The sequence below is a fragment of the Phascolarctobacterium sp. genome, assembly GCF_030531065.1.
GTDB lineage: Bacteria > Bacillota > Negativicutes > Acidaminococcales > Acidaminococcaceae > Phascolarctobacterium_A.
On record NZ_JAUNOQ010000011.1, the window covers coordinates 1 to 56734 of the forward strand.

Genomic DNA, 56734 nt, shown 5'->3' on the forward strand with positions numbered 1-56734 from the left:
TTTTGAGATTAAAAACTTATGAAAATTTTACTTGACTTTTATTAGCAGGTCTTTTGCCGACAAAAGAAGTAACTACAAACACGCCTAACGTAACGCAAGAACGCCATAGAAAAAAATAAATACGAACGTTCTTTTCGGTATCGTTTCGTTCCCCTAAACCCCTCCCAATTTTATAATTCTATTTATAATTTTCTAAAAATTATCTTGCCAAGCACATCCTTTTTTGTTATAATATATAAAAGTCAAAAAATCAAAAGTCTAATCGTATCTCTTACCCTCTCCCCCAAAACTTTTTAAGAGATAATGCAGTACCAAGTCGGTTGTAACTCAAACGCAACCGGCGGTACTGCTTTTTTGTTTTACCGGCAACTGCCGCCCGCGCCCGGTAAAATATCCTTCCCGCCCGCAATTACCGCCCCGCAAGCGGAATACGAACCGCACCCGCCGCTAAAAAAGCAAAACTCCATGACAAAATAATCCGGAAAATGTTATAATTAAGGAGACGAGCATGACTAAATTTGAAGACCTGACAATCCAAAATAATTTCCTGTTCCAGCAGGTGATGAAAAACAAACGCATCTGCAAGCGTCTTATCGAAGAGCTGCTCAACATCAAAATCGCCGAGCTTTCCTATCCCTACGCCGAAAAAACGATTCAAACAGGCGTCGACAGCCGCGGCGTGCGGCTCGACATCATCGTCGCCGACGAAAAGCGCACGCATTATAACCTAGAAATGCAGGTAAAAAACAATAAAAGCGCGGAAACCGGCGAACCGCTTTTGCCGAAACGCACGCGCTATTACCAGGCGTCGCTTGATATGGATTTGCTTGGCAAAGGGCAGGATTTCGATAAGCTTAACGACACCTATATTATCTTTATCTGCGCCTTTGATTTATTCGACGAAGGAAGATACGTCTACACCTTTAAAAACAAATGCCTGGAGAATCCTGAATTAGAAATGGGCAACGGCGCGACGGTGGTGTTCGTCAATTCTTTGGGAAGCAAGGGCGACATTTCGCCCTTGGCTAAAAGCTTTTTGGCATATGTAAACGATAAAACCGTAAGCGACGAATTTACAGAAGAAGTGGACGCTGCCGTGGCTGCGCTCAAGCGCGACAGCGAGGTGAGGAGGCAGTTTATGTTGTTAGAAATGGCATTACACGACGAACGCATGGAAGGACGCAGGGAAGGTAGAGCAGAGGGTATACGCGACATTGCTCTCGATATGCTCAAGGATAAGTATACCTTAGCGCAGATTCTCAAGCTTTCCCGCTTGAGTAAGGAAGAAATTTACGCTTTGGCGCAGGCCAACGGCTTGGAAGTCCCCGTCTAAGCCGCAAGCCGCGCAAAATTTTACAGTGCGGCAAATTATGCCAATAAAATACGTAATCGTATCTCTTAGCCTCCCCCAAACTTTTTAAGAGATAATGCAGTACCAGGTCGGTTGTAACTCAAGCGCAACCGGCGGTACTGCTTTTTTGTTTTACCGGCAACTGCCGCCCGCGCCCGGTAAAATATCCTTCCCGCCCGCAATTACCGCCCCGCAAGCGGAATACGAACCGCACCCGCCGCTAAAAAAGCAAAACTCCATGACAAAATAATCCGGAAAATGTTATAATTAAGGAGACGAGCATGACTAAAAACAGCTTTGACACATTGCCCATCAGCAACGATTTTATGTTTAAGAAAGTTATGGAAAACAAGCGCCTGTGTAAAAAACTCGTCGGCGCAATTATGCAAAAGAAAATCGCCGATATTATTTACACCGAAACGGAAAAGACCATCGAGCCGTATTACGACAGCCGCGGCGTGCGTCTGGACGTTATCATTGCGGACGATAAACGCACGCGCTACAATCTGGAAATGCAGGTCAAAAATACTTTAGGCGATATAAGCGGCGAACCGGTGTTGCCTAAGCGCACGCGCTACTACCAGTCCATCATGGACATGGATATGCTGCAAAAAGGGCAGGATTTCGACGAATTAAATCCGTTGGTTTTAGTTTTCATCTGCGCATTTGATTTTTTCAACGAAGGGCGCTATGTCTACACCTTCAAAAGCAGATGCCTGGAAAATTTAGCGCTGGAACTCAAAAACGAAGTAACCGTACTGCTACTAAATTCGCAAGGTATGCGCGGCAACGTAACGCCGCTGGTCAAAAACTTTTTGCGTTACGTGAACGAAAACGTGCCTATTGATAAATTTACGCAGGAAGTAGAAACGGAGGTAGTACGGCTGCGGCAAGATAAGAAAGCGAGGCGAGAATACATGGTATTATCCACAAGATTAAAGGACGAACGCATGGAAGGACGCAGGGAAGAACGCGCTGCAAGAAATCGTGATATAGCGCTCGATATGCTCAAAGACAAGTATACCTTAGCTCAGATTCTCAAGCTTTCCCGCTTGAGTAAGGAAGAAATATACGCTTTGGCGCAGGCCAACGGTCTGCAAGTAGTCGAATAGCTTTACACCTCGCGTCTAAAATTTCAAAAACGATATTACCGGTTCTTTGGAAAATGGCAAGAGCGCCGACCTTTTGGTTATCGACGGCAATCCTTTGGAAAATATCCGCGCTATCAGCGTAGAAAATATGCAGGTAATTATGAAAGAGGGAGAATTTATCAGAGGCTAATCTGATTCGCTTCGAGATATAAGCAGTCATCATAAATTTCTTGGTGGCTGCGCCTAAATTAGAAACGAGCGCGTAAGCGCGCAAAACAAAATTTGAAAGCTGCAGCCAACTATTTTCAGAGTCGGCTGCAGCTTCCTTGCTTTTGGCGGTTTATACTTTACTTATAGAATTATAAATTCGCGGGTGCCAGCGGCCCGTAAAAATAACTGGCGGTAGCGCCGCCGTCAATCAAAAACGTAGAACCCGTAATAAACGCGCTCCTGTCGCTCAATAACAGCTCGGCCACATTAGCTACTTCATCCGCAGTGCCCGGACGTCCGGCGGGACACTTAGCAAACATATTCTTATAAAAATCGCCGCGCGGCCCGTTAAATTCGTCTATTGCCAAAGGCGTTACGATAATTCCCGGAGCAATGGCGTTAAGTCGCGCGCCACGTTCGCCCCATTTCACGGCTTCCGCCATTACGCGCTTTTCATTGCACCGTTTCGCTAATTGGTAAGCGTGCAACGTATCGCGGATATTTTGCGGCTGCAATAAGGGCAAGGATAGCAATTCTTCCGTCGGCGCGGTAGCAAGTAAAGCGTCATCTTCCGCCGACAAGGCCGGCATACGCCAACCGGACTGGCTGGAAATCGTGACGCCGGAACCGCCTCTTTTTATTATTTTTCCAACTTCTTCCAGTAAAACGGCCGTGCCGTACAAATCAACTTTTAAAATTGCTTCTATCGGCGCTTGGCTGGGCGAAACGCCCGCCGCGTTGACCAAGATAGCAATTTCGCCGAAGCTCTGCGCTAATCCGAGCATTTGCATAATCGACGCGCGCGAAGACAAATCCATTTCCGTCGGCGTAGTATCGAAACCCGCTTCGTTCATCGTTCTAGAAACAACCTTGGCGTTTTCCAGATTTTTATCGCCAATCACAATCTTCATGTTGCAGCCCATTCTGCGGGCGATAGCCATGCCTATTTGTCCGGCTCCCGTTAAAATCATTACGTTTTTCATTTCTAAAGCCTCCTGTTGCTCATGTATTTACTTTTATTTTACGTATGGCAGCCATGGAAAGCAATTCTCATTCACGGGAAAAGCAATAAGAAAAACTTATGGCAAAGGCGCGTCAACCGAAGTTGGCAAACGCGTCTCGGTCTAATAATTCATGTTTTAGTTATTTTCCGACGCAAACTGCGACTTTAACATATCGGCGAACTCTTCTACGTAATAGCCTGAATTATCGGCGCGCCAAAAAGCGCAGCTCGTCGATTTGATGGGTTTGCCTTTGCGCGTTAATAATACTCGGCTCAGCGCAGGCGCAAATTCCGGTTCGCGTTCGCCGCTGTCGACCGGTAAAAATCCTTTATTTCGGATTACTAAAAAACGCGCTTCCTCTAAATTTTCCGCAAACAAAAAATCTCCCCGGACGCCTAAAACGTCGCGGTAATAGTTTCGTTCCGTTTCTTGCTGCTCAGCGGCCGCCACTAAAATGCAAGGAATATTTTTTAACTGCGCCAGCTCTACGCTGAACAAAGCGGACAACGGATTTCTTGCCGCTATTTCTACGTAAACGTCGCGTATAGCTAAAACGCAATTAACATATTCGTCCGAAAACGCCCTGCGTTGGTCGCTTAATATTAAATCGACGCCGTCGTTGCGCAAAGCGTAGTACAAGTCTTCATGGCTGCCGCTCATAATCTGCACGGCAACATTGGGATATTTGGCCGCAAAGTCTGCGATTGCCAAAGCAAATTCTTGCCTGCTATGGCTCTTTAAATAACCTATACGCAATTCCAAAGCCGTCCTTTGCGCTATACGAACGGTTTCGCGGCGCAGCCTTTCAAAATCTGCCGTCAGTATAAGGCTTTGACGGTAAAAATGTTCTCCCGCAGGCGTTAGCGAAAATTTTCTGTTTTCGCGGTTTAATAATCTGACTCCTAATTCGTTTTCCAAATTTTGCAGCTGTTGCGAGATTGCGGATTGCGAAATAAAACATTCTTCCGCAGCTTCTGTAAAATTTTTGCAGCGGACAACCGCTTGAAAATATTTAATTTGCTTGAGCATTGTTTTACCTCCCACGCTGTTGGCAGCAAGAACGCTTTTGCTCATTCGCCTTTATCAAAGCGTTCGTCTATTACCAATAATATCATATGCTAAGCCGACGGCAATAGCAATACGAAAACAAATTTTGCGCCGCCGTGAAAAAATTTAGGCGCGAAAACTAAAACGGCCGGAGCAGCGTCGGGCATTTTCTTTTTCCCGCTTTCCCGAACAAATTCACGCTTCTATGCTTTATAAAATATGTGATTTATGGTATCATATATAAGTTAAGAAGACTGTTTAATGAAATATATTATCGTTTCCCGGCAGGTGAATAAAGCAATGCTTATTAAGAACGATTTTTACTACCCGGCAATGCTGCGCTTACAAGGAAAGCGCTGCGTGATTGTCGGCGGCGGCGCAGTGGCGGCGCGCAAGCTGTTGTCGCTGTGCGCAGCCCAGGCTTGCGTTACGGTCGTCGCCCCGAAGTTTAGTAGCGAACTGCAAAAGCGGGCGCAGCTTTATAATTGCAAATTAGTGCGCGCGGCTTACGACCCGCAGTACCTTGACGGCGCTTTCATCGTCGTCGCCGCTACGGACAGCGCCGCAGTCAACAGACAAATCACAGCCGACGCGCCCTGCCTGTGCAATAATATTACCGAGCCGGAGCTGAGCAATTTCATCGTTCCCTCGTCCTTCAGGCAGAGAAATATCGCCGTAGCTTTGGCGACCGGCGGCGTGCCGGCCTTTACGCATTTGCTCAAAAAACTTTTGCAGCGCGCCGTAACGCCGGAGCTGGCGGACTTCAACGAATTTTTGCGCCAGCAGCGCGCGGCGGCGCGACAAATACCTTCCACGCCCGCGCAGCGCACAGCCTTTTGGCGGCAAACGCTGGACGACGAAATTTTAAATTTATTAACGGCAGGCCAAGCTGCTCAAGCAAAGGAGAAAATCATCGATGCAATTAACGGTTTTAGGACTCAATCACAAAACGGCGCCCGTTGAAATCCGTGAACGCTTTAATTTCAGCAGCGACCGGGTAGCCAGCATACTTCGGCGTATGCGCAATTACGATAACATCCCCGAAGCCATGCTGCTTTCTACCTGCAACCGCACGGAGCTGTACATGGTTATCGAAAATCCGCGCGAGGCCATTCCCTTTTTAAAGCATCTGCTCAAGCATTTGGCGGGCGAAAATTATAAGGGCGAATATTTTTATAATCTGACCGGCACCTTATGCGTAAGGCATCTCTTCCGCGTCGCCTCCAGTCTGGATTCGCTGATTATCGGCGAAGGGCAGATTTTGAGCCAGATTAAAAACGCTTACCAAATCGCCCGCAACAGCGGCATGACGGATACGATTTTAAATACGCTGATGAACCGCGCCATCGCCGTGGGCAAGCGCGTGCGCACGGAAACGAAGATCGCTTACAGCAGCGTGTCTGTTTCCAGCGCCGCCGTCGATCTGGCCATCGATATTTTGGGCGATTTGACGCGCGCCAATATCCTCGTAGTCGGCGCGGGCCACATGAGCGAGCTGACGGCGCGCCATCTCATCGACAAGGGCGCGAAAACAATTTTCGTCAGCAACCGCAATTTTGACCACGCCCAGGAGCTGGCCGAAAAATTCAGCGGCACGGCCATCCCCTATCAGGAAATGTTCAAGCAGGCGGCGCAGGCCGATATCATCATCACCTCTACCGGCGCGCCCCATTATGTGCTGACCGCCGAAAATTTAGGGCCGTTACTGCCCCAGCGTCAGGGACGGCCGCTGATTCTTATCGATATCGCCGTGCCCCGCGACGTGGACCCGGCCTTAAACGGCATGAAGGGCGTGACCGTCTATAATATCGACGACCTAGAGGACGTGGTGGACGTCAATAAAAATTTCCGCAGCCACGAAGCGCAAATTGCCGAGCAAATTATCGCCGAAGAAATCGAAGCGCTCAAAGAACGCCTGCGCTATTACACCATGCGTCCCGTAATGGTGCAGCTGCACGACAAAATGAATTTTCTGCGCCAGAAGGTGCTCAAAAAAGCCTTTATCAAGCTGCCGGAGCTGACGGACGGGCAACGCCGCATTATCGATTTGATGACTCAGAGGCTGGAGCATAAATTCCTGCGCGAGCCCATGAAGGCCATGAACGCCGTAGCCGGTACGCCGGAGGAGGAACGCTACAAAAAAATGATGTGCGATTTATTCTTACTGAACGAAAGCGGAGAGGAGTTTGGCGATGAAAGCAAAATTGAAGATTGGGACTAGGCAAAGCCTGCTGGCTCTGTGGCAGAGCAACCACATTGCAGCCTGCCTGCGCCGGCAATATCCCGAATGCGAAATAGAATTAAAAAAGATAGTTACCAAGGGCGATAAAATTTTGGACGTGCCCCTGGCGCAAATCGGCGGCAAGGGACTCTTCACCAAAGAAATCGAAGAAGAACTGCTGAGCGGCGAAATCGATTTAGCGGTTCACAGCCTGAAGGATATGCCCACGGTGCTGCCCGAAGGCTTGTGCCTGACGGCCATCACCACTCGCGCCAACGTAGGCGACGCTTTCGTCAGCAATAAATACGCCAGCTTCGCCGAGCTGCCGCTGGGCGCGGTAGTCGGCACCTCCAGCCTGCGCCGCAGGGCCCAGCTGTTAGCCGCCCGCCCCGATTTAGATATCCGGGATTTGCGCGGCAATGTGGATACCCGCCTGCGCAAGCTGGACGAGGGCCTATACGACGCCGTTATTCTGGCAGCCGCAGGTCTGGAGCGTTTGGGCCACGCCGACCGCATTCAAAGCTTGATTCCCTCCGCCGTTTGCCTGCCTGCCGTGGGCCAGGGCGCTTTGGCAATCGAATGCCGCGACGGCGACAAGGAAACGCGCGCCATGCTGGACTTTTTAAACGACCTGCCCACACGTCAGGCCACCGGCGCCGAACGCGCCTTTTTGGGCTTAGTCGAAGGCGGCTGTCAGGTTCCCATCGGCGTGCACGCCGACGTGGAGGGCAATAAAATCCGCGTGGAGGCTATCATCGCCGCTTTGGACGGCAGCACCGTTTTACGCGACACAATTACAGGCAGCGCCGACGACGCCGTCAGCCTGGGACAAGAATTAGGCAGAAAAATGCTGGCTAACGGCGGCCGGGAAATTTTGGCCGCCATACTTTAAGGAGAGTGACATAATGACTAAACAGGGTAAAGTTTATTTGATAGGCGCAGGCCCCGGCGACCCCGGCTTATTAGGCTTAAAAGCCAAGGAATGTCTGGAAACCGCCGACGCCGTAGTTTACGACCGCCTGGCCGACCCCCGCATTCTGGCCTTCGCCCGCAAGGACGCAGAAATGGTTTACGTGGGCAAGGCCAGCGCCAACCACACCATGCGCCAGCCCGATATCAATAAATTGCTTGTCAAGCTGGCCCAGGAAGGCAAAACCGTCGCCCGCTTAAAGGGCGGCGACCCCTTCGTTTTCGGCCGCGGCGGCGAAGAAGCCATCGAGCTGCTGGAAGCGGGCCAGCCCTTTGAATTCGTTCCCGGCGTTACCAGCGCCATTGCCGTCGCCGAATACGCCGGTATCCCCGTTACCCACCGCCATGTGGCGACCTCCTTTGCCGTAATCACCGGCCACGAGGACCCGACGAAAGGCGAATCCACCATTAACTGGCAGGGCTTGGCCACCGCCGTCGATACGCTCGTCTTCCTCATGGGCGTGGAAAATATTGAAAAAATCAGCAAGCAGCTCATCGCCAACGGTCGCAGTGCAAGCTGCCCCGCCGCCGTTATCCGCTGGGGCACCCATCCGGAGCAGCGCACGCTCGTCACCACACTGGGCGCAGCCGCCGAAGACGTCAAGAAAAATAATTTGAAGCCCCCCGCCATCTTCATCGTCGGCGAGGTAGTTAAGCTGCGCGAGCAGCTGCAATGGTTCGACAACAAGCCGCTGTTCGGCAAAACCGTTATCGTCACCCGCGCCCGCGCTCAGGCCAGCGAGCTGACCAAAAAACTGGAAGCCCGGGGCGCAAAGGTTATCGAAGTCCCGGCAATCAAAATCGTCCCGGCCGCCGATTACGCTCCTTTGGATAAAGCTATCGGCGAGCTCAACGCTTATAAATGGCTGGTCTTCACCAGCGCCAACGGCGTGGATTATTTCTTCCAACGCTTACTGCAAGCAGGCAAAGACGCCCGCGCCCTGGCCAACGCCAAGCTGGCGGCCATCGGCAGCGCCACCGCGCAAGCCCTGGCGGAACGCGGCCTCGCCGCCGACCTTATTCCCTCCGCCTACAAAGCGGAAGAACTGGCCGAAGCCTTGGCTGATAAAATCGTTCCCGGCGATAAAATTTTAATCGCCCGCGCCAAGGTGGCCCGCGAAGTGCTGCCCGAATCCCTGCGCAAAATCGGCGCGGACGTAAACGTCGTTACGGCTTACGAAACGGTTGCCGACTGCGAAAACAAGGACGAGCTTTTGGCAGCCTTACAAAACGGCGACGCCAGCGTCGTAACCTTCACCAGCTCTTCCACCGTGACCAACCTGCTGAAAGTTTTGGGCAACGAGCAAAAATTATTAGCCAACGCCGCGCTTGCCGCCATCGGCCCCGTGACCGCGGAAACTTTGCGCAAGCACGGCTTCGCTCCGGCAATTGAAGCGCAAGAATATACCATCGACGGCTTAATGCGAGCTATCGAAAATTTTTATCATAAATAAGCGCCGACAAAAGTCAGCCGCTTCCTTTCGTCATAATTATGTAAGGAGTGAATGCAAAATGTCCATTACAGGTTTTCCCATCTACCGTCCGCGCCGCACGCGCGCTACCGAAAATCTGCGCGCTATGATCCGCGAAACGGAAGTATCCGCTAAAGATTTAATTTATCCGATTTTCGTCGTGCCCGGCGAAAATATTAAACACGAAATCGAATCCCTGCCCGGAAATTACCACTGGTCCGTCGACCGCGTTTCCGAATGCGTGGACGAGGTAGTTAAGCTGGGCATCCCCGCGATTATCCTGTTCGGCGTGCCGTCCTACAAGGACGCCGTCGGCAGCAGCGCCTGGGATATGAACGAACCCGTGCAAAAGGCCTGCAAACTCATCAAAGAAAAATATCCCGACCTCGTTATTATTACCGACGTCTGCATGTGCGAATATACCGAGCACGGCCACTGCGGCGTTTTGGAAAACGGCTGCACCGTCAACAACGACGAAACCCTGCCGCTGCTGGCGAAGGTCGCCGTTTCCCATTGCCGGGCAGGCGCCGATATGATTGCGCCCTCCAATATGATGGATGGCTATGTGAAGGCCATTCGCGAAGCGCTGGACGCCGCCGGGTTTAATAACATTCCCATCATGGCGTACTCCGCAAAATTTGCTTCCGCCTATTACGGTCCCTTCCGCGCGGCAGCAGACTCTACTCCATCCGCAGGCGACCGCAAGGGCTACCAGATGGACCCGGCCAACGGCGACGAAGCGCTGCGCGAAGTGGCGCTGGATATCGAAGAAGGCGCGGACATTGTGATGGTTAAACCCGCGCTGGCATTTTTGGATATCGTGCGGCGCGTCCATGAAACCTTTAACCGTCCGCTGTGCGTTTACAATGTCAGCGGCGAATACGCCATGGTTAAAGCCGCGGCGGCCAAAGGCTGGATTGACGAAAAACGCATCGTTATGGAAACTATGCTGGGCTTCAAACGCGCCGGCGCGAAAATGATTATCACCTATCATGCGCTGGACGTGGCAAAATGGCTGCAAGAAAATCGCTGATAAAGCCTTTTGGATAAACCAAAAATAAAGCAGTCGAGAAAGTACCAGATGCGAGGCGTGGCGACGACGGCGTATAATTAATACTCCTAGGAGCCATAACGAAGCAGATGGTATTTTATCGGCTGCTTTGAAGGAAGGATTATTATGACTAACATAAAATCAACTCACGCCTTTGAAGAAGCGCGCCACTACATCCCCGGCGGCGTCAACAGCCCCGTCCGCTCCTTCCGCAGCGTCGGCGGCGTGCCGCCCTTTATCGCCGGCGGCAAGGGCAGTAAAATCTACGATATCGACGGCAACGAATATATCGATTACGTTTTGAGCTACGGCCCGCTGCTTATGGGCCACGCTCCCGATTGCGTAACGAAAGCGATTCAGGCGGCGGCAGAAAAGGGCACGTCCTACGGCGCGCCTACGCTGGCCGAAACCGAGCTGGCCAAATTAGTCTGCCGCTTAGTTCCCTCCATGGACATGGTGCGCATGGTCAACAGCGGCACGGAAGCGACGATGAGCGCCCTGCGCCTGGCCCGCGCCTACACGGGACGCGACTGCATCGTAAAATTTATCGGCTGCTATCACGGCCACCACGACAGTTTGCTGGTGAAGGCCGGCAGCGGCGCTACCACCTTCGGCGTGCCGGACAGCCCCGGCGTGCCTAAAGCCGTAGCGTCCACCACCATCACCGTGCCGTTCAATAATTTGCCCGCGCTGGAAAAAGTTTTCGCCGAGCGCGGCGCGGAAATCGCGGCCGTAATTTTAGAGCCCACCCCCGGCAATATGGGCTTAGTGCTGCCGCATGACGGCTATCTGCAGGCGGTGCGCGAGCTGACTAAAAAATATGGCGCTCTCTTAATCTGCGACGAAGTGATGAGCGGTTTCCGCAGCGCCCAGGGCGGCAGCCAGTCGCTGTACGAAATCGACCCGGATATTACCTGCCTGGGCAAGGTTATCGGCGGCGGCCTGCCGGTAGCGGCCTACGGCGGCAAGCGCGAAATCATGCAGCAGGTTTCGCCTGCGGGGCCGATGTACCAGGCCGGAACCCTGAGCGGCAATCCGTTGGCGATGGCCGCAGGCATAGCGGCGCTGAACTATATGGAGCAGCATAAGGTCTGCGAAAAGCTGGAGAGTATGACCGCTATTTTAACCGGCGGGCTGGAACGCGCCGCAGCCAAAGCGGGCATGCCCGTGCAGGTGCACCGTCTGGGCAGTATGTTCACCGTCTTTTTCAGCGATAAGCCTGTAGAAGATTACGACGGCGCGGCGGCATGCGATTTGGAAGCTTTCAAAATTTACTTCCATTCCATGCTGGAGCAGGGCGTTTACCTGCCGCCGTCCCAGTTTGAAACCAATTTCCTCTCGCTGGCGCACAGCCCGGAGGATATTCAAAAAACTATCGACGCCGCAGCCAACGCTTTCGCAAAAGTCGCGCAAGCTAGAGGATATAAGGCGTAAACGAATCTAAAATTTAGAAATACAAAACCACCGTAAGGCGAGCAAGTACAGCCCTCAAGCTTACGGTGGTTTTGCTTTACAGATTTTATTTTAAAATTTCGTTACCATTGACCGAGTAAAAAATCTTTAATATTATAGTGAATAATCCCGTTGCGGCTCAAATCAAATTCGTCCATGGAAACTACATACTTAGGAAAATTATCCTCGATACCGTCGTATGCGCCAAATTCCCGTTCCACAGTTTCCGGCGACGCTAACAGATAAGTCACCTGAATATAAATTTTCTTGCCCTGCTTTACAGCCGCAAAATCTATTTCCTGCGCGCCGTTGCGCCCTACATATACCGTATACCCGCGCCGCAAAAGCTCCAGATAAACTATATTTTCCAAAATCAAATTGATATTGGGCAAATTGCCGCCAAACACCGCCTCGCGAATGCCATGGTCCGCCATATAATATTTTTCGTTCACAGCCAGCAATTTTTTCCCTTGTAAATCTTCGCACTTAACCTGATAAAATAAAAACGCATCCGTAGCCGCTTTAAGATAATTTAAAATAGTTTCTGCCGCGACTTTGCGTCCTTCGCTTTTAAAATATTTTGTGATGCTGTTAGCGGAAAAACTATTGCCTGTATTCACCGTTAAATAGGCGATAATTCTTTCCAATAAATCCACGTCTCTAATATTATTCCGTTTTACAATATCCTTTAACTCTACAGAATTATACAAATCCTGCAAGTACTGACGGCACGGCGCTTGTTCGTAACGCAAAACGCTTAAATAAGGCATGCCGCCAAACGTCAAATATTCTGCAAAGCGCTGCGCTAAAGAATAGTCCGGAAAAACTTCTTGATGCAGCTCGCAAAATTCTGCAAAAGAAAACGGATAAATAATAAATTCTACATAACGGCCGGCTAAATACGTCGCCAATTCGCCGCTCAGCAATTTAGCGTTGGAACCCGTAAGATAAATATCGCAGTCCAAAGCCACGCGCAAGGAATTGATACATTTTTCCCAAGACGCCACCTCCTGTATTTCGTCAAAAAACAAATATGCCTTGCCCTTAATTTGGCGCGCCCTCGCCGTAATTTCTTCATGCAAAGCCTCCGCCGTACATAAACGCGCGTTGCTTAAATTTTCAAAATTGATAGTAATAAAATTTTCCGCAGCGATGCCGCGTGCCAATAATTCATTTTTAATCAGCTCCAACATTACGGATTTGCCGCTGCGGCGAATACCTGTAATTACCTTAATCAAATCATTCCCAATAAAAGGACGTATCTTTTGCATATATAATTCGCGCGTAATCATTATATCCCTTCTTTCGGTTTCATCTTATCACAGTTATAACTGAAGCGCAAGCAAATTTTGTTGCTCATTTCAGTTATAACTGAAGAAATCACGATTTTCATCGCTCGTTTCGGTTATAACTGAAGAAAATTTTCTCTTGACTTCAAGCAAGGTTCAAGTTGTAAAATAAAAATACAATCCAATCTATCAGGAGGAAGAAAAATATGAGCAAGAAAGTTTTAATTTTAGGCGGCAGTCCGCGTAAGGGCGGCAATTCCGATATTTTGTGCGACGAATTCCGCAAGGGTGCGGAGGCCGCCGGTCACACGGTAGAAAAAATCCGCTTACAGGAAAAGAAAATCAATTACTGCCTGGCCTGCTACGGCTGCCGTGAAAGCGGCAAATGCGTGCAAAAGGACGACGCCAACGAAATCATCGACAAGATGCAGGCAGCCGACGTCATCGTTTTGGCCACGCCCGTTTATTTTTATTCCATGAGCGGCCAAATGAAAACTTTTATCGACCGCGCCGTTGCCAAATGGACGCAAATCGTCGATAAGGAATTTTATTTTATCGCCACCGCCGCCGAACATAAAGCTTCGATGGAACGTACTATGGACGCATTGTACGGCTTTACCGACTGTTTGACGGGCGCCGCAGTCAAGGGCAAAATTTACGGCGAAGGCGTTTACCAAAAGGGCGAAGTGAAAGCTACGCCCGCTATGCAGGAAGCGTACCGCATGGGGCAAAATATTTAAACGCCGCTCCACCGGCCGCTTAAAATGTAATAGCGCATACAAAAAAGCTGGCGCATTAAGCTTACCGTTAAGCTCGTGCGCCAGCTTTTGCTTTAATTGACAATATTCCCTCAAAGGAATATAATATGTTTAAAGGCGGTGCGTAATTTGTTTGACGTTGATTTTTACAGACTCGAAAACGGGGAAGCTCCTGTAGAAATTTTTTTGGATAGCCTTAATATCAAAATGCGAAACAAAGCGTTAGATAGTCTTTTGCTTTTGGAAGAATTTGGAAATACCTTGCGAGAACCGCATTCCAAACACATTGAAAGCGGCATTTTTGAATTAAGAATTAAATTTGCCAGCGACATCAGCAGAATATTTTATTTTTTCTACGTCGGCAATAAAATAATCCTTACTAACGGCTTCATCAAAAAGACTAGCAAAACTCCAAAATCAGAATTAAATTTGGCGAAGAAATATAAAGCGGATTACGAAAAACGCTTTGGCGCCAAGGAGGCGAAGTGAAATGAGCGATTTAAAAAAATATTTTGCCAAACAAATGCAAGATCCGGAATTTAAAGCTGAACACGACGCTACCAGAGTTGAATTTGAAGTAGTTCGCGCATTAGCGGCAGCGAGAGCAGAAACTCATATAACGCAGCATGAATTGTCCCTGCGGTCCGGCGTCCGCCAATCCAACATCAGCCGTATAGAAAGCGGCGCTTGCATACCTACGCTTGCTACATTACAAGCCCTGGCGCGAGGAATGAATAAAAAACTAATTATTGATTTTAAATAAGCCAAAAAGCTGGCGCATTAAGCTTACCGTTAAGCTCGTGCGCCAGCTTTTTTTTGCGTGTGCTTATTTTTTATATCCCAATTTATTCAGCCATTCGTCAATGCCCTGCGGGCGGTTGACGGTGATGCCGTCGATTACTTTAGCGTTTTTCTTATTTAACGCGTCGTGCAGCTTGGGCAGGGTTTCGCTGATATCGCTGCCGCCGCTGGTACAGAACAGCACTACGGTTTTGCCGCTCAAATTACTTTTCTCGATAAAGCTGAACACCGCCATGGGCGCCTGGTGCCACCAAATGGGATAGCCGATAAAAATCACGTCGTAGTTTTGCTTATCCGGCAGCGTCCCCTGCAGCGCCGGGCGCGCGTCGTTCTGCATTTCGGCCTTCGCTACTTCGGTACACTCGCGGTAAGCGGACGGATAGGGATTTACCGTAGCAATTTTAAACAGGTCGCCGCCGATAATTTTTTGCGCGTCCTGCGCCGCCCTTTCGGTCGTGCCGCTATAAGTAAAATAAGCGATTAAAGTCTTTTTGCCCTGCAAGCCTTCGCTTGCCGCCGTCGGAGCCGTTTTGGCCGGAGCGGGCTGCGCCGCGCTGCTTGGAGTTTGTCCGCCGCAAGCGGCGACAATTAGCGCTACAAAAACCAACATTAAAACGGTAATTAATTTTTTCATACGTCCTCCTTAGCTTATAGCCGCCGCTACCGGCGGCTTATTTATTTTTATTTTATACCTTAAAGCTCACTTTAAGTCAAGAAGCGTAACAAAAGATTTGCACTTTTATCACTTGACCTTTAGTCGGCTTCAGCAGTTATAAAAGAAGTAAAGCTTATTTATCCTCACTCCAAACATTACCATCGCTAATGAAAGGCATTAATTTTAGAATTTGTTTATCCCTGCCCGCTTATAATACCATAAGGTTAAATAATGTTTATCATAAGGAGGAGACATTTCATGCTTATGCAGCAAATAAAATATTTTACGGCCGTTGTAAATTGCAAAAGCTTTACCGAAGCGGCGGAGCAATGTTATATTACTCAATCCGCCATCTCGCAGCAGATAAAATCTTTGGAACGCGAGCTGGGCGTGCAGCTGATTCAGCGCGGCAACCGCAAATTCTGCCTGACACCGGCCGGAGAATTTTTCTACCGCAACTGCCTGCTGCTGGTGGAGGAATTCAACCGTTTGAAAAGCGAAACCAAGCAAATTGGCAGGCTCAGCGGCAATTTGCTGCGCATCGGCGCTTTAAGCAGCTACGGCGGCGCCGAGCTTTTGGACGCGGCCTCCACCCTGCTGGCGAAATATCCGGAGCTGTCGCTGAATTTAGTATCCGGAACCCACGACGAGCTTTGCGAAATGATTGCCCGCGACGAAATCGATTTGGCCTTCAACGACCAGCGCAATTCTGTCACGGACGAATACGGCTGCCGCCAGCTGGCTACCGCCGGCGCTTTTATCGCCGTCGCGCCCCAATCCAAGCTGAGCCGTCTGGACTACGCCGAACCGAATATGCTGCGCGCCACTCCCTGCATTCTCGTCGCCGCGCCCGAACAGCAAAGCTCGGAAAAGCGTTTCTTCCGCCTCAGACTGGATATGAGCGATAATTTTTTATACGCGGCCAATTTAGAGGAAGCTATGTATATGGTTATCAGCGATAAGGGCTACCTGCCCATGGATATGTATTCCGTCAACCGCGCCCGCTACAGCGGTTTTATCCATTGCATCCCCTTGTACCGCAACAACCGGCAGCTGACCAAGCGCTACTGCATCTTTTGGAAACGCAGCCGCGCCAACGACGCTATGGAGGAATACGTAAGGGTTTTGGAAAGCAAATTCGTTAGTACTCCAATTAATGATTCCCATTAATTTTATGATTTGTTTATCTATTCGCGCTCTTCTATAATGGAAATGTAAAAAGCAGCCATGGTAGTACTAAGGATTTTGCCTCCAGGGGTGGGGGTTTTACTCACATTCACTGCCTTTTTACACCCGGTCGGCCGCGTCCCTGGCGGCCGGCCTGCCTATAGCTGTAAAACGCTGCGCGCAGCCGACGCTACCGCATTTTGAGGAAACAAGGCAACTCAAAAACCGAGGGCGCGTTAATCTGGGAGCGGCGTTTTGTAAATATTTTTCTCAAAGCAAAGGGAGGAAAAGAAAATGAAAAAGTCTCTCGTATTAGCAATGGCAATGGCTCTGGGCGTAACCGCTTCCGCCTATGCCGCAAACCCGTTCAGCGACGTTCCCGCAGGCCACTGGGCATATGACAGCGTAAACAAGCTGGCTGCAGCAGGCGTAATCGACGGCTACGGCGACGCTACCTTCGGCGGCGACAAGCTGATGACCCGTTATGAAATGGCGCAAATCGTAGCGAAGGCTATGGCTCGCGGCGCTAACGTCGACAAGCTGGCAGCAGAATTCGCCGACGAACTGGACACTCTGGGCGTGCGCGTCGCCAACCTGGAAAAGAAAGCCGATAACGTAAAAATCACCGGCCAAGTTCGTATGTCCTACGCTTCCGGCGATACTTCCCGCGGCGGCGACCATGGTCGTCTGCGTACCCGTCTGTTCATTAACGGCGCAGTAAACGACGACTGGACTTACACCGCGCGTTTGGAAAACAACCAATACACCGACAATAACTCCGGCGAAGACGACACCAATTTGAACTGGGCTTTCGTATCCGGCAAGATTGGCGGCATTAAGGTTGACGCAGGCCGCAACGATTTCGTTTACACCGACACCATGGATACCCGCGGCGACGGCATTAAACTGTCCTACGGCAAGGACCTTAAGCTGACCGGTTGGGCTTTGAAGGGCGTTTCCAGCACTTCCGTCGGCGGACGCAAAGCCAACGTCTTAGACGACGACGGTAATGTTATCAATCCGCAACAATCTTTTGAAGGCGACCGCATTTACGTTGCCGATTTAGGCGCTAAATTGGGCGTAGTAAACGCTAACGTGCGTTACTTCAAAACCGATATGCAAACCGAAACTTACGATAAAGAATTTATCGAAGCTGCTGTAGCATTCCCCATCGCCAAAGATTTGAAACTGAGCGCATCTTACTTCAACGGCGACGTTGAACAAAGCGGCGGCTTTGACGACAACGGCTATTTAGTAGGATTAAACTACAAAGGCGCCAAAGCTTCTCAAGTCGGCAGCTGGGGCTTGTACGCTAAATACAGCGAACGTCCTTGGGCTACCTACCTTGAGCCTACCGTATTCGCAGGTACTTACGCAACTCAGCCCGCTTCTTACAACACCGTTGCTGGCGACGGCTATAAGGGCTACGAAGTCGGCGGCAATGTAACCTTGGCTAAGAACATAGTTCTCGGTCTGAAATACACCGACTTTGAATCCCGCGAAGGCGACGACGCTAACCAAGTTATGTGGTCCGAAGTAATATTCACTTTCTAATTTCATCGCCACATTTCATTTCGACACCCAAACTGCCAATCCAAAATTGGCGAACACACATCAAAGGCTCCTTACGCACGCAGACGTAAGGAGCCTTTATTATGCTCTATGCTCTTTAAAATTCAATATACCTATAAGCAGGATTAGAAACCGCAGTAATATCGAACTTATGTTTCTTTTATGCTATAATAATATCTAGGTACTACCATAACGGTATGCGGTTGTCCCTCTCTGTGTAAGGGAGGGTGCGTCCCTCCCTTGATAGGATTTTTTGTCGAAATCTAATTAGAGAGGGGGCGATCACCATAAGTTGTACTGAGGTCATTGGCCTTTTAACCCTTATTGCTTTTGTAGCATTTGGGTGTATCAACCTTGGTATTAAGATTGGAAAAGAACGCAAAAAATAACCGCCCCGTCCTGACAAAACGAGCGGTTATTTTTTTAACTACTGCTTGAGGGACAACCGCTTATCGGTAGTACCTTTCTGTATTTATATTATAACAGCAGAATGCGAAGAAGTCAAATTGGGGCTCTTTAACAAAAAATTCCCGCCGCGAAATTTTCCAGCCATCCGTCATGCTGCAAAAACAAAACAAGTGACGATTTACCCAAAAAAGGAGTACATATCGCCTCTTGTTTTTTATTTTGTTATTTTGTTTGCCGCCTGCAAAAAATGTGCGTCAGCCGCCGCCAAGCTTTACTGCTCCTTCACCAGCAGTTCTTCCGGACGGTAGTGCATATCGCGCAGCTGCTTGCGAACCTCCCGCAGCTCGGCCGGCACCTCGTCCTCGTCCATTTCGCGCGGCACGGCGGTGGAGCCCGCTTCCTTAGCCGTCTGGTAATACCACACTTTATAATCCAAAATGCGCATAATTTTTTGCAGGTTAGCCATTTGCTCCTCCATGGCGGCCTGCTGCTTTTTGATAAGCGCCAGGCGCTGCTCGATGGACGCGTCTCCCTGCTGCACCATACGCATAAATTCTTTGATATCCTTTAAGGGCATACCGGAATTTTTCAAACAGCTGATGATGCACAGCCCCTCGTAGTCGCTTTCTTTAAACATACGGATGCCGCCCTCGCTGCGCTCCACGAACGGCAGCAAACCCTCCTTATCATAATAGCGCAGGGTCGAAGGCTGCACCTGCATAATCTTCGCCATTTCGCCAATCGTATAAAACATTTCTACCGCCTCCAAAATTTTTTCCAAAAAGCTCTTGACTTAAAGCTGACTTTAACTTCTATAATTTAATTAAACTTACAGCTACATTATACCACAGCTGTTGTAAATAGCAAACGCGTATATCTACAAAAATGAAAGCGAGGTTTTAATTATGGAATATGTAACTTTAAGCAACGGCGTAAAAATGCCAATCCTTGGCTACGGCGTTTACCAGGTAACGAAGGACGAATGCGAGCGCTGCGTTTTAGACGCGCTCAAAGCCGGTTATCGTTCCATCGACACGGCGCAAAGCTATTTTAATGAGGAAGAAGTCGGCGCAGCGCTGGTTAAGTCAGGCGTCCCCCGCCGGGAAATTTTCCTGACCACTAAAATCTGGGTGGAACATTACGGTTACGAAGCCTGCAAAGCCTCCGTCGAGGAATCTTTGAGAAAGCTCAAGACCGATTATCTGGATTTGTGTTTGCTGCACCAACCCTTTGCCGATTATTACGGCGCGTGGAGAGCGTTGGAGGAATTGTACGAAGCCGGAAAAATCAAAGCGATTGGCGTTTCTAATTTCTATCCCGACCGCCTGGTAGACATCGCCAGCTTCGCCCGCATCCGCCCCATGGTAAACCAGGTTGAAACTCATCCCTATAACCAGCAGGTTGTGGCTAAAGAGTACATGGATAAATATAATGTGCAAATCGAAGCCTGGGCTCCCTTCGGCGAAGGCCGCAAAGGATTGTTTGAGGACGAAACGCTAAAAGCCATCGGCGCCAAATACGGCAAGACTACGGCGCAGGTAATGCTCAGATGGCACATTCAGCGCGGCGTCGTTGTTATCCCCAAGTCCACGCATTACGAGAGAATGGTAGAGAACTTCAACGTTTTTGATTTCGCGCTTACGGACGAAGATATGGCGGCCATCGCAGCGCTTGATAAAAAAGAAAGCTCCTTCTTCTCCCACTACGACCCCGCCATGGTGGAATGGTTCGTAAAAATGGTGGAAGAACGTAAAACTAATAAAGACTGCCGCAAGGATAAAAAGAATTGGTAAGGAGGCAACTACTATGTTTAAAAAATCCATCGTCATTTCCTGTTTAGCGCTTGCCAGCTTAGGAATTTTGGGCGGCCCGGCGCACGCCGCCGATAAACAGCCGCTTACTCCGCGCGAATCCAGCATAGTTACCGTAGCCGCTTTTACGGCTCAGGGCGATTTGGAAAATTTGCGCCCCGCTCTGAACCAGGCGTTGGACGCCGGCATGACCGTCAACGAAGTGAAGGAAGTGCTGCTGCACCTGTACGCTTATTCCGGCTTTCCCCGCTGTCTGAACGGTTTGAACACGCTCATCAGCGTACTGGAGGAACGCAAGGCCGCAGGTATTGAGGACGTTGTCGGCCGCGATGCTACTCCCGTCGACCCCAACCGCGACCGTCTGGCCAACGGCACGAAAACGCAGACCGAAATAGCCGGACGCCCCATAGGCGGCAAGCTTTACGACTTCGCTCCCTTCGCCAATACGCTGCTGCGCGAGCATCTTTTCAACGATTTATTTGAGCGCGACCTGCTCACCTATCAGGAGCGCGAATTCGCTACCGTCGGCGCGCTGGCGGGCATCGGCAACGTAAATCCGCAATTAGCCGGGCATATGCGCTGCAGCCTGAACGTGGGCATTACGGCAGACGAATTGCAGGCGGCAGTTAAATTATTGGGCGAGCGCGTCGGTCAAAAAACCGGCGACAACGCGCAAGCCGTTTTAGAAAAGGTTTTGCAAAAATAATTCTTCAATAATAATTTAAAGAACGAAAATAATTTGAGAAACGAGGTAAGCATCATGAAAAAAATTTATCTGGCAGCTTTAATGGCTTTGGCCTTGGGCGTAGCGGGCAGCGCCGCCGCCGCTCCTTATCAGGATAACCCCTACACTTTAGTTTATGACCACGCCATCACGCAGAATATCAAGGGACAGGTTAATATTCATCCTGTAAGCTATATGCTGCACGGCGTAAAAATCGCCGCCAATGTTTATACTCCGGCTAATTATAATCCGCTGAAAAAATATCCGGCGGTGGTCGTCGCTCATCCCAACGGCGGCGTTAAGGAGCAGGTAGCAGGCCTGTACGCGCAGCGCCTGGCAGAGCTCGGCTACATCACCATCGCTGCGGACGCGGCTTATCAGGGAGCCAGCGGCGGCGAACCCCGCAATCTGGACGTGCCCTACTACCGCACCGAAGATATCCACGGCATGGTGGACTACATCAGCCAATATCCCGGCGTGGACGCTGACCGCTTAGGCGCTTTGGGCATCTGCGGCGGCGGCGGCTACACTCTGAACGCAGCCAAATCCGAAAAGCGCGTGAAGGCCTTCGCTACCATCAGCATGTTCAACAGCGGCCGCGTAAGACGCAACGGTTATATCGATTCCCAATTGGACAACGTGCAAGAGCGCATGGCTCAGGCAGCCGCAGCCCGCGCCGCTGAAATTGCCGACGGAACCGTTTCCTATGCCGGCAACGTGGACTTCGACGCGCTGACCGACGAGGGCATCGCCAAAATCGGCACCGATTTGTACCGCGAGGGCATGATGTACTACGGCCGCACCCATCGTCATCCCAACTCCACCTTCCGCTATACCACCGGCAGCCTCATGGAATTGATGAGCTGGGACGCAACGGATAACATAGATTTGATTAACGCGCCGCTGCTGCTCATCGCAGGCGCTAAGGCCGACTCCCTCTATATGTCCGAGGACGCTTTCGCCAAAGCCACCGGCACGAGCGACAAAGAGCTGTTCACCGTCCCCGGCGCAACGCATATCCAAACCTATTATGTGCCCGAATATGTGGACCAGATTGTGAATAAGCTGCAAAGCTTCTACGGGCGCACGCTGTAATTCGCAAGAAAAATTTACAGGCCTCCCTTGAAACGCTTGACTTAAAGTCAACTTCATGCCTTATAATAAGGATAGGAAGCGCGCGGGAAATTTCCGCGCGGCGTAACAAGGAGGTTTTTATAATGAAGGTTTTATTGGTCAACGGCAGTCCGCACGTCCACGGCAATACGGATATCGCCTTGCAGGAAATGATAAAAATTTTTCAGGCCGAGGGCGTGGAAACAGAAGTGCTGCACATTGGGCACAAGGCTATCCGCGGCTGCATCGCCTGCCGCAAATGCGCGCAAACGGGCCGCTGCGTTTTCGACGACGAGGTCAACGCCGCCGCTCCCAAATTTGCGGAGTGCGACGGTTTGGTAATCGCCAGTCCGGTTTATTACGCTTCGGCTAACGCTACGCTTATCGCCTTCCTCGACAGGCTGTTCTTCAGCACACAGTTCGACAAAACCATGAAGGTAGGCGCGAGCGTAGTCGTAGCGCGCCGCGGCGGTTTATCATCCACCTTCGACGAATTAAATAAATATTTCGCCATCTGCGGGATGCCCATCGCTTCCAGCCAATACTGGAACAGCGTGCACGGCCGCGAGCCGGGCGAAGCGCTGCAGGACGGCGAGGGTCTGCAAACCATGCGCACTCTGGCCCGCAATATGACCTTTTTGATGCGCTCCATCGCCCTAGGCAAAGAAAAATACGGCTTGCCGGAAAAGGAGCCGTGGATTGGCACGCACTTCGTCCGTTGAGCGGACGGGCGCGGACGTGCGGTTACAGCTCGGCGGCGTTTGTATAAAGCGATAAGCCTTGACTATTTTTCGTTTTGCGTTTACAATAAGAAAAGAGATAGCCGGTTGTGGTAAGTCGGCTCTCCCCAAAAAAGTATTGTTTGAAAGGAAGCCGCTTAACCGCACGTTAGGCGGTTTTTCTCATTTTATTTGCGAAATGAGAGAATGAGAACTACAAGCGTAGCGAAGCTAATCATCAACGATAACGCTTCAGCAACAGTCATAGTATCACCCCCTACTCTTAGGGAGTAGGAAAACCGACAAGCCGACTATCTCATGCCCAATATTATACCATACATCAGCAAAACTGCGAAGCATTTTACAAAAATATTTTTGCTAAAAATAAAGACTGCCGCATTTTTTAATGCGACAGTCTTTTTAATTTTAGAGGCCCAGCATGACGTCGATAATTTCTTTATCGGTTTCCACCATGCCCTGGCTGGCGATTTTGCCCACCGCGGCGATGGTTTCGTCGGCAGTTTCCTGCACGATGCCGTCGCCGCCGGCAAAATTGCGCTGCGCCATCGACATATCGAAACCCAGCAGGCCGCCCTCTACCGCCATGGCGATTTTAGCGGCGCAGGACGATTTTGCGCCGTCGCAGATAATGCCGGAATTGATGGCCAAAGCGTTTTCCACCGTATGCTCGATTTGCTCGTCCGTCATATCGTGCAGATAAGCGACGCCCGCCCCGCTGCCGCAGCCCGCGCTGACCGCGCCGCAGTAAGCCGACAACTTGCCGATGCCCTGCTTTAAGTAAATCGTCACCAAATCGCTGAGCAGCACGGCGCGGTACAATTTTTCTTCGCTAACGCCCAGCGCACGGGCGTAAACCACAACGGGAACGCTCGCCGTAATCCCCTGGTTGCCGCTGCCCGATACGATAACCACCGGCAGCTCGCAGCCGTTCATACGCGCGTCGCTGCCCGCCGCCGCCGTAGCCCGCGCCCGCGTGCGCAAGCTTTCGGGGTCGCGCTGCAGCAAAATTTTGCCGATGCTCGCGCCGTAATCGCGCGCCAAACCTTCTTCGGAAATAGCCATATTATACTCAATCTGGCGTTTCAATAACGGCAGCGCGTTATCCAGCGGCATATTACGCGCCGCGTCCAAAACGTCTTCGATAGTCCACACGCTCTGCGCCGTTGCCGCAGTCTCCGGCACGATTGGTTTTTCCAAAACCGTCGCGCCGTTCTTTTTGATGGAAGTGATATTAGTATGGTCCGTGCGAATCGTCACTTCGGCGTTCTGCCCGCCGCCCGCAACGAAAACGCGGATGTAAAAAATATCGGGCTCCTCCGAAACGTGAATCTTAATCGTACCCGATTCCGCCAGGCGTTTAATCGCTTCCTTTTCCCGCCCGTCGATATAGGCCAGCACCTCCAGCTGCCGCTCCGGGTGCGCGGCCACCAGGCCCGCGGCGCAGGCGACCTCGATGCCCTTCATCTGATTCGTATTGGGCACGACCACGCTCTTGACGTTTTTGATAATATTGCGGCTGACCCAGATTTCTACCTGCTCCGGAAAGCAGCCCAGCTGCTCGCGGCACACGGCGGCGCAATAAGCGATAGCGATGGGCTCCGTACAGCCCATGGCCGGGATGAGCTCCTCGGCCAGCGCCTCCTCGTAAACGGCGTATTTATTTTCCATGATTACCCTCCATCCGCGCAGGGCGCAGCCCCGCCTGTAATTCTAAAATAATTTTATAATAAAAAAATCCGCCAAACAAGCAAATTTTGTGTGACGGATTCGTCGGCGCGCACGCGCCCTACATTTTTATTTTCGCTTCCTCCGCCAGCTTTGCGCCGTATTCGGGACTGAAGTCGAAAGTTGCAAAATAATCGGCGGGAGTTTCGGCGCGGCGGATCAGCCTGGCGCTGCCGTCCTCCTGCAAAAGTATTTCCGCGCTGCGCAGCTTGCCGTTGTAATTATAGCCCATGGAAAAGCCGTGCGCGCCCGCGTCGTGAATAAAGAGCAGGTCGCCGATATCGATTTTGGGCAGCATCCTGTCGATAGCGAATTTATCGCTGTTTTCGCACAGGCCGCCGGTAACGTCGTACTTGTGGTCGCAGGGCACGTCCTCCTTGCCCATTACCGTAATATGGTGGTAAGCGCCGTAAATCGCCGGACGCATCAGGTTGGCGGCGCAGGCGTCGCAGCCGATATATTCCTTATAGGTGTGCTTCTCGTGGATAGCCTTCGTAACCAGACCGCCGTTGGGCGCCAGCATAAAGCGTCCCAGCTCCGTAAAAATTTTTACGTCGTCCATACCCGCCGGTACTAAAATTTCTTCGTAAGCCTGACGCACACCCTCGCCTATCGCCAAAATATCGTTATCCTGCTGTTCGGGGCGGTACGCCACGCCGACGCCGCCGGACAAATTGATAAACTCGATATGCGCGCCGGTTTTTTCCTTCAGCTCCACGGCCACCTTGAACAGAATCCGCGCCAGCTCCGGATAATAAGCGTTGGTCACGGTATTGGAAGCCAGAAAAGCGTGCATCCCGAAATGCTTCACGCCCTTTTGCAGCAAAATTTTATAAGCTTCGATAATTTGCTCATGCGTCATGCCGTATTTGGCGTCGCCGGGGTTATCCATAATATTATTGGCGATCGCGAAATGGCCGCCTGGATTATAACGGCAGCTAATCGTGTCGGGAATATCGGCCACCTTTTCCAGAAAATCAATATGCGTAATATCGTCCAGATTGATGGTGACGTTCAGCTTGCGGGCCAGCCGGAAATCCTCCGCCGGCGTAGCGTTGGAGGAAAACATAATCTCGCTTTCCTTAAAGCCCACGGCGTCGCTCAGCAAAAGCTCCGTATAGGACGAGCAGTCCGCGCCGCAGCCCTCCTCGCGCAAAATTTGCAGCAGGTAGGGGTTAGGCGTAGCCTTCACGGCAAAATATTCCTTAAAGCCCTTGTTCCACGCAAAAGCCTTGTACAGCAGGCGCGCCGTGCGGCGGATGCCGGCCTCGTCGTACAGATGAAAGGGCGTCGGGTACTCGGCTACGATTTTTTCTAATTTTTCTTTAGTAACAAAGGGTATTTTTTTCGACATCTATATCACCTTTCCGTAAGTTGGATCAGCGCAATCTCGTTTTTCAAAGCTTCTTTAAATAAATCTACCAGATTACGCTTACAGGAATACAAGCAGCTGGAATCTTCCGCGTCCTCCAAATCCCCGGTCAAAACCGTGCGGGAATCGGCAATCAGGCGTATTTGCTCGTTCTGCTTTACCGTGCCGTAGCAAATTGCGCCCGGAAGCGTAAAGGACTTATCGCTGATAACGACCACCTTCAGCCCGCGGGCCACAGCCTCCGCTAACGGCTGGCGCAGCAGCGCCAAAACCCGCGCGTTGGCCGACACGTAAATGCGCGCCTGCGCCTGACGCACCGTATTGCGCAGCTTATTGATAATCTCGCGCTCGCCCTTAATCGTGACGTAGCCTTCCGCGTCGCCTGGCAGCGCCGGCAGCTGGCCGAGGATATCTTCTTTAATTTCTGCCAGACGGTTCAGCTTATTGGCGCAAAATTCCGCAGGAGCCACCGGCGTGTAGCGCGTCACCTTGCCCTCCTCCAGCACGTAGGCCGCGCCCTTGTCCACCAGTCCGGCCAAAGCCGTGTAGGTATTGGAGCGCGAAATCCCCGTCTGTTTGGAGGCCTCGTAGCCCGTCAGCTGACCGGCCTTGAGCAGCAGCACATACAGCGTCGCTTCCTGCTTGGTCAAATTAAAATTGGTAAGTCCTTCGATAAGATCCATAGTCCCTCATTCAGCTCTTCTTTTATTGTTCCTGTTTAAGAACACTATACTATTTTTTTCTACGGTTGTCAATGACTAACTATGATTTTTTTGACTGCGCCTCCCCCGTGTAAAAATCTTGTGAAATCATTTAGCCGCCGCTTTACAACGGCTTTGCCCGCGCGTATAATATCTCAAGTTACAAAGGCGTTTTACAGCCAAGGCGCAGGCAAACTTTTTTTATAACGCTAATAGCCGGCTTGCCGCGCCTGCGAGGGGGCAAAAGATGAGTAAATTCAAAGAACACGGTGAAAGATTGTCCGTCTTTAAAATGACCTGGCCCATCTTCATTGAAATTTTGCTGCAAATGATGGTCGGCAACGTGGACCAGTTTATGCTGAGCCGTTATTCCCAGCATTCCGTGGCTGCGGTCGGCAACGCCAACCAGATTATCAATATCGTTATTATCGCGCTCAGCGTTATCAGCATGGCCGCTACAATTTTAATCGCCCAGCACCGGGGCGCGGGCAATAAGGAAAAGGTCGCCGAGGTCTGCACGGTCGCCTTGCTGACCAACGTGGTCCTTGGCGGCGTTATCAGCTTGGTATTATTCGTTTTTGACGATTTCTTTCTGCATCTTTTAGACGTACCGCCGGATATTTGGGCGGAGGCCGCGCTGTTTCTGCGCTATATCGGCCTGTTTATTATCGTGCAGTCGGCCTACATCTCCTTTATTTCCTTTTTCCGCGGCTATTCGTTGCTGAAGGTCACTATGATGACTTCCATCATCATGAACGTCGTCAATATTACGGGCAACTGCTTTTTGATTCACGGCTTCGGCCCCATCCCCTCTCTGGGCGTTCTGGGCGTTACCATCAGCACCAATACCAGCAAGGTTTTGGGCCTGCTGCTCATTATGTATTTCTTCCGCCGTTTTATCGACGTGCGCCTGTCCTGGAAATATCTTACGCCCTTTCCCAGGCATACGCTTTTTAAAATTCTCTACCTGGGCCTGCCCTCCGGCGGCGAATCCCTTTCCTACCAAATCTCCCAGATGGTCATTATGCGTTTCGTCAACGTCATGGGGCTGGTGGTCATTACCACGAAGATTTACGCCTACATTATCGCCAACTGCACTTACGTTTATACGCAGTCGCTGGCTATGGCGACGCAAATCATCGTGGGCTTTTTAATCGGCGTCGGCAATCTGGACGCCGTGAGCGCGCGCGTGTGGAAAACCGTTCGCCTAGGCGTGTTCATCAGCGGCTCGCTGACCTTCCTGCTGTATCTGAACAGCGATTTTATTTACGGTATTTTTACCGACAATCCCGAAGTTTTGGAGCTGGGGCGGCATATCTTTCTCATTGAAATTTTTCTGGAGATGGGCCGCGCCGTCAATATGGTCATGGTTATGTCCCTGCAGGCAGCGGGCGATATTAAATGGCCGGTAACGACGGGGTTGATTTCCATGTGGCTGACCGCGACTCTGGGCTCCTACATTTTGGGCATTGTCTGCGGCCTGGGGCTTATCGGCGTCTGGCTGGCCATGTGCGCGGACGAAATTCTGCGCGCCTGCGTCTTTATTTACCGTTGGCGCAGCGGCGGCTGGAAAAAGATTAAGCTGATAGATTAAGCGGCGGCTTAAAATTTTCTTTTCTAAAATAATATGCGCATAGCAAAAGCGACGGACGTCTCTAGCTTCGACATCCGTCGCTTTTTTGTACGCTTTTTTCGTTATGCAAATTAAATCAGCCGCACGCCTCCCCAAAGGTATTGGTCAGCCGCGCAAATTCTTCCAGGCTCAGGGTTTCGGCGCGGCGCTTGCCGTCCACCGCCGCCAATTCTAACCAACGCGCTACCTGCTCGCCGTTCACGCCCATATTTTTCAGCGAATTGCTGAGCATTTTGCGGCGCAGGGAAAAGGCCGCCTTGACCACGCGGAAGAATAAGCCTTCGTCGCACACCTGCACCGGCGGCCGACTGCGGCGCTTGCACACGATGACCGCAGAATCCACGGCCGGAGCGGGAATGAAGGACGAGGGCGGCACGATGAAAGCGATTTCCGGCTCCGTATAATACTGAATGGCTACGGACAGCGCGCCGTAATCCTTGCCGCCGGGCCGCGCCGCCATCCGCTCGGCCACTTCCTTCTGCACCATGGCGACCAAACGCTCCATGGGCAAACGCTTTTCCAAAAGCGCAAAAATAATCGGCGTCGTAATATAATAGGGCAGATTGGCGCACACCTTAAAGTCCGGCGCGTCCACCTCCCGCATAATATCCACCTGCAAAATATCGCCGCTGACGACGCGCACGTTGTCGTAGCCGTCCAGCGTCGTAGCCAGAACCGGCAGCAGGCGCTTGTCCAGCTCCACGGCGACAACCTTCGCGCCGCTTTCCGCCAGCCCCTGGGTCAGAGTGCCGATGCCCGGCCCCACCTCCAGCACCGTATCTGCCGGCGTCAGCTCGGCTGCTTCAACAATGCGGCGCACAATATCTTCGTCTATCAAAAAATTTTGTCCCAGCTTTTTATCAGCGCGCAGCTTGAAGCGGTGCAGAATATGATGCGTTACCGCCGGGGACGCAATAACAGGTTTATCCACGTTCACTCTCCTAATTTTTTTATCGCCGCTAAAAATTCCTCGCGGGTTACTCCGTAATGATTCAGGCGCTCCAAAAAGCGTTTGGCGTTGCCGTAGCCGACGCCCAGCTCCGCGCCCAGCGCGTCGCGCCGCGCTGACGCCCGTTCGCTGCCGGTCAGTCCGTAGCGAAACAAATCCATATGAGTAAATTCCTGCCGCGGCCGGTATTCTTGATGGCGCACCTTGCTCAAGGCCGCTAAAATCGCCTGCGGCCGCGCCTGCTCCACGCCCACGTCGTCGTTGGCGGTGGCGTCGCATTTGGGGATAAAGGCCTGCCCCGCGTCGGGAAAGCGTTGGGTCAGAAAACGGCGGATACGCTCGCCGGCGCCGTCCGGATCCGTCAGGATGATAATGCCCCGCTTTTTATAAGCGGCTTCAATCTGCCGCAGCGTATAGGGAGCCAGCGTAAAGCCGCCCGTTTCGATGGTATCGGCCTCCAACGCTTTGCGAATCGCAACCGTATCCATTTTTCCTTCTACTACCAGCACTTCTTTCAGCATAAATTAAACTTCCTCTATTCAGCAAGAATATAAATTTCGACGTCGCGCCTGCCCCAGTTGATGGCCCGATGATAATCGTTAAAGAATAAATCTATCCGGTTGCCCACCATATCGCCGCCCGTATCTCCCGCCATAGCGATGCCGTATCCCGGAATATACATTTTAGTATAGTAGGGAATTACGCGCGGGTCGACGGCCACAATCCCCTCGTAAGGAACGATTCCTATGGAAGTGCGGTTACCCGTCGCCACATAAGCGGAAGCGTGCGCCGTCATTTTTTTTGTGTAACGCTTATAGCCTTCAGGCGTGTACACCGACATCGCCATGCCCTTGCGGATAATTTTGCTTTCGGGCTCTTCGGTTACGCGGCGGGTCAGCTCCTGCATAGAATGCTTGCCGTCGCGGCTTTTTATCCGTTTGGAAACAATGGTCTGCTTGCCCGGCTTGCCGGGATGCTTCACGCTTTCGGTACCGAAATTCATACTGTGGTCCTCTTCATATTTAACGGGGATATCCACGCTGGCTTCGCTGAAATGCAGCTCTTCGCCCCTGCCCAGAACATAAATCTGCATATGGGGCTCTAAGGGCTCGCCGACAGGAGGATAGACGCGCTCCTTTTTATAGGCAATCCCAATATCCTTCAGGGCCTCGCCGACAGTTGCCTTGGAGCTTTTATATTCCGCCGCCTGCTCGCCGCGGATAACGCTGAAGGGCACGCCGCGCACCACCGTAATCACGCTGCCGTCCTGCACCCGTTTATTGGGTCCCTGCAAACGCCAGCCGTCGCCGGGTTCCAGCGTAACGCCAGCCTCCTGCAAAATCTGCGCGGGACTGGCGGCGTTAGTGCGCACCTCTTTGGTCTGGCCGTCGGCCTCTATCGTAACGCGGCGCGTAATATCAAAGCCCGTCAAGAGCGGCGTCAACAATATCAGGATTACTGCCGCCCACAAACAAGGCAAATGCAACGGGAGTTTCTTCTTCAACCTTCTCGACCTCCTTAACTCGTTTTATTTTAACATAAATTAAGCGAAGCCGTCAAATTCGTGACCCCAGGCGCATTCGTCCTTTGCGATACATAAAATTTATATCTATATAAGCAAAACTGCCGCTATTGCGGCAGCTCTGTTGCGTAATATTTTTTTACTTGCTCCGTATAGCAGCCGTCCTTATCATACATAATCAGCGGCGGTAAAACCTCTAAGCCGCGGCTGCCGCCCTTGACCATTTCCATCAGGAAAATCCAGGCCGGTTTGTCCGCAGCAGAATGCACCCATTGCAGACGCTTGGGCTGCAGGCCGTATTTAAAAGCCAGCTGCATACTTTCCGCGAAACGGTCGGGCAGCTGCACCAAAGCGAAGCGCCCGCGATAGCGCACGGCGAAGGCCGCCGCTTTAAAAAAATCCTCCAGCGTGGCGGTCAGCTCGTGGCAGGCGGCGGTACCGATACGGCGCACGTTGCCGCTGTTGCGGTAGGGCGGGTTGGCGGCGACCAAATCCATGCTTTCCGGGCGCAGCAGCGCTTTATAATCGCGGATATCGCCGTCCACCACCGTCAGCCTGTCCTCCAGGCCGTTAGCGGCAGCGCTGCGGCGCAGCAATTTCGTCACGTTCGCGTTGCAGTCGACGGCCGTCACGTGGGCCGCGCCGCGGCTGGCTAAAAGCATACTGACGGCTCCGGTGCCGCAGCCCAGCTCCAACGCTTTGGCTTTGGTCACGAGATGCGGGAAATTTCCCAAAAACACCGCGTCCGTCGTAAAGCAAAATTCATTAGCGTCCTGCCAAATCTTATATAAGCAACCCGGCAGATAATCGCAGCGCAGGCTGCCCTGCTCCTCAAACATCTTCAGCCTGGGAAGCGTCCACAATTTCGTCCCAATCCACCTGAATAATATTATCGGGAGCCAGCTTAACCGACGCCGAATGCTGGCTGCGGTTAATACCGACCACCTGTCCCTCGCCCAAGGGCGTAATCACCAGCGCGCCCATTTTGGGAATTTCTATCCGCTCGCGGCGGCCGCCGCTGCCGCAATTCTTGCAGTACATATGGTTTTCGTATTTCAGGCAGCACATCAGACGGCCGCAGATGCCGGAAATTTTCGTCGGGTTGAGCGACAAGTTCTGGTCCTTGGCCATGCGGATGGACACGGGCTCAAAATCGCCCAGAAAAGTAGCGCAGCACAGCGGGCGGCCGCAGCAGCCGATGCCGCCCAGCATTTTCGCTTCGTCGCGCACGCCTATCTGGCGCAGCTCGATGCGGGTGCGGAAAACCGCCGCCAAATCCTTTACCAGCTCGCGGAAGTCGATGCGTCCGTCGGCGGTAAAATAAAAAATAATTTTATTTACGTCGAAGGTAAATTCCACGTCGATGAGCCGCATGGGCAGCTCGTGGTTTTTTATTTTTCGCAGGCAGATATTGAAAGCTTCCTTTTCGCGAATTTTATTTTCTGCCAGCTTCAGGTCGTCCTCTGCCGTCGCCTTGCGCATTACCGGCTTGAGCGGCGAAACGATACCGCTTTCCTCCACCTCGCGCGGGCCGATGACCACCTCGCCGTATTCCACGCCGCGCGCGGTTTCCACGATGGCGAAATCGCCTTTGGCTACTCCGGTTTCCGCCGGGTCGAAATAATATATTTTACAGGCTTTTTTAAATCTGATACCTACAACTGTCGGCAACTTTCTCACTCCTTATACGCTTGATCTATTTTAAGAGCCAGGGCTTCCAGCGTCATGCGCACGCCGGCGCTGCTCTCCAGGACTGCGTAAGCCTCCTGAGTAGCTGCCAGCGCCAGCTTTAAACCGGCTGCGCGCCACGCAGCGCTTTGCGCTTGCAGCTGCTCGCGCAGGTCGCAATTATATAAATCCGCCGTCAAATTCAGCTTGCACATCAGCAAATCGCGCAGCAACAGCTGCAGCAGCTTGACAAACAGCAAAGCCTGCGGACGCTCGAAATTTTTCTGCTGCCACACGCGCCCCGCTAGATAATTCAAGGGCATGGCCAGGGGCAGCGCTTCCGCAAAAGCCAAGGCCTGCTGCCGCAGCTCCAGCGCCTTTTGCCGCTGCAAGTCCAGGGCCAGGCCCACGGAGCCTTCGCTGATACGCGCCAGTACCTCCGCTTCTTGCGCCGCGACGCCGCGCGCCGCCAAAAAATTCGCCACCTGCGCCGCAGATACCGGCTGGAAGCGCAGGCAGACTACGCGGGAAAGAATGGTCGTCAGCAGCTTTGCTTCCGCCGACGCCAGCAAAACGATAACCCACCCCGCCGGCGGCTCTTCCAAAAGCTTTAAAAAACTGTTGGCTGCGGCGACGGACATTCTGTCCGCATCTTCTACCAAGCACACCTTAACCGGCGACAGCACGGGCGCAAAGGCGGCCTTGCCGATCAGCTCCTTAATCTGGTCGATGCTGATATCCTTCAAGCGTCCCGTATCGGGATTCAATTCCCGCTGTACTAAAATAAAATCGGGATGGCTTAAATTTCCGTCCTCCAAATTTAATAAGCGGCAGGCTTCGCAGCCGTCCGTTCCCGTATGGTTGAAGCACAGCAGCGCTTTGGCAAATGCCAGCGCCAGCTGTTTTTTGCCCAGCCCTTCCGCGCCGACGAACAACAAAGCGTGGGGCCGTTCGTCTGCCCGCAAATAATTTTGTAAAAATTTTTTCTGGCGCTCGTGTCCAAGAATATTATCCCACATTTATTCCGCCCCGTCCAGCAGCGCGTCCAAAGCCCGCCGCACGGCGGCGGCTACGGTCTGCAAATCTCCTTCGGCGTCGATAATTTTAATACGTTCGGGCTCGGCCTGCGCCAAAGTCAGAAAGCCCTGCCGCAATTTGCGCTGATAGTCCAGCCCCTGCCGCTCGTAACGGTCGCTGACGCCGCGCCGTTCGCGCCGCCGCGCCAAAATTTCGGGACTGCCGTCCAAAAGCAGCGTCAAGTCCGGCGTTAAGCCGCCTGCGGCAAAAGCGTTGAGCCGCCGCAGCTCGCTTAATTCCTCCGCGCTTTTGTCCAGGGCCAGTCCCTGATACGCCAGCGTCGAATCGCTGAAACGGTCGCAGAGCACGAATTTTCCCGCCGCTACCGCCGGACGCAGCAGCTTATCGACGTGCTCGCTGCGGGCCGCCAAATACAGCAGCGTTTGGGAAATATTGCTCAGGGGCAGTTCCGGGTCCAGCACCAACGCGCGCACCTTTTCCGCCAGCGGCGTGCCGCCCGGCTCCCGACTGACCACGACCTCGCAGCCCCGCCGCCGCAGATAATCCGCCGCCAGCTGCACCTGCGTAGATTTGCCGCCGCCATCCGCGCCCTCAAATGTTATAAATTTTCCTCGCATTGTTTTATCCTCTATAATACATCATCTAAATAATGCAGTGATTTTTGCGTTTTGCAAAGCCGGGCAATTATTATATTTCGCAGCGAATAGCGTTTTTAGTGAATGAGGGCATAGAAGCGCAGAAAGTGTGAAATGTTTGAGCGCTAAGCGTCGTTTGCCCCAAACTCTTCTGCACTGTTTATCGTAAGACGAAAACTATAACCTGCTGTACAGTCGCGAGTTTTGAACACTTTCGTTAGCTTCTGCCCGAAATGAACGTCAAAAAACGGTTTGAGCGAAGAAATATATAATTGCGGGACACAACTTCACTAATATTTTACAGCGCAATTTATTCGCGCACCACCCGCAGCGTTTGCAGCGAGCTGTCCGCAGGGCCGCTGACAGGCAGCCCCAAAGCCTTCATCGCCCGGCAGTAAGAAATTATTTCCGGCGTGACGATTTCTCCTGGCAGCAGCACCGGTATCCCCGGCGGATAAAAGCTGACCTGCTCGCCGCAGACGCGCCCCGCAGCCTGCGCTAAAGGCACGGCTTGCTTGGCGCTGTAAAAAACTTCGCGCAGCGTCAGCGCCGCCGCCGTCGCCGGAACGGACTGCGCCGCAGCGCCGCTCAAAGGCCGCCGCTTTTGCCGCTCTAAAGCTCGCAGCGCTTCGTCAATGCGCCGCAGCGCCGCTTCGTAATCAGCCGTAGTATCGGCGTAAGTCACTAAAAACAAGACGTTCCGCGCGTCCACCAGCTCCACGGCCACGCCCGCCTGCCGCAAAGCGTCGCCGACTTCCACGCCGTTATAACCCCAGTCCGCAAAATTAACCGTTACCTTGGTGTGGTCCAGGCGCAGCCCGCCGCAATCGGCTTCCTCCAGCACGCGCAGGCCCGCGTGGGCCGCGCACAAACGCCGCAGCTTCTGCGCCGCCGCCACGGCAGCCTCCGCCATTTGTTTGCCGTAAGCCTGCGCCTGTGCGCGCGCCGCGTCCAGGCTGGCCATCAGCAAATAATTGGGGCTGGTGGTCGTCAGCACGCTCATCACGTCGGCGGCTCGCTGCAAATCCAGCCGCTCGCCCCGCACGTGCAGCATACTGCACTGGGTCATCGCGCCCAGAATTTTATGCGTGCTTTGAGCGCAGGCATCGGCGCCGCTCTGCAAAGCCGAGGGCGGCAGCAAATCGCTAAAGCCCAAATGCGGCCCGTGAGCCTCGTCCACTAATAAAACTGCGCCGTGAGCGTGGCAGATCGCGGCAATTTCCGCCGTGCGCGCCGCCACGCCGTAATAATTGGGCGTCGTCAGCAAAACGGCTTTAATCGCCTTATCCTCAATTAAAGCCCGCTCTACCGCCTCCGGTGTCACCTGCATCTGCAAGCCGAAGGCCGCGTTAAATTCCGGCTGCAGATAAACAGCCTCGACGCCGCCCAAAATCAAACCGCCCGCCACGCTGCGGTGCGCGTTGCGCGGCAGCAGCAGCTTTTCGCCCGGCTGCAGCGCCGTCATCAGCATGGCGTGAATGGCCTGGGTCGTGCCGTTGAGCGCCCAAAAGCAGGCGTCGCTGCCGTAGGTTTTCGCAGCCAAAGCCTGCGCGTCTTTAATATAGCTCGCAGGCTCGTGAATGTCGTCCAGCTCGCTCATCAGGGAAACGTCCATAGCCGCGCCGCCGCCCAGCTCCTGCCGCAGCAGCCTTTCCATGCCGCGCCCGCCCTTATGTCCGGGCGTGTGCAGCGGGTACACGTTTTCATATTTATAACGCAGCATGGCATTGAGCAACGGCATACCAGCGTCGTCTTTGCAAAAATTCATTTCGACCTCCGGACGCACTGCTGTGCGCCGCTGTATTTTAATATTTTATCATACCCAACCTGTTAGTACAAATAAAAAATAGCGGCGCAATTCAGATACGGCGGCGGCAAATCCCTTTTGTTTTTACAAGGCGAATTGTCAAGCTAAGTGCAACGATGTTTTAAAATAGACCTCATATGGTGTTTTAAAGCCGAGGCATTTCCTTGGCCGCAGATTTAGCTTATCTATCTGCTCTTGAATATATTCTTCCGGTATGTTAGAGATATCTTTTCCTTTAGGAAAATATTCTCTTAGTAAGCCGTTAGTGTTCTCGTTACAGCCACGTTCCCACGGATGGTGTGGCGCAGGAAAATAAAATTGCACATTCTCCAGCGCTTTTGTTACTTCTTCGTGCTTTGCAAATTCTTTGCCCCTGTCAGGAGTTATCGAATGCAACGGTTGGTTTGTAAATACTCTTATCATTACTTCATTAACGGATTGTGCGTTTTTACCTTCGGCCTTTCCGCCCAACAGGTAGCGGCTTTTTCTATCAACCAATGTAACTAAGCAGGCACATTTGGCCTTTCCTGCTACGGTATCTGCTTCCCGGTGCCCTAGCCTTGAACGGTTTCTGGCCCCGGCAGGACGTCCTGAAATATCATGGCTGATTTTTATTTTGCCGCGACGTTCTGTATATTTAGCCTGAGCCTGCATTGTTGAATAAAGTCCGTTAGAAGAATTACGGCGGATTTCACGGGAAATTGTAGATTTGTTACGGTTTAGAAGCACAGCAATCGTAGAAATATTTTCCCTTCGGCAAGAAAAAATAGTATCTTTTCTCGTTCATATGGTGTAAGATGTTTGTAGTGGCACATAGAAACCTCCTGTTAATGTTGTCTTTGCAAACACCATTATATCAGAGTTCTATGTGCCATGCTTATTTCACGGCTTGTTGCACTTAGATTGTATATTCATCCACAAAAAGTTCGCCGCAAAATTGTACGTCGCGCTTCAAAAACAAAAAATGCAACGAACTTTTGATGAACGACTACATTTTTTACAGCGAATAATGTAGCTTACAGACAAAAAGTCAGCTTCAAAATTTACGCCGCGCTTCAACAAAGCAAAAGCGCCGCCCTGTCAAGAGCGGCGCACGCGCAAAAAACCGGCCTCTCAAAAGTTAGTTTCCATCTAACCTTTAAGGGCCGGTTTACAGCTCTAAAAAATATTTATACTGCCGGAGCCAAAATTTCTGCGGCGACAGGCATAACTTCTTCCTTAACTTCTTCCCAAACAACAAAACGCGCTTTGCTGAAGCCGTTGAAAGTTGTAGCCGAAGCGGAAGTATACGCGCCGCAGGCGGGCACCAAAAGCAAATCGCCGACCTCAAGGGGAGCGGTCATGCGTCCGCGGAACATAATGTCCAGACTGTCGCAGCTGGGGCCGGCAAAGGTAGCGGCGACGCGCTCGTCGCCTTCCTTAAAGCTCAGCAGTTTGAAATCCCACTGGTCGAAAATAACGCCGGAAAAAGTTCCGTACAACCCCTCGTCCAAAAAGTACCAGGGCTGGCCGCCGCGTTCGGTCACGCCGATAACGCTGGTAATCAAATTCACAGCCGTGCCGCAGATGTAGCGTCCGGGCTCCGCCCAAATTTCCGTCTCCGGGAAATCTTCATTTAAGCGGGCGCTGATCTGTTTCAGCATTTCCGGCAGATTAAATTTCACCTTGGGCTCGGGAATGGGGAACCCGCCGCCGATATCCAGAATGCGCAGGTGCAGCCCGGCTGCCTCCGCCTCGTCGAACAAGCCGCGCGCAATATCCAAAGCGTGCAGATATGGGTCGGAGCTGACGGTCTGGCTGCCGACGTGGAAGGCCACGCCCGCTATATCAAGCCCCGCTTGCTTGGCTTGCAGCATTAAGGCCAGCGCGTTTTCCCGCGCCGCGCCGAATTTTTTATTCAAGTCCACATGCGCAGAGGAATTATCGATACGCAAACGCAGCAGCACCGTCGCGTCGGGACATTGTTTTTTAATTTTTTCTATTTCGCTGGCGCTGTCGAAGGTCATCTTCGTCACGCCGCAGTCACGGCAGGCCTCCAGGCCTACGCCCAGCTTCACCGGATTGGCGTAAATCATACGACCGCCTTCCACGCCCATAGCGTTCAGCGTGCGAATCTCGCCGTCGGACGCCACGTCGAAGCAGGAGCCCATATCGGCCATCACCCGCAAAATTTCCGGATGGGGATTAGCCTTGATTGCGTAGTGGATGCGCACCCGGGGCATATATTTTTTCAAAACCTGATAATTTTTCTTAACTTCTTCCAAAGAAAGGACTAACAACGGCGTGCCGTATTGGCTCGCCAATTTTTCCACAGCCTCGCGGCTGAGCTGAAAATGTTTATCTCTTCTCATATCCACTCTCCCCTTGCCTTAGCATATATTTTTCTCATTAGATTGTACCACAATAAGCGGAAAGTACAATAGGAAAACGGCAGAAAATTGATTTTTTTTGAGGAGTTGGGAAAAATTTTACAATAACTGCGGATTGGCTCATTTTTAAGCGGAAAATTTGCAGTTTTTCAAGAAAAAGCAAATTGCGCTTGCCGCTTTAGCTTTCAGTCAACGCCCCGGTTTTGGATTTTTAAAATCATTGCCGCATAATATTTTTGAAAGCGCAGACCGACGTGCGGCAAAAAAGCCGCCCTTTGCGGGCGGCTTGCGCTGAAATATTTTGCTTGAGTTTTGCCTGAAGAGGCAGCTTTTATTTTTCGGGAGCCTTGATAACGTCGCAGCCCATGTAGGGACGCAGTACCTTGGGCACTACTACGCTGCCGTCGGCCTGCTGATAATTTTCCAGAATAGCCGCTACTGTACGGCCTACGGCTACGCCGCTGCCGTTAAGCGTATGCACAAATTCCGGCTTGGACTTAGCGTCGCGGCGGAAACGAATGTTAGCGCGGCGGGCCTGGAAGTCCAGGAAGTTGGAGCAGGAGGAAATTTCACGATAGCAGTTGGCGGCGGGCAGCCAAACCTCCAAATCGTAAGTAGTAGCGGAGCTGAAGCCCAAATCGCCGGTACACAGGCGCACTACGTGATAGGGCAGCTCCAGCAGCTGCAGCACTTCCTCCGCGTCATGGGTCAGCTTATCCAGCTCCTCCCAGGATTCCTCCGGCTTCGTAAATTTAACCAGCTCTACCTTATTGAACTGGTGCATACGAATCAAACCGCGGGTATCGCGGCCTGCCGCGCCGGCCTCCGCACGGAAGCACGCGCTGTAAGCGGTGTATTTCAACGGCAGCTGATCGCCGCTGAGCATATCGTCGCGATGATAATTGGTTACGGGAACCTCCGCCGTAGGAATGAGGTACATATCGCCGTTTTCCAGCTTATACATATCCTCGGCAAATTTAGGCAGCTGGCCCGTGCCCTGCATGCTGGCGCCGTTGACGATGAACGGCGGGAAAAATTCAGTGTAGCCGTGCTTTTGCGTGTGCAAATCCAAAAAGAAATTGATAACGGCTCGCTCTAAGCGAGAACCCAAACCGCGATAGAAAACGTAACGCGCTCCGGAAACCTTGACGCCGCGCTCAAAATCCAAAATGCCCAGGCCTTCGCCCAAATCCCAGTGCGCTTTCGGCTCAAAATCGAATTTCGTGGGTTCGCCCCAGGTGCGCACAACGGGATTGCAGGTATCGTCCTTGCCCACCGGCACGTCCTCAGCCGGAATATTGGGAATGGTCAGCAGAATTGTTTTTAATCTTTCTTCAACTTCCTTCAAAGTTTTGTCGTCGTCGGCGATTTTATCGCCCAAAGCGCGCACGGCCGCCATTTGTTCAGCAGCGTCCTGTCCGGCTTTTTTCAGCTTGCCGATTTCCTGCGAAGCGCTATTGCGTTCTTTTTTCAAAGCCTCCACCTGCTGGGTCAGCTCGCGGCGCTTCTTATCCAGCTCTAAAAATTCCGTCAAATCCAGATTACCGTTGCGGTTCTTAACGGCTTCTATTACCTTGTCCGGATTTTCGCGGACAAATTTCATATCTAACATACATATTCCTCCAAATCAAAAACATTGTAAATTATATTTTAGCACAATCCCGTGCAAGAAAAAAGCTTTTCTTCAATAACCTATACCTTCGTCGCGGCGGGAAAGATAACGGATAGCGCTGAGCCCGGCTTTCTGCCCCTGCCCTGCGGCGCGGTTGACCTGCCAGGGCTGTCCGGTGCAGTCGCCGCCGGCGAAAACGCCTTCAATATTGGTTTGGGCCTGATCGTCCACATAAATGCTGCGGCCGCGAATTTCCAATCCCGGCAAAAAGCTGTTCAGCGGGTCGGTAGCGCGGAAAACGAAAGTTGCCTGCACGCTGTAAAAATCTTCGCCGGCGCGGATGCCCGTAACCTTATCCGTACCCGTGATTTCTGTCGGCGTATCTAAAACTACGGTAATATTTTTTTTCTTAGGGGGCACAAAGCCCTGATAACGTGGGAAGAAGAAAACATGCTCGCATTGGTCCGCCAGATATTCTATTTCCTCCATAGCGTCGGGAACCGTAGCCACGGCGGCTACGCGTTTATTTTTATATTTGGCGCCGTCCACAAAAGCGCAGTAGCTGACGCCGCGTCCCAAAAATTCTTTTTCGCCGGGGAACAGCGTGGAGCGGGAAATGCCCGTCGCCAGCACGACGGCCGACGCGGAATATTCCTCGTGCGGCGTGCCCAAAATAAAGCCTTCGCCTACCTCGCGCAAAGAAATAATTTTTTCTTCAATAATATCTACAGCCATCTGCTTCAGATGCTTAACAAAAATATCCATCAGCTCCGTGCCTGACAAATCGGGAATGCCCATATAGTCGGTAATTTTGGCGACGCTGCGCAGACGCGGGCTGAAGCCGTGGGCTTCAAATAAAATAACGCTGCGCCCCTTACTGGAAGCTGTGATAGCGGCAGAAACGCCTGCAGGCCCGCCGCCGATAACGGCAATATCGTACTGCATAAATCTGTCCTCCGTAAATAAATATTTAAAAGCTCTTTATCATTTTTATTGTATGCTTTTCTCCAGTCATAGTCAAACCTTTTTCTCCGCATCTCAAAAAAATTTCATTTTTTTTGCAAAAAACTCTTGCATTTTTCTCTGCGATAGTGTATTATAATCGAGTAACGTGACCACGGCCCATTAGCTCAGTTGGTAGAGCACCTGACTCTTAATCAGGGTGTCGTAGGTTCGAGGCCTACATGGGTCACCACACTTTGGCCGGTTGGTCAAGCGGTTAAGACACCGCCCTTTCACGGCGGTATCGGGGGTTCGATTCCCCCACCGGTCACCATTCCGGGCGCTTAGCTCAGCTGGGAGAGCGTCTGCCTTACAAGCAGAATGTCAGCGGTTCGATCCCGTTAGCGCCCACCATTTTTTTTGCCCATTTTTAAGCCTCAATAAGTAATGGCCCGGTGGTTCAGTTGGTTAGAATGCCGCCCTGTCACGGCGGAGGTCGTGGGTTCGAGTCCCATCCGGGTCGCCATTCTGCCTCGGTAGCTCAGTTGGTAGAGCAAAGGACTGAAAATCCTTGTGTCCACAGTTCGATTCTGTGCTGAGGCACCATTCAAGCTTAACACCTGCGCAAGCGGGTGTTTTTTTATATCCGAAAAAATTTTCTAAAGGAGTAGCTGCTATGTTTGAAAAATTTTTCCACGAAGTAAACGGCCCCGTCTGGATCTTAATCGGCCTCGTCGCCCTGCGCGCCATTTATTCTTCTATTAAGAAAAAGGATTATCCTCACGCCGCCGCCTTTATCGTCGTGCTGGCCGCCGCGGCCTACTACGCGCTTTATCTGTAAAATCTGACGCAGACGCTTACAAGCTTCCGGAAAAACCGGAAGCTTTTTTATTTTTGCGGCTGCATGGAGCAGTGCGGGCACGCGCCCTCGGATTCCATCAGCCTGCTGCCCCACGCGTACATAGCCTGCAAAATGGGAAACAGGCTCTGCCCGCGTTCCGTCAGGCTGTATTCCACCTTGGGCGGCACAACGGGATAAACCTTACGCAAAATCAAAGCGTCGGCCTCCAATTCGCGCAGCTGCTGCGTCAGCATTTTGGGCGTAGCTTCCGGCACCAAACGGTGCAGCTCGTTAAAGCGCAGCACTCTGCCGGATAAATGCCACAGCAGCAGCGCCTTGTATTTGCCGCCGATAAGCTGCAGCGTCGCCGCCACCGGGCAGTTGGCGTTTAAATTTTCTTTTTCCATAACGCGCTCCCTCCTTTTTACAGTATCCTTTCAGGTAGTAGCTACCAAAATAGTGCATTCTTGAAAACAAGATAGCATTTGCTATAATAATAGCAGAAGCTGACGCTTCTGTCAAAATTCTCACAGAAGGGAGTATAATCATGCGTAAAGAAATTTTAGATATAACCGGCATGAGCTGCAGCGCCTGTTCGTCCCGCATCGAAAAGGTCGTGAGCAAAATGCAGGGCGTGGATTCCGTTTCCGTCAACCTGCTGACGAATAAAGCCAACGTAAGCTTTGACGAAAGCCAAACCGACGCGGCGGCCATTATCACCCGCATTGAAAAGCTGGGCTTCGGCGCGGCGCAGCACCGTGAAAGCGGACGCCCAACCGCGCAAGCCAAGCCAAAGGACGCGGCGGCTGAAGAGCTGCAGGAAATGCGCCAGCGTTTAATTTTATCGCTGGGCTTTACCGCTCCGTTATTTTATCTGCATATGGGGCGCATGTACGGCTGGCCCCTGCCCGCTTTTGTTTTAGGCGACGCCAATGAAATGATCAACGCTTTATTGCAGCTGTTGTTCTGCATTCCGGTATTATTTGCCGGACGCAAATATTTTCTGCACGGCTTCCGCAATCTTTTCACCGGCGCGCCCAATATGGATTCTTTAATCGCCATCGGCAGCGGCGCAGCCTTCGTTTACGGCTTGTACGCCGTTTTCGGCCTAGCCTACGCCGTCGGACACCGGCAATGGCAGCTGCTGCCCGATTTCGCGCAGGCGCTGTATTTTGAATCCGCCGCGATGATTTTAGCGCTGATTACCTTGGGCAAATTTTTAGAGGCCCGCGCCAAAAGCCGCACCTCCGACGCCATCACCGCGCTGATGAATCTGGCTCCTAAAACGGCTTTGGTCGAACGCCGCGGCGTGCAGGGCGAAATTCCCGTGGAAGACGTAGTGACCGGCGATATTCTTATCGTTAAATCCGGCGCCGCCGTGCCCGTGGACGGAAAAATTACCGAAGGCAGCGGCGCGCTGGACGAAAGCGCTTTGACGGGCGAAAGCCTGCCCGTGGATAAAGTTTGCGGCGATAAAGTGACGGGCGGCACCATCAACCGCAGCGGCTATTTTAAAATGCAGGCCACGGCCGTCGGTTCCGACACCGCGCTCGCCAAAATTATCGCGCTCGTAGAAGAAGCCACTTCTTCCAAAGCGCCCATCGCCAAGCTGGCCGACAAAATCAGCGGCGTTTTCGTACCCGCAGTTATCAGCATCGCCGCGCTGGCCGCCGTCATCTGGCTGCTGCTGGGCGAAAGTCTGCACTTCGCTTTGACTATCGCGATTTCCGTTTTAGTTATTTCCTGTCCCTGCGCTTTGGGTTTGGCGACGCCCACGGCGATTATGGTCGGCACGGGGCGCGGCGCGAAGCAGGGCATCCTTATCAAATCCGCAACGGCTTTGGAAACCGCGCATAAGGTCGACACCGTAATTTTGGACAAGACGGGCACGGTTACGGAAGGCAAGCCCATCGTGACCGACGTGCTGCCTGTAAGCGCCGGCCGGGACGAATTGCTGGCGACGGCCGCAGCTCTGGAAAGCTTATCCGAGCATCCGTTGGGACAAGCGGTTATCGCCGCCGCTGCGGACGCAAAATTAAAATGGCCGACGGCCTCCGCTTATACGAACCTGCCCGGACGCGGGCTGACAGCAAGCATCGACGGCGTTCCCTACGCCGCGGGCAATTTGCAGCTGATGGCGGAAACGGGAGTGGACGTCGAACCCCTGGCGCAGCAACAGCAGGAGCTGGCAAGCCAGGGCAAAACGCCGCTCTACTTTGCCCGCGAAAATATTTTGCTGGGCGTTATCGCCGTAGCCGACGCCGTAAAGCCCACCAGCGCCGCCGCTATCGCCCGGCTCAAGGAAATGGGGCTGCGCGTTATTATGCTGACGGGCGACAACCAAACCACCGCCGAAGCTATCCGCCGCCAGGTAGGACTGGACGAAGCCGTCGCGCAGGTGCTGCCGCAGGATAAGGAGCGCGTCGTCCGCGAGCTGCAGGAAGCAGGGCATACGGTCGCCATGGTGGGCGACGGCGTCAACGACGCTCCCGCGCTGGCGCGCGCCGACGTGGGCGTCGCTATCGGCGCGGGCACCGACGTGGCCATCGAAGCCGCCGACATGGTGCTCATTAAAAGCGATTTGCAGGACGCAGTGCGCGCTATAAAATTGAGCCGCAGCGTTATGAAGAATATTAAAGAAAATCTTTTCTGGGCTTTCATCTATAATACCATCGGCATACCGCTGGCCGCAGGTTTATTATATCCGGCCTACAGCTGGCTGCTCAACCCCATGCTGGCCGCCGCCGCCATGAGCTGCAGCTCCGTTTCCGTAGTGACCAACGCGCTGCGTTTGCGTTTTGTTAAGCTGTAAGCAGGCTTGAAAAAATAAAACGGCTGCCCTATAATATTTTTATCAGCTAAGCGGCAATCAAGAATTGCCAAATTCATCATTAAATCAAAGGAGTGACCTATCATGATTAAAACGATTTTCATCGGCGGTATGCACTGCCAGCATTGCGTACAGGCCGTAACCGAAGCCCTCAAGGCTCTGCCCGGCATCACCAGCGTCAGCGTATCCCTGGAGGATAACTGCGCTACGGTTTCCGGCCCCGCCCCCGACGAAGCCGCCATCAAAACGGCCATCGAGGACACCGGCTTCGACGTTATCGAAATCGCGTAAAACGCGCAAATAAAAACCACCGTAAGCTTGCAGGCGCTCATCGCCGGGCTTGCGGTGGTTTTGTTTTTGCCAGATTGGTTGTAAAATGCGTTCGGAAAATTGCGCTTACGCTTTGACTACGGAAATTTGTTGTTGAACGTGGTTTCCGTTCAGCGCTTCGTCGGCCATCGCTACGGCGTAATCGGCGTAACTGATGACGCTTTCGCCTTGCGCGTTAAGTAGCAGCGCTTCGCCGCCCAATAAATATTTGCCGGTGCGTTCGCCGTCTGCCCGGAAATCGCAGGCCGGGCTAACGTAAGTCCACTTTACGTCCTGACGCTTACGCAGCATGGCTAACGCCTGGGCGTGAGCTGCGGCAACGGATTTAAAAATATCGGGGAAGTCGGGCGCGTCCGCCACGCAAACGGTGCGCTCCTTGTTGACGAACAAGCTGCCCGCGCCGCCGACAACTAAAAGGCGAGCGGAAGAGCCGCTTAAAATGTCGCACAAATGCTCTAGGCTTTGCGGCAGCTGGGGCAAAGTTTCTTCCGTCCAAGCGCCGAAGGCGTCGATTACTACGTCGAACGGTTTTAAATCTTCAGCTGTAACAGCAAAAATATCTTTAATAACGGCGTTGGGCGCTTGGGATTTATTTTCCTTGCGCACTATGGCGGTCACGTCCTGACCGCGGCGAATCAATTCTTCGGTAATGGCTCGACCTGATTTTCCGTTAGCGCAAACAACAGCAATTTTCATAATTGGGGACCTCCTAATGATTGCGCCCGCCCTTGGCGGCGGCGCGATTGGTAATTATATAGTTGTAATCTCATCGATTACAACTATATAATAGCATCACCATGTTGTAATGTCAATAGTTACAGCAAAATATTGTAAGCATTGACGTTACAACCAGCGAGGGGTATAATAAACGCAAAAGGAGGAAGGACTTATGCAATTTTCTTCACGCTTTACGATAGCCGTACATATTATGCTGTGCCTGGTGCGTTTCGGCGGCGAATATAAATTGACCTCTAATTTTTTGGCTGGCAGCGTCAACGTCAATCCCGTTATTATCCGTAAAATTTTAGGCCAGCTAAAGGAAGCCGGTTTAGTGGACGTAGAAGCCGGCGTCGGCGGCGCCTCACTGCGCAAAACGCCGCAGGAAATTACTTTACAAGATATTTTTTTCGCCGTGGAAGGGCAAGAGCAGCAGCTTTTCCATTTTCACGAGCAGCCCAATCCGGCGTGCCCTGTGGGCAAAAGAGTGCATTTGCTTTTGGACGCTAAACTAGCGGCGGCCAAACGCGCTTTGGAAAACAGCTTGCGCGGCGTCACCTTGCAATCATTGGCGAACGAGCTGGCTGAGGATGAAAGTAGAAAGCGATAAGAACAAATTATAAAGCTCAAGCGCTTAACGCGCTCTTCTTTTCCAGCACGCGGATAAAATAATGGTAGCTGGCGAAAACGAAAATCGAGCAGCTTATCCAGGCTACGGGCTCGGCAATACATACGCCCATAAAACCGTAAGGCCCGCTTAAATAAATAGCGACGGCGGAACGCATTATCAGCTCCACACAGCCGGCAAGCATGGGTATCATACCGATGCCCATGCCCTGACAGGCGTTGCGGTAAATAAAAATCTGGCTCAGGAAGAAATAGGCGGGCACTGTATAGGCAATATACATATGCGCGGCCTGCATAACCTCCGGCGCCGGGTCGTCCAGAAAGACGCCGATAACCTCTTCGCCAAACATAAACAATAGCGCGGCCGCCACAACGCTAAAGGCAAACGACAAAACCGAACAGCGGCGCACAGCCTCGCGGATGCGGTCGAAACGGCGCGCGCCAAAATTCTGCGCCGTAAACACCGCCATTGCGATACCAAAAGAAATCATGGGCTGCAGAGCCAGCTGCTCCACGCGGATGGCCGTTGTAAAACCGGCAATCTGCTGCCCGCCGAATTTATTGCACACCGACTGCAAAATAATAATGCCCATGCCCAGAACGCTGAACTGCACCGCCATGGGCAAACCCATGCGCAGGTGCGCCCATATTTCCGGCCAGTCCAGATTAAAATCCTTGCGCCCGACGTGCAGCTGTGGGAAGCGCTTATAAATATAAAACACGCACAAAACCGCCGAAATTGCCTGCGCTATAACCAAAGCGATAGCGCTGCCCGGCACGCCCCAGCCCAGATAAAGGATAAACGCCAGCGCCAAAGCCACATTGACCACGGACGACACGATTAAAAAATACAACGGCGTTTTGCTGTCGCCCAACGAACGCATAATACCGGACAGCAAATTATAACCCATCATAGCGAACAGCCCGTCCACGATAATCATCACGTAAGCGTAAGCGTTAGGCAGCAGCTCCTGCGGAATATTCATCAGCGCCAGCACCGGGTCGATAACCAAATGCATTACACCCATAATCAGCAGCACGAAAAAAACGCTCAGCACAATGCAGGTGCCGATACTGCGGCGCATACCTTCCATATCCCGCGCGCCATAGCGCTGTCCCGTCACTACCGTAAAGCCGTTGCTCAAGCCGATGGTCAGCACCATGGTCATCATAAAAAGCGGCGATACCGCGCCCACCGCCGCCAACGCTTCCACGCCGATAGTGCGGCCAACAATAATAATATCGGCAATATTATACAGCTGCTGAAAAACATTGCCGATTAACAGGGGCACCATAAAAGGAATTATCAGCTTTAACGGCGCGCCCTCCGTCATATTTTGTAGCATTTCTAACCTCCATTAACTAACTGAATTAACTAACTGACCAATCAGTCAACGATATGTAGATTACTATAACATAAAGGAATAATATTGTAAAGAGCTCTTCAACTTAATAAAATATTGCCGCTGCGCCGTTCAAGGCAGCAAATAAGCGGCAGGACGACTCCTGCCGCTGTAATTGTTTACGCTTCTTTAATAACTCTGTTAGTAATAGAGCCGATGCCCTCGATTTCTATTTTCACTTCGTCGCCCTCGCCCATCAAGCCGGAGCCCATGGGCGTGCCAGTCAAAATTAAATCGCCGGCGTCCAGCGTAAAGCTGTGCGAAATATAACTCAAAATTTCATACGGGCTGTAGACCATATCGCTTGTGCGGGCGTCCTGCTTCAGCACGCCGTTATGCCACAGCTTAATGGATAAATCTGTCGGGTCAAGCTCCGTCTCCAGCCACGGCCCCAACGGGCAGAAAGTGTCGAAGGATTTGCAGCGCAGCCATTGCCGCTCCTGCCGCTGTAAATCGCTGGCAGTGACGTCGTTAGCGCAGGTGTAGCCCAAAATATATTTATGCACATTTTCCGGCGCTACGTTCTTCATCATTTTTTTAACGACGATGCCCAGCTCCGCGCCGTAAGCCAATTCCTTTACCTGCTTCGGCCAGATAATATTTTCTTCCGTTCCGATAACCGTATGCGCCGCCTTGGCAAAAATGCTGGGCTCGCGCGGCACGCTGACGCCGAACTCGTCGGCGTGTTTTTTATAATTGAAGCTTACGCAAATAATCTGCTTGGGCACGCAGGGCGCTAAAAGCTGAATTTCGTCCATAGCGAAGGTTTCGTCTGTAATCTGCCAAAAGGTTTCCAGCGTTCCCTGCACGCGGCGTACCACGCCGCCGTCAATATAACCTATGCCTAAATGTCCCGTTCTTAAATCCTTAAAACGCACGCATCTCATTGGGTTACCTCCATAATCCGCATCTTTCGTTCTTGAAAATACACCGGCGTAAGGCCGCACGCCGCCGCCATACGCAAAGCCTCCGACAAGCGCCGGCCAACGTGTTCCGCATAATGCGCGTCGCTGCCGACGGTGCAGTATTCGCCGCCCAACGCGCGATAGCGTTTATACAACGGCAGTAAACCGGCGACCGCAGCCGCGTCGTCCAAACGGCGCGTGTTAATTTCAATCGGAATATTTTTTTCGATGAGCAAACGGAAAAGCCTGTCGAAAAGTTCCGGCGCGTCCTGCAGGCGCAGTTCGCGCCCCACGCCTGCGTAGGGCCAGTAGCGGCAGATATAATCGATATGCGCGAAAGAATCGAAATCCCTGTCCTGCGCCACGCAAGCGATGGACTCGTTTAAAAATTCTTCGACTATTTGCTGCCGCGTCCTGCCTTCGTAGCAAGTCGGCTCGTACAAATCGCGTCCGCCGATGCAGTGAATGGAGCCCAGCACATAATCGAAGGCGTGCCCCTGCGCCACTTTTTTATCCTCCGCCGCAGTATGGGCCTGCATACCAATTTCAATACCTATCAGCACTTTATCGCCGCACAAGGGCTGCAGGCGGTCAAAATATTTGTCTATATCAAAAATAAAAGCAGTGGGATTGGTCGGATAATCGTAATCCCAATGCTCCGTAACAATCATGCCGATATTCTGCGCCTGCGCGGCGGCAATAGCGTCGGCAAATTCCATATGACTGTCACAGGAATAATCGCAATGCATATGCGTATCAAACAGCAAGAAAAGCGCCTCCTTCCGCAAATTCTATTTTATCAAATTGCTAAGAAAAAGCAACGGGGCAAGAAGGAATAGTTTTAAAAATTAACAAAATACTCCCAATTCCACAAACTTTTTCATGTTGATGGGTTGCAAATTTTTTAGAACCTCTGCAATCAAATTCAAGGCAACAATGCTGCTTTTGTTAGTTCAGCAAATGACTGGCAAATAAGCTTATACCCCTCAAATATAATAAAATCAAAATGAGCATACTATATATTGTTTTATTCAAATATTTCCGAGCTTCTTTTTACTTTCACAGCAAATGACCAGCAAATAAACAAATTATGCCCAAACAGGTACATATCTCATATATTTATTGGAGGTTGATGGATCAAGAGGTTTTATAATGTTACGTTTTACAGCTTCTTTTATTAATCTTGATATGCTTCCGGCAGAAGTTACAGGCAAGCCAAAACGTTTTCTAAGAGAACTATTTGTCAATTGCTCTCCTTGAATATGCATAATACATGCGTGCAAGTAAGCAGCCCACAATTTATCTTCTAATGAAAGACTACTAAAATTTACAGCAGCATATAAGGTTACTTTAGTACTTTCTTCATAAAGCTCAATTTTTGGCGCAGGTAACTGTGCCAATTCGCAAGCAGTTACTATTTTATCCCACCCTGTACCAAGCTCTTCACAAATTTTTAACCGCCGCATTAAACTAGCAAGTTTTTCATTACGCGATTTAGGAGGATTATCCACTATACGTCTTATATCAACCAAAGGTACGCCTGAATTTATGATCTCAATTCTATTAGCAAATATTTCTACCGTCGGTCCAGTCCCTGATATTGAAAAATCTTGATGGATCAAAGCATTTGCAACAGCTTCCCTAATTGCCAAATTAGGATATGAAACTTTCTTTTCTCGTAAACCATTTTCATTAATTATTTCCCTAGTAGGTGTTAAAGATTCTATATACTTCAATAAATTTTCAAAATCACAAGCATATCCATTTTTAAATATTTCTTCTTTCAACATATTGAGTCGATTAGTACCCTCATATTGAACAACTCGTATTGCTTTACGTACTATTCTAGAAAAATCTGATAGATTTTTTGCTAAAAGAACAGCACCCATATTTGTAATATCGTATAAGCCGCTATCATTACGAATAATACAATCTTCCTCTATTAAATAGTGAGCTATTTGTTCTCTAGAATCTGGCTGTACTAAATTCATTAAATCAAAGTAAGTATTATAATTTACCAATGCTAAAGCATCAATCAAGTTCATATCTTGTCTTGCAGTCATCTCTTCAAAATTTCTATTATGCAACCTATTCCATAAACGAGCCTGCAACGCAGGATAATCTATCAATTTTTTAGTATAGCTTCCCACGCGAATATATTCTACTTTTTTAAATGTAACTGGATTATTAATAGCGCAATGAATAATTAAAATACCTACAATTACTCCATCTACAGGTACAGCATGATATTCAAAATCAGCATTTGCAGAAAGTATACCTCTGAGCCAATTTTCTAATTCTTGGTTTCCCTTTTTCAAATTTTGTAAATTATAATCAGTGCCAATTATTTTATGAGTGCTATCTTCTACTCCCCACAAAAAGTATGCATAGTTTCTTTCTTCCAAAGCAGCAGCATTTGCTAACGCACTAATATCTTCCCCAATTGTATCTGGAGTATAATTATTATATTTAAATTCTAGCCATGGCAATTCTTCAGTATGCTTACATAATTCTTTTACTAGTAACTCTAAATTTTCCATACTAAAATCTCCTATCCAAATTACTGATAATATTATATCATATTTAAACAAAAAAGAACGCAGCTTACTTTCGCTAGCTGCGCTCTCATTTTTACTTCAAAAAAATTTTCCCATCAAACCTACACATTAAACCTGAATTCTACTACGTCGCCGTCCTGCATAACGTAATCCTTACCCTCCAGGCGCACCAAGCCTTTTTCGCGAGCGGCGGCCTTACTGCCGCAGGCTACCAAATCGTCGTAAGAAACAATTTCGGCGCGGATGAAGCCGCGTTCAAAATCGGTATGAATTTTACCGGCGGCCTGCGGCGCTTTCGTATTCTGCTTAATAGTCCAGGCGCGGGATTCGATTTCGCCTGCCGTCAGGAAGGTCATCAAGCCCAACAGCTTAAAGCCGGCCTTAATCAAACGGTCCAGGCCCGTTTCTTCCAGCCCGGCCATAGCTAAAAATTCTGCGGCCTCGTCGGCTGGCAGCTCGGCGATTTCGCTTTCCATTTTAGCGGACACCACGATAACCTCCGCGCCCTCTTCAGCCGCGTATTTTTTTACGGCCTGCACATAAGTGTTAGCAGAGGTATCGGCTACCTCGCCCTCCGCTACGTTCGTCACGTACAGCACCGGCTTCATGGTCAGCAAATGCAGCTCGCCCAAAAATTCCAGCTCTTCCTCGTTCAGGCCCAAACGGCGCGCAGGCACAGCCTCGGACAGCCCGGCCATAACCTTTTCCATAACGGCCTGCTCCAGCTTCACTTTTTTATCGCCGGTCTTGGCCAGCTTCACCAAACGCTCCTGACGCTTTTCCACCGTTTCCATATCGGCCAGGCACAACTCGGTGTTAATAATTTCGATATCGCGCAGCGGGTCGATGCTGCCCTCCACGTGAGTAATATTGCCGTCCTCAAAGCAGCGCACAACCTCGGCTACGGCGTCCACCTCGCGGATATGGGACAAAAATTTATTGCCCAGGCCCTCGCCCTTGGACGCGCCCTTAACCAAACCGGCAATATCCACAAAGCGCATAGCCGCCGGAACGATTTTACGCGATTTAAACATCTCGCTCAAAACCTCCAGGCGTTTATCAGGCACGTCCACTACGCCCACGTTGGGCTCGATAGTGCAGAAGGGATAATTGGCCGCTTCGGCGCCAGCCTTGGTAATAGCGTTAAACAAAGTGCTTTTTCCTACGTTCGGCAAACCGACGATACCAACCTCTAAATTTGTACTCACAGTAATCGCTCCTCATCATATATATTTAGCATTACGCAGATAGCTGTATATCTAATATATTTTACAATACACGCCCGCTTTATGCAACGCCTGCGGACGGAAAAAGCGCCACCGCTACGCTGAACGATGGCGCTTATGTAGATTTTTATTTTCTGGACATCAATTTATTGGCGTAATTACGCATGGTCTGGTCGGGAACCTGTTTAAAATCTTCAGGCGGCATGGCAAAGGCTGTCGCTTCATCCACCTCGCCGGAAATTTCCACTACGTCGAAGCGCGGCAGATAGCTTACTTCGTAGCCCTTCCATTCATCTCCGCCCTTAGCATAATAAAAGCTCAGCGTATTAGCGCCCTTGGTCAGGCGGTCGTAATCATAACCGGTAGCCGCATCGCTGCCGCTTTCGGGCTTGCTGCTGAACCAGCTTACCAAGGTTTCCGCAAACGCTACGCTCATGCCTGGCAATTCTGGAATACGGTCGTAAGTTTTATGAACGTAATCGATAGTGTACCAGTAGCCGCCGCGACAGAAGCTTACGGAATCCTTCAGTACATTGCCTTCGCCGTCGGTAGTAGTGATGCGTTCGGCATTAATGCCCTTAGCCTCGTTATATTCTGTGCGGTTGACGCGCTTTTGCTGGGCTTTGGACAGCTTGGCGTAAGCCTCCGGCGTCAGCACCTCGCGCATATCGATGGTTTGGGTTACTACTAAATGCACCGGATGACGGTCGCTGTTCAAAGTTTCGCCCAGCAGCTTAAAGGTCCGCTGGCCGGGGCTGTAGGCCAAAGCCACCGCAGCGCACATTATCGTCAATAAAAAAGTCAAAAAGAAAACTCGCAAAGATTTACGCATGAAATTCACCTCGTTTAAATTCATCTGTATTTCATATTATATCACGCCTGCCGCAGCTCTGTCATTCTTTACTTAACGGTAAAAATTTTACTTTTTTCAAGCCTTCGCAGATTGACTTAGATATGATAAAATAAAAAAGCTGTGACTTCTTCCAGCAGGAAGGAGGTGCTTCAATGAACAATACCATCGTTGCCTTTTTGGTATCTGTTGCGGCAAGTATAGCTGGTTACTATATTTGCAAGTGGTTGGACAGATATCTGTAAGTTCACAGTCAGCCCAAACAAAAAATCCCAGGACCGCCATCCTGGGATTTTTCTTTTGTGTGCTCAACGAACACCACCATTGCCTTTGGTTATTTTGAGTATATCACATTCAAAATAATTTAACAAGCATCAATCAACAAAAAAATCCCACAGCGTTTAAGCCGTGGGATTTTCTAGTTTGTGCTGCTAATTAACTCTTACTCGCAGGTAAACGGCAGCAAAGCAACGCAGCGAGCGCGTTTGATTGCTACGGTCAATTGGCGTTGATGTTTAGCGCAGGTGCCGGAAATACGACGGGGTAAAATCTTACCGCGTTCGGTAATGTAACGGCGCAGCTTAGCTACATCCTTGTAATCGATTTCTTCAACTTTATCAACACAGAAGCTGCATACTTTTCTTCTGGGTCTTCTGCCTCTTTCACGTTTCATTGCATAACCTCCCTTATTTTAGAATGGAATTTCTTCATCAAAGGGAACCGCTTGACCGAAAGATTCCATACCGCCGCCTTGTGCGGGAGCATTGGAAGGTGCCGGGTTGCTGGGACGGGCGTTGGCAAAATCGCTCTTGCGCTCGATAAACTCGAAGCGGTCGGCGATAACTTCAGTTACCCAATGTTTATTGCCATCCTTACCGTCGTAGCTGCGGATCTGCAGGCGGCCTTCAATCAGCGCGCGCTGCCCTTTGGTGAGACTATTGCCGCATGTTTCTGCCTGCTTACCCCAGATAATAACCGGGATAAAATCGGCTTCTCTTTGCCCATCTTGATTGGCGAAAGGTCTGTCCACCGCCAGGGTGAACTGACAAACAACTTTACCGGTACTTGTGTAGCGCACTTCCGGATCTCTAGTAAGTCTGCCTAATAAAATAATCCTGTTCATCGATTATTCACCTTTTCTGATAATCATGTGGCGCATTACTTCATCGGTAATTTTCATAACGCGATCAAGTTCTTTAACAGCAGCGGCTTCAGCCTGGAAGGTTACGAGAACGTACAGGCCTTCGGTCAGATCCTGAATCTCGTAAGCAAGGCGTTTTTTGCCCCAACGATCGGTTTTTTCTACATTACCACCGTTTGCAGTGATGAGGTTTTCAAATTTAGCAACGATTGCTTCAAATGCTTCCTCTTCAATGGGTTTAACGATGTACATGACTTCGTATGCTTTCACGAAATCACCTCCTCCTTTGGACTTTGGCCCCCATTCGGGAGCAGAAGAAGTATATATAATATATACAAGCTTAATAATTATATCACCGTCAAGCGGCAAGCGCAATACCTGTAAAGAAAATTTTTACAGGCTGCGAATTTTCTGACGCAAAGGCAGAAGCGCCGCCGTATCCCGCAAAGGCGCCATGCCAAAAAATTCTCCCAGCTCCTCATGATTTGGCTTTATCAAAAAGGGGCGGTACTTCATAGCTTTCAACACTAACTGTCCCGTGGCGTACACAACGGTACGCACGCCCTTGCCGCCGGGAAACAACAAGATAAAATTTGGAAAATCTGCGTCAATGTGGTAGGATATAAATAAAAATCGGAGGAGGAATCCAAAATGAAATGTAAATGCGCAAGCTGTCCCAGCCACGCCTGCTATACCAAAGGCGTCAACTGCACCGGCGTGCCGCTGGACGAGGTCAAAGCGGCTTATACCGAAGAGGAATTAAAAATCATGCAGGCCGCCGCCTATGTGGAAGGCACCTTTTACAGCAATATCTGCCGCCTGCAGGAAACCGCCGAATTCGCCAAAGCCATGGGCTACAAAAAGCTGGGCATGGCCTTCTGCATCGGGCTCAACAGCGAGGCCCGCTATATCGCCAAATATTTTGAGCAGCAGGGCTTTGAATTTTACAGCGTTTGCTGCAAAAACTGCAGCTTCCCCAAAAAGGAGCTGGGCTTGAAGCAGGTTAAACCGGAGCTGGAGCACGAAGCCATGTGCAATCCTAAATTCCAGGCAAAATTTTTAGCGGAGCAGGGAGTGGAGCTTTTCATTTCCTGCGGTCTGTGCGTAGGCCACGACGCAGTTTTCAATATGAACTGCAGCGGACCGGTTACCAATATCGTAGTCAAAGACCGCCTGCTGGCTCACAATCCCCTGGGCGCAATTTATTCCCGCTACTGGAAGCGCAAGCTGAATATTATGGACGAAGGTGAAGTATAAAAGCAATATCAAAAGACCGCCTGCCAAACGGTAAGCGGTCTTTTGCTTTCCCTTATTTAAATTGCTTCGCCTTTTCTCGCGGATAATAAAGAGAAAGAGATATATGTCTAAAATACTTTAAAAGTTATAAGTTACTTGCACGTTGCCGCTGAATCCTTCCCGTTCGCCCGCATATCCGCGCACTTTAGCATCTAAGCTCCACGGAGATTCTTTACTTGCCGCATAGCGTACTCCTATTTCGCCAATATATGTGCTTCCCTGCAGGCTCTGCGTCGGCGCACTCAAATTCTGTACCCGCATATCCGCGTCGCCGTTAAATTCATATTCCCAGGCTAAGCCATAATAAGCCGTCCACCTGCCTTGTTTATTGGCTGTTAAACGCGCTCCTATTTGCAGACGGTCGCTGGTAACGCTGTCGAAAGAAAATTTATCGTCCGCTACCGTAAAGCTGTCGCTTGCGTTATATGTATGGAAATATTTTCCGTATATATCCAGTTCACTGCTGCCGCTTAAATTATAAATTCTGCCTAAGCCTACGTGCGCTCCATAATAAGCGGTATCAGTTTTATATCCGTAACTATTGCCTACGCCGTCTCGCAAAGCGTTTTTCATTTCGCTTTTCAACATACCGGCGCGCAAGCTGCCTTCAGTGTATACGCCGTTTTCTTGTTTATAACGCAGCATCGCGCCGCCGCCATTGTAGACCAAACTGCCATCGCCGCGAAAGAAATCATCGTTAAAGCTGTTGAACGTGCGGTAATTGCCGCTCCCATTTTCAAAAAATACGCCCCAGCTCAAATCGCCGCTCTTCAGCTTCTTGCTCGCGCCCACGCCGAAAAGTCCGCTCCAGCCGTTGATTTTTAAATCGCTGTTCACGTCGTACTTGCTGCGGTTGCCGTAGACTGCGGCAAAAGTTTTAACGCCGTAATGAGCGTCCGCCGTTAAGCTTAACAAGCCGTCGGAAATTAAATCGCTGCCTTGATTAACAAACGCAGCCGCTACTGCGCGATTTTCAGCGACTAGGTTAACTTGCTTATTCACCGTTACTTCCGTTATTTTATATGCAACTTTCCCGCTTTCTATAATTGCTTCGCCTGATCCGGCAACGCCCACGCCTGCGACAAACTTATCGCTTACTTTTACATTATCCTGCGTAATTCCCAAATTAGC

General features: G+C 51.0%; 57 protein-coding genes, 5 tRNA genes and 2 pseudogenes (1 of these 64 cut by a window edge). 30 read left to right on the top strand and 34 right to left on the bottom strand.

All coding sequences use genetic code 11. The features are described 5' to 3' along the window. Positions 1-508: 508 nt before the first annotated feature. The 3 genes and pseudogenes from Q4E64_RS08185 to Q4E64_RS08195 form a co-directional block, all read left to right on the top strand. Complete coding sequence (locus tag Q4E64_RS08185) at positions 509-1333, top strand: Rpn family recombination-promoting nuclease/putative transposase (protein WP_303167356.1); 825 nt, start codon at positions 509-511, stop codon at positions 1331-1333. A 299-nt stretch (positions 1334-1632) separates the two neighbouring features. Further along, positions 1633-2463 (top strand): Rpn family recombination-promoting nuclease/putative transposase, encoded by an 831-nt coding sequence (locus tag Q4E64_RS08190; RefSeq protein ID WP_303167357.1) that lies wholly within the window; start codon positions 1633-1635, stop codon positions 2461-2463. Between the two features lie 28 nt (positions 2464-2491). After that, positions 2492-2632: pseudogene (locus tag Q4E64_RS08195) on the top strand (amidohydrolase family protein); the annotation flags it as partial. Between the two features lie 169 nt (positions 2633-2801). On the opposite strand, the gene Q4E64_RS08200 reads toward Q4E64_RS08195, so the two are convergent. Beyond that, positions 2802-3635: an SDR family oxidoreductase gene (locus Q4E64_RS08200; protein WP_303167359.1), complete on the bottom strand. Its 834-nt coding sequence runs from the start codon at positions 3633-3635 to the stop codon at positions 2802-2804. 156 nt (positions 3636-3791) lie between these two features. After that, positions 3792-4685 (bottom strand): LysR family transcriptional regulator, encoded by an 894-nt coding sequence (locus Q4E64_RS08205; protein ID WP_303167360.1) that lies wholly within the window; start codon positions 4683-4685, stop codon positions 3792-3794. 279 nt (positions 4686-4964) lie between these two features. On the opposite strand from Q4E64_RS08205, the gene Q4E64_RS08210 reads away from it, so the two are divergent. The 6 genes from Q4E64_RS08210 (at position 4965) to hemL (ending at position 11850) form a co-directional block, all read left to right on the top strand. Next, positions 4965-5666: a bifunctional precorrin-2 dehydrogenase/sirohydrochlorin ferrochelatase gene (locus Q4E64_RS08210; RefSeq protein ID WP_303167361.1), complete on the top strand. Its 702-nt coding sequence runs from the start codon at positions 4965-4967 to the stop codon at positions 5664-5666. Further along, the gene (gene hemA / locus Q4E64_RS08215) at positions 5620-6924 is read left to right on the top strand and encodes a glutamyl-tRNA reductase (protein ID WP_303167362.1); all 1305 of its coding nucleotides are present in this window, start codon (positions 5620-5622) and stop codon (positions 6922-6924) included. Before Q4E64_RS08210 ends, hemA begins: the two co-directional genes overlap by 47 nt. Then, positions 6896-7816 (top strand): hydroxymethylbilane synthase, encoded by a 921-nt coding sequence (gene hemC / locus Q4E64_RS08220; RefSeq protein WP_303167363.1) that lies wholly within the window; start codon positions 6896-6898, stop codon positions 7814-7816. The genes hemA and hemC overlap by 29 nt, the downstream gene beginning before the upstream one ends. 13 nt (positions 7817-7829) lie before the next feature. Further along, positions 7830-9347: a uroporphyrinogen-III C-methyltransferase gene (gene cobA, locus Q4E64_RS08225; protein ID WP_303167365.1), complete on the top strand. Its 1518-nt coding sequence runs from the start codon at positions 7830-7832 to the stop codon at positions 9345-9347. Between the two features lie 58 nt (positions 9348-9405). After that, positions 9406-10398: a porphobilinogen synthase gene (gene hemB, locus Q4E64_RS08230; RefSeq protein WP_303167366.1), complete on the top strand. Its 993-nt coding sequence runs from the start codon at positions 9406-9408 to the stop codon at positions 10396-10398. A 144-nt stretch (positions 10399-10542) separates the two neighbouring features. Beyond that, a complete protein-coding gene (gene hemL / locus Q4E64_RS08235; protein ID WP_303167368.1) occupies positions 10543-11850 on the top strand; it encodes a glutamate-1-semialdehyde 2,1-aminomutase in 1308 nt (435 codons plus the stop codon). A gap of 101 nt (positions 11851-11951) precedes the next feature. On the opposite strand, the gene Q4E64_RS08240 is transcribed toward hemL, so the two are convergent. Beyond that, positions 11952-13160: an ATP-binding protein gene (locus tag Q4E64_RS08240; protein WP_368501551.1), complete on the bottom strand. Its 1209-nt coding sequence runs from the start codon at positions 13158-13160 to the stop codon at positions 11952-11954. Between the two features lie 203 nt (positions 13161-13363). Between Q4E64_RS08240 and Q4E64_RS08245 the strand changes: the two genes are divergently transcribed. The 3 genes from Q4E64_RS08245 (at position 13364) to Q4E64_RS08255 (ending at position 14678) form a co-directional block, all read left to right on the top strand. After that, positions 13364-13897 carry a flavodoxin family protein gene (locus Q4E64_RS08245; protein ID WP_303167370.1) on the top strand — a complete coding sequence of 178 codons (534 nt, stop codon included), beginning with the start codon at positions 13364-13366 and terminating at the stop codon, positions 13895-13897. A 147-nt stretch (positions 13898-14044) separates the two neighbouring features. Next, positions 14045-14404, top strand: coding sequence for a type II toxin-antitoxin system RelE/ParE family toxin (locus Q4E64_RS08250; RefSeq protein WP_368501552.1), 360 nt, complete (start codon positions 14045-14047; stop codon positions 14402-14404). 1 nt (position 14405) lies between these two features. After that, complete coding sequence (locus Q4E64_RS08255) at positions 14406-14678, top strand: helix-turn-helix transcriptional regulator (protein WP_303167372.1); 273 nt, start codon at positions 14406-14408, stop codon at positions 14676-14678. Positions 14679-14741: 63 nt separating this feature from the next. Here the strand turns inward: Q4E64_RS08255 and Q4E64_RS08260 are convergent, their stop codons facing one another. Next, positions 14742-15350 (bottom strand): flavodoxin, encoded by a 609-nt coding sequence (locus tag Q4E64_RS08260; protein WP_303167374.1) that lies wholly within the window; start codon positions 15348-15350, stop codon positions 14742-14744. A gap of 279 nt (positions 15351-15629) precedes the next feature. On the opposite strand from Q4E64_RS08260, the gene Q4E64_RS08265 reads away from it, so the two are divergent. Both Q4E64_RS08265 and Q4E64_RS08270 read left to right on the top strand, forming a co-directional pair. Continuing rightward, positions 15630-16541 carry a LysR family transcriptional regulator gene (locus Q4E64_RS08265; RefSeq protein ID WP_303167376.1) on the top strand — a complete coding sequence of 304 codons (912 nt, stop codon included), beginning with the start codon at positions 15630-15632 and terminating at the stop codon, positions 16539-16541. A gap of 291 nt (positions 16542-16832) precedes the next feature. Next, positions 16833-18092 carry an S-layer homology domain-containing protein gene (locus Q4E64_RS08270; RefSeq protein ID WP_303167377.1) on the top strand — a complete coding sequence of 420 codons (1260 nt, stop codon included), beginning with the start codon at positions 16833-16835 and terminating at the stop codon, positions 18090-18092. 697 nt (positions 18093-18789) lie between these two features. On the opposite strand, the gene Q4E64_RS08275 is transcribed toward Q4E64_RS08270, so the two are convergent. After that, a complete protein-coding gene (locus Q4E64_RS08275; RefSeq protein WP_303167378.1) occupies positions 18790-19272 on the bottom strand; it encodes a MerR family transcriptional regulator in 483 nt (160 codons plus the stop codon). Positions 19273-19423: 151 nt separating this feature from the next. Between Q4E64_RS08275 and Q4E64_RS08280 the strand changes: the two genes are divergently transcribed. From Q4E64_RS08280 to Q4E64_RS08295, 4 genes are all read left to right on the top strand, one after another. Next, a complete protein-coding gene (locus Q4E64_RS08280; RefSeq protein WP_303167379.1) occupies positions 19424-20311 on the top strand; it encodes an aldo/keto reductase in 888 nt (295 codons plus the stop codon). 13 nt (positions 20312-20324) lie between these two features. Further along, on the top strand, positions 20325-21035 hold the full coding sequence (locus Q4E64_RS08285; protein ID WP_303167380.1) for a carboxymuconolactone decarboxylase family protein: 711 nt from the start codon (positions 20325-20327) through the stop codon (positions 21033-21035). A 54-nt stretch (positions 21036-21089) separates the two neighbouring features. Further along, on the top strand, positions 21090-22148 hold the full coding sequence (locus Q4E64_RS08290; RefSeq protein WP_303167381.1) for an alpha/beta hydrolase: 1059 nt from the start codon (positions 21090-21092) through the stop codon (positions 22146-22148). A gap of 122 nt (positions 22149-22270) precedes the next feature. Continuing rightward, positions 22271-22888 (top strand): flavodoxin family protein, encoded by a 618-nt coding sequence (locus tag Q4E64_RS08295; RefSeq protein WP_303167383.1) that lies wholly within the window; start codon positions 22271-22273, stop codon positions 22886-22888. Between the two features lie 185 nt (positions 22889-23073). On the opposite strand, the gene Q4E64_RS11495 is transcribed toward Q4E64_RS08295, so the two are convergent. The 4 genes from Q4E64_RS11495 to Q4E64_RS08310 all read right to left on the bottom strand — a co-directional run bounded on the left by Q4E64_RS11495 (position 23074) and on the right by Q4E64_RS08310 (position 26686). Further along, a complete protein-coding gene (locus tag Q4E64_RS11495; RefSeq protein ID WP_368501555.1) occupies positions 23074-23151 on the bottom strand; it encodes a putative holin-like toxin in 78 nt (25 codons plus the stop codon). Between the two features lie 160 nt (positions 23152-23311). Further along, positions 23312-24574, bottom strand: a complete 1263-nt coding sequence (locus Q4E64_RS08300) for a serine dehydratase subunit alpha family protein (protein ID WP_303167384.1) — start codon at positions 24572-24574, stop codon at positions 23312-23314. Between the two features lie 118 nt (positions 24575-24692). After that, entirely contained in the window at positions 24693-25985 is a 1293-nt protein-coding gene (locus tag Q4E64_RS08305) for a diaminopimelate decarboxylase (RefSeq protein ID WP_303167385.1), read from the bottom strand. Between the two features lie 5 nt (positions 25986-25990). Next, positions 25991-26686: a TrmB family transcriptional regulator gene (locus Q4E64_RS08310; protein WP_303167386.1), complete on the bottom strand. Its 696-nt coding sequence runs from the start codon at positions 26684-26686 to the stop codon at positions 25991-25993. A 265-nt stretch (positions 26687-26951) separates the two neighbouring features. Here Q4E64_RS08310 and Q4E64_RS08315 point away from each other — a divergent pair, with 265 nt between their 5' ends. Then, positions 26952-28298 carry an MATE family efflux transporter gene (locus Q4E64_RS08315; RefSeq protein ID WP_303167388.1) on the top strand — a complete coding sequence of 449 codons (1347 nt, stop codon included), beginning with the start codon at positions 26952-26954 and terminating at the stop codon, positions 28296-28298. Between the two features lie 115 nt (positions 28299-28413). Here the strand turns inward: Q4E64_RS08315 and rsmA are convergent, their stop codons facing one another. From rsmA to Q4E64_RS08370, 10 genes and pseudogenes are all read right to left on the bottom strand, one after another. After that, positions 28414-29268 (bottom strand): 16S rRNA (adenine(1518)-N(6)/adenine(1519)-N(6))-dimethyltransferase RsmA, encoded by an 855-nt coding sequence (rsmA, locus tag Q4E64_RS08320; protein WP_303167389.1) that lies wholly within the window; start codon positions 29266-29268, stop codon positions 28414-28416. 2 nt (positions 29269-29270) lie between these two features. Further along, positions 29271-29807, bottom strand: coding sequence for a ribonuclease M5 (gene rnmV, locus Q4E64_RS08325; protein WP_303167391.1), 537 nt, complete (start codon positions 29805-29807; stop codon positions 29271-29273). Positions 29808-29821: 14 nt separating this feature from the next. Beyond that, positions 29822-30790 (bottom strand): 3D domain-containing protein, encoded by a 969-nt coding sequence (locus tag Q4E64_RS08330; protein ID WP_303167392.1) that lies wholly within the window; start codon positions 30788-30790, stop codon positions 29822-29824. Between the two features lie 125 nt (positions 30791-30915). Beyond that, the gene (locus tag Q4E64_RS08335) at positions 30916-31647 is read right to left on the bottom strand and encodes a tRNA1(Val) (adenine(37)-N6)-methyltransferase (protein ID WP_303167394.1); all 732 of its coding nucleotides are present in this window, start codon (positions 31645-31647) and stop codon (positions 30916-30918) included. Next, positions 31640-32479: a stage 0 sporulation family protein gene (locus Q4E64_RS08340; protein ID WP_303167395.1), complete on the bottom strand. Its 840-nt coding sequence runs from the start codon at positions 32477-32479 to the stop codon at positions 31640-31642. Before Q4E64_RS08340 ends, Q4E64_RS08335 begins: the two co-directional genes overlap by 8 nt. Before the next feature lie 5 nt (positions 32480-32484). Continuing rightward, a complete protein-coding gene (locus Q4E64_RS08345) occupies positions 32485-33495 on the bottom strand; it encodes a DNA polymerase III subunit delta' (RefSeq protein ID WP_303167397.1) in 1011 nt (336 codons plus the stop codon). Then, positions 33496-34131, bottom strand: coding sequence for a dTMP kinase (gene tmk, locus Q4E64_RS08350; protein WP_303167398.1), 636 nt, complete (start codon positions 34129-34131; stop codon positions 33496-33498). Between the two features lie 328 nt (positions 34132-34459). Beyond that, positions 34460-35917 (bottom strand): aminotransferase class I/II-fold pyridoxal phosphate-dependent enzyme, encoded by a 1458-nt coding sequence (locus Q4E64_RS08355; protein WP_303167399.1) that lies wholly within the window; start codon positions 35915-35917, stop codon positions 34460-34462. 138 nt (positions 35918-36055) lie between these two features. Further along, positions 36056-36592 (bottom strand): annotated as a pseudogene (locus Q4E64_RS08360) (IS30 family transposase); the annotation flags it as partial. A gap of 533 nt (positions 36593-37125) precedes the next feature. Continuing rightward, complete coding sequence (locus Q4E64_RS08370) at positions 37126-38307, bottom strand: type III PLP-dependent enzyme (protein WP_303167400.1); 1182 nt, start codon at positions 38305-38307, stop codon at positions 37126-37128. Between the two features lie 157 nt (positions 38308-38464). Here Q4E64_RS08370 and Q4E64_RS08375 point away from each other — a divergent pair, with 157 nt between their 5' ends. Continuing rightward, positions 38465-38620 carry a hypothetical protein gene (locus Q4E64_RS08375; protein ID WP_303167401.1) on the top strand — a complete coding sequence of 52 codons (156 nt, stop codon included), beginning with the start codon at positions 38465-38467 and terminating at the stop codon, positions 38618-38620. 36 nt (positions 38621-38656) lie between these two features. On the opposite strand, the gene serS is transcribed toward Q4E64_RS08375, so the two are convergent. Further along, positions 38657-39937 (bottom strand): serine--tRNA ligase, encoded by a 1281-nt coding sequence (gene serS / locus Q4E64_RS08380; RefSeq protein WP_303167402.1) that lies wholly within the window; start codon positions 39935-39937, stop codon positions 38657-38659. 72 nt (positions 39938-40009) lie between these two features. Continuing rightward, positions 40010-40882, bottom strand: coding sequence for an NAD(P)/FAD-dependent oxidoreductase (locus Q4E64_RS08385; RefSeq protein ID WP_303167404.1), 873 nt, complete (start codon positions 40880-40882; stop codon positions 40010-40012). Between the two features lie 174 nt (positions 40883-41056). On the opposite strand from Q4E64_RS08385, the gene Q4E64_RS08390 reads away from it, so the two are divergent. From Q4E64_RS08390 to Q4E64_RS08415, 6 genes are all read left to right on the top strand, one after another. Beyond that, positions 41057-41132 (top strand) — tRNA-Lys (locus Q4E64_RS08390). A gap of 6 nt (positions 41133-41138) precedes the next feature. Next, positions 41139-41213, top strand: a tRNA-Glu gene (locus Q4E64_RS08395). A gap of 4 nt (positions 41214-41217) precedes the next feature. Further along, positions 41218-41293: transfer RNA gene (locus Q4E64_RS08400), tRNA-Val, on the top strand. Positions 41294-41328: 35 nt separating this feature from the next. Further along, positions 41329-41405: transfer RNA gene (locus Q4E64_RS08405), tRNA-Asp, on the top strand. 4 nt (positions 41406-41409) lie between these two features. Then, positions 41410-41485 (top strand) — tRNA-Phe (locus Q4E64_RS08410). A gap of 70 nt (positions 41486-41555) precedes the next feature. After that, positions 41556-41720: a hypothetical protein gene (locus tag Q4E64_RS08415; RefSeq protein ID WP_303167405.1), complete on the top strand. Its 165-nt coding sequence runs from the start codon at positions 41556-41558 to the stop codon at positions 41718-41720. Between the two features lie 47 nt (positions 41721-41767). Here Q4E64_RS08415 and Q4E64_RS08420 read toward each other — a convergent pair whose 3' ends face one another. Further along, positions 41768-42127: a helix-turn-helix domain-containing protein gene (locus Q4E64_RS08420; RefSeq protein WP_303167406.1), complete on the bottom strand. Its 360-nt coding sequence runs from the start codon at positions 42125-42127 to the stop codon at positions 41768-41770. Positions 42128-42267: 140 nt separating this feature from the next. Here Q4E64_RS08420 and Q4E64_RS08425 point away from each other — a divergent pair, with 140 nt between their 5' ends. After that, a complete protein-coding gene (locus Q4E64_RS08425) occupies positions 42268-44532 on the top strand; it encodes a cation-translocating P-type ATPase (protein ID WP_303167408.1) in 2265 nt (754 codons plus the stop codon). A gap of 102 nt (positions 44533-44634) precedes the next feature. Next, positions 44635-44841 (top strand): heavy-metal-associated domain-containing protein, encoded by a 207-nt coding sequence (locus tag Q4E64_RS08430; RefSeq protein ID WP_293728421.1) that lies wholly within the window; start codon positions 44635-44637, stop codon positions 44839-44841. Between the two features lie 105 nt (positions 44842-44946). Here Q4E64_RS08430 and Q4E64_RS08435 read toward each other — a convergent pair whose 3' ends face one another. After that, positions 44947-45576 carry an NAD(P)-dependent oxidoreductase gene (locus tag Q4E64_RS08435; protein ID WP_303167409.1) on the bottom strand — a complete coding sequence of 210 codons (630 nt, stop codon included), beginning with the start codon at positions 45574-45576 and terminating at the stop codon, positions 44947-44949. 193 nt (positions 45577-45769) lie between these two features. On the opposite strand from Q4E64_RS08435, the gene Q4E64_RS08440 reads away from it, so the two are divergent. After that, positions 45770-46207 carry an Rrf2 family transcriptional regulator gene (locus Q4E64_RS08440; RefSeq protein WP_303167410.1) on the top strand — a complete coding sequence of 146 codons (438 nt, stop codon included), beginning with the start codon at positions 45770-45772 and terminating at the stop codon, positions 46205-46207. Positions 46208-46223: 16 nt separating this feature from the next. On the opposite strand, the gene Q4E64_RS08445 is transcribed toward Q4E64_RS08440, so the two are convergent. From Q4E64_RS08445 to Q4E64_RS08490, 10 genes are all read right to left on the bottom strand, one after another. Further along, positions 46224-47570: an MATE family efflux transporter gene (locus Q4E64_RS08445; protein WP_303167412.1), complete on the bottom strand. Its 1347-nt coding sequence runs from the start codon at positions 47568-47570 to the stop codon at positions 46224-46226. Between the two features lie 176 nt (positions 47571-47746). Then, complete coding sequence (locus Q4E64_RS08450; protein ID WP_303167413.1) at positions 47747-48514, bottom strand: fumarylacetoacetate hydrolase family protein; 768 nt, start codon at positions 48512-48514, stop codon at positions 47747-47749. Then, the gene (locus Q4E64_RS08455; RefSeq protein ID WP_303167414.1) at positions 48511-49299 is read right to left on the bottom strand and encodes a PHP domain-containing protein; all 789 of its coding nucleotides are present in this window, start codon (positions 49297-49299) and stop codon (positions 48511-48513) included. Before Q4E64_RS08455 ends, Q4E64_RS08450 begins: the two co-directional genes overlap by 4 nt. A gap of 321 nt (positions 49300-49620) precedes the next feature. Beyond that, the gene (locus tag Q4E64_RS08460) at positions 49621-51072 is read right to left on the bottom strand and encodes an ATP-binding protein (RefSeq protein ID WP_303167415.1); all 1452 of its coding nucleotides are present in this window, start codon (positions 51070-51072) and stop codon (positions 49621-49623) included. 119 nt (positions 51073-51191) lie between these two features. After that, on the bottom strand, positions 51192-52298 hold the full coding sequence (gene ychF, locus Q4E64_RS08465; RefSeq protein WP_303167416.1) for a redox-regulated ATPase YchF: 1107 nt from the start codon (positions 52296-52298) through the stop codon (positions 51192-51194). A 145-nt stretch (positions 52299-52443) separates the two neighbouring features. Then, positions 52444-53148, bottom strand: a complete 705-nt coding sequence (locus Q4E64_RS08470; RefSeq protein WP_303167417.1) for a hypothetical protein — start codon at positions 53146-53148, stop codon at positions 52444-52446. 460 nt (positions 53149-53608) lie between these two features. Then, a complete protein-coding gene (rpsR, locus tag Q4E64_RS08475) occupies positions 53609-53839 on the bottom strand; it encodes a 30S ribosomal protein S18 (protein ID WP_293728432.1) in 231 nt (76 codons plus the stop codon). Positions 53840-53857: 18 nt separating this feature from the next. Then, a complete protein-coding gene (locus Q4E64_RS08480; protein WP_303167420.1) occupies positions 53858-54289 on the bottom strand; it encodes a single-stranded DNA-binding protein in 432 nt (143 codons plus the stop codon). Between the two features lie 3 nt (positions 54290-54292). Beyond that, positions 54293-54577, bottom strand: a complete 285-nt coding sequence (gene rpsF, locus Q4E64_RS08485) for a 30S ribosomal protein S6 (RefSeq protein ID WP_303167421.1) — start codon at positions 54575-54577, stop codon at positions 54293-54295. 123 nt (positions 54578-54700) lie between these two features. Beyond that, the gene (locus Q4E64_RS08490) at positions 54701-54892 is read right to left on the bottom strand and encodes a hypothetical protein (RefSeq protein ID WP_303167422.1); all 192 of its coding nucleotides are present in this window, start codon (positions 54890-54892) and stop codon (positions 54701-54703) included. Positions 54893-54958: 66 nt separating this feature from the next. On the opposite strand from Q4E64_RS08490, the gene Q4E64_RS08495 reads away from it, so the two are divergent. Then, a complete protein-coding gene (locus Q4E64_RS08495) occupies positions 54959-55564 on the top strand; it encodes a DUF1847 domain-containing protein (RefSeq protein WP_303167423.1) in 606 nt (201 codons plus the stop codon). Between the two features lie 117 nt (positions 55565-55681). Here Q4E64_RS08495 and Q4E64_RS08500 read toward each other — a convergent pair whose 3' ends face one another. Beyond that, on the bottom strand, positions 55682-56734 hold the final stretch of the coding sequence (locus Q4E64_RS08500; RefSeq protein WP_303167424.1) for a hypothetical protein. 1125 nt of this gene lie beyond the right edge of the window; the window shows 1053 of its 2178 coding nt (coding positions 1126-2178); its start codon lies beyond the right edge, outside the window — the gene reads right to left on this strand; its stop codon occupies positions 55682-55684.

Coding starts and splice junctions, on each gene's coding strand:
- Q4E64_RS08480 (WP_303167420.1), bottom strand. CDS start 54,289: ATGAACAGGATTATTTTATTAGGCAGACTTACTAGAGATCCGGAAGTG.
- Q4E64_RS08260 (WP_303167374.1), bottom strand. CDS start 15,350: ATGAAAAAATTAATTACCGTTTTAATGTTGGTTTTTGTAGCGCTAATT.
- serS (WP_303167402.1), bottom strand. CDS start 39,937: ATGTTAGATATGAAATTTGTCCGCGAAAATCCGGACAAGGTAATAGAA.
- Q4E64_RS08450 (WP_303167413.1), bottom strand. CDS start 48,514: ATGAGATGCGTGCGTTTTAAGGATTTAAGAACGGGACATTTAGGCATA.
- Q4E64_RS08385 (WP_303167404.1), bottom strand. CDS start 40,882: ATGCAGTACGATATTGCCGTTATCGGCGGCGGGCCTGCAGGCGTTTCT.
- Q4E64_RS08315 (WP_303167388.1), top strand. CDS start 26,952: ATGAGTAAATTCAAAGAACACGGTGAAAGATTGTCCGTCTTTAAAATG.
- Q4E64_RS08190 (WP_303167357.1), top strand. CDS start 1,633: ATGACTAAAAACAGCTTTGACACATTGCCCATCAGCAACGATTTTATG.
- Q4E64_RS08420 (WP_303167406.1), bottom strand. CDS start 42,127: ATGGAAAAAGAAAATTTAAACGCCAACTGCCCGGTGGCGGCGACGCTG.
- Q4E64_RS08370 (WP_303167400.1), bottom strand. CDS start 38,307: ATGAGAAGAGATAAACATTTTCAGCTCAGCCGCGAGGCTGTGGAAAAA.
- Q4E64_RS08265 (WP_303167376.1), top strand. CDS start 15,630: ATGCTTATGCAGCAAATAAAATATTTTACGGCCGTTGTAAATTGCAAA.
- tmk (WP_303167398.1), bottom strand. CDS start 34,131: ATGCGAGGAAAATTTATAACATTTGAGGGCGCGGATGGCGGCGGCAAA.
- hemL (WP_303167368.1), top strand. CDS start 10,543: ATGACTAACATAAAATCAACTCACGCCTTTGAAGAAGCGCGCCACTAC.
- hemA (WP_303167362.1), top strand. CDS start 5,620: ATGCAATTAACGGTTTTAGGACTCAATCACAAAACGGCGCCCGTTGAA.
- Q4E64_RS08435 (WP_303167409.1), bottom strand. CDS start 45,576: ATGAAAATTGCTGTTGTTTGCGCTAACGGAAAATCAGGTCGAGCCATT.
- Q4E64_RS08290 (WP_303167381.1), top strand. CDS start 21,090: ATGAAAAAAATTTATCTGGCAGCTTTAATGGCTTTGGCCTTGGGCGTA.
- Q4E64_RS08240 (WP_368501551.1), bottom strand. CDS start 13,160: ATGATTACGCGCGAATTATATATGCAAAAGATACGTCCTTTTATTGGG.
- Q4E64_RS08245 (WP_303167370.1), top strand. CDS start 13,364: ATGAGCAAGAAAGTTTTAATTTTAGGCGGCAGTCCGCGTAAGGGCGGC.
- Q4E64_RS08460 (WP_303167415.1), bottom strand. CDS start 51,072: ATGGAAAATTTAGAGTTACTAGTAAAAGAATTATGTAAGCATACTGAA.
- Q4E64_RS08495 (WP_303167423.1), top strand. CDS start 54,959: ATGAAATGTAAATGCGCAAGCTGTCCCAGCCACGCCTGCTATACCAAA.
- Q4E64_RS08255 (WP_303167372.1), top strand. CDS start 14,406: ATGAGCGATTTAAAAAAATATTTTGCCAAACAAATGCAAGATCCGGAA.
- Q4E64_RS08210 (WP_303167361.1), top strand. CDS start 4,965: ATGAAATATATTATCGTTTCCCGGCAGGTGAATAAAGCAATGCTTATT.
- cobA (WP_303167365.1), top strand. CDS start 7,830: ATGACTAAACAGGGTAAAGTTTATTTGATAGGCGCAGGCCCCGGCGAC.
- hemB (WP_303167366.1), top strand. CDS start 9,406: ATGTCCATTACAGGTTTTCCCATCTACCGTCCGCGCCGCACGCGCGCT.
- Q4E64_RS08270 (WP_303167377.1), top strand. CDS start 16,833: ATGAAAAAGTCTCTCGTATTAGCAATGGCAATGGCTCTGGGCGTAACC.
- Q4E64_RS08335 (WP_303167394.1), bottom strand. CDS start 31,647: ATGTTTGAGGAGCAGGGCAGCCTGCGCTGCGATTATCTGCCGGGTTGC.
- Q4E64_RS08305 (WP_303167385.1), bottom strand. CDS start 25,985: ATGTCGAAAAAAATACCCTTTGTTACTAAAGAAAAATTAGAAAAAATC.
- Q4E64_RS08285 (WP_303167380.1), top strand. CDS start 20,325: ATGTTTAAAAAATCCATCGTCATTTCCTGTTTAGCGCTTGCCAGCTTA.
- Q4E64_RS08310 (WP_303167386.1), bottom strand. CDS start 26,686: ATGGATCTTATCGAAGGACTTACCAATTTTAATTTGACCAAGCAGGAA.
- Q4E64_RS08200 (WP_303167359.1), bottom strand. CDS start 3,635: ATGAAAAACGTAATGATTTTAACGGGAGCCGGACAAATAGGCATGGCT.
- Q4E64_RS08355 (WP_303167399.1), bottom strand. CDS start 35,917: ATGAATTTTTGCAAAGACGACGCTGGTATGCCGTTGCTCAATGCCATG.
- Q4E64_RS08430 (WP_293728421.1), top strand. CDS start 44,635: ATGATTAAAACGATTTTCATCGGCGGTATGCACTGCCAGCATTGCGTA.
- Q4E64_RS11495 (WP_368501555.1), bottom strand. CDS start 23,151: ATGACTGTTGCTGAAGCGTTATCGTTGATGATTAGCTTCGCTACGCTT.
- Q4E64_RS08275 (WP_303167378.1), bottom strand. CDS start 19,272: ATGTTTTATACGATTGGCGAAATGGCGAAGATTATGCAGGTGCAGCCT.
- rpsR (WP_293728432.1), bottom strand. CDS start 53,839: ATGAAACGTGAAAGAGGCAGAAGACCCAGAAGAAAAGTATGCAGCTTC.
- Q4E64_RS08425 (WP_303167408.1), top strand. CDS start 42,268: ATGCGTAAAGAAATTTTAGATATAACCGGCATGAGCTGCAGCGCCTGT.
- Q4E64_RS08295 (WP_303167383.1), top strand. CDS start 22,271: ATGAAGGTTTTATTGGTCAACGGCAGTCCGCACGTCCACGGCAATACG.
- Q4E64_RS08345 (WP_303167397.1), bottom strand. CDS start 33,495: ATGTGGGATAATATTCTTGGACACGAGCGCCAGAAAAAATTTTTACAA.
- Q4E64_RS08280 (WP_303167379.1), top strand. CDS start 19,424: ATGGAATATGTAACTTTAAGCAACGGCGTAAAAATGCCAATCCTTGGC.
- Q4E64_RS08470 (WP_303167417.1), bottom strand. CDS start 53,148: ATGCGTAAATCTTTGCGAGTTTTCTTTTTGACTTTTTTATTGACGATA.
- Q4E64_RS08445 (WP_303167412.1), bottom strand. CDS start 47,570: ATGCTACAAAATATGACGGAGGGCGCGCCGTTAAAGCTGATAATTCCT.
- Q4E64_RS08205 (WP_303167360.1), bottom strand. CDS start 4,685: ATGCTCAAGCAAATTAAATATTTTCAAGCGGTTGTCCGCTGCAAAAAT.
- Q4E64_RS08300 (WP_303167384.1), bottom strand. CDS start 24,574: ATGGAAAATAAATACGCCGTTTACGAGGAGGCGCTGGCCGAGGAGCTC.
- Q4E64_RS08185 (WP_303167356.1), top strand. CDS start 509: ATGACTAAATTTGAAGACCTGACAATCCAAAATAATTTCCTGTTCCAG.
- Q4E64_RS08440 (WP_303167410.1), top strand. CDS start 45,770: ATGCAATTTTCTTCACGCTTTACGATAGCCGTACATATTATGCTGTGC.
- rnmV (WP_303167391.1), bottom strand. CDS start 29,807: ATGCTGAAAGAAGTGCTGGTAGTAGAAGGAAAAATGGATACGGTTGCG.
- Q4E64_RS08415 (WP_303167405.1), top strand. CDS start 41,556: ATGTTTGAAAAATTTTTCCACGAAGTAAACGGCCCCGTCTGGATCTTA.
- hemC (WP_303167363.1), top strand. CDS start 6,896: ATGAAAGCAAAATTGAAGATTGGGACTAGGCAAAGCCTGCTGGCTCTG.